General features: G+C 59.5%; 51 protein-coding genes and 5 pseudogenes (2 of these 56 running past the window's edge). 26 read left to right on the forward strand and 30 right to left on the reverse strand.

Annotated features, from left to right (window positions below):
* Together ABSL23_RS05765 and ABSL23_RS05770 are read right to left on the reverse strand one after the other, a co-directional pair.
* On the reverse strand, positions 1-371 hold the 5' portion of the coding sequence (locus ABSL23_RS05765) for a hypothetical protein (RefSeq protein ID WP_353635022.1). Its footprint begins 163 nt before the window's first position; 371 of the gene's 534 nt are visible here — the first part of the coding sequence; its start codon is at positions 369-371; its stop codon lies off the left edge, out of view.
* 5 nt (positions 372-376) lie between these two features.
* Entirely contained in the window at positions 377-964 is a 588-nt protein-coding gene (locus ABSL23_RS05770; protein WP_353635023.1) for a helix-turn-helix domain-containing protein, read from the reverse strand.
* Between the two features lie 341 nt (positions 965-1,305).
* On the opposite strand from ABSL23_RS05770, the gene ABSL23_RS05775 reads away from it, so the two are divergent.
* On the forward strand, positions 1,306-2,118 hold the full coding sequence (locus ABSL23_RS05775) for an undecaprenyl-diphosphate phosphatase (protein ID WP_353635024.1): 813 nt from the start codon (positions 1,306-1,308) through the stop codon (positions 2,116-2,118).
* Here the strand turns inward: ABSL23_RS05775 and ABSL23_RS05780 are convergent, their stop codons facing one another.
* From ABSL23_RS05780 to ABSL23_RS05795, 4 genes are all read right to left on the reverse strand, one after another.
* A complete protein-coding gene (locus tag ABSL23_RS05780) occupies positions 2,119-2,544 on the reverse strand; it encodes a VanZ family protein (RefSeq protein ID WP_353635025.1) in 426 nt (141 codons plus the stop codon).
* Positions 2,545-2,615: 71 nt separating this feature from the next.
* Positions 2,616-3,047, reverse strand: coding sequence for a PIN domain-containing protein (locus ABSL23_RS05785; RefSeq protein ID WP_353635026.1), 432 nt, complete (start codon positions 3,045-3,047; stop codon positions 2,616-2,618).
* Entirely contained in the window at positions 3,048-3,320 is a 273-nt protein-coding gene (locus tag ABSL23_RS05790; protein WP_353635027.1) for an AbrB/MazE/SpoVT family DNA-binding domain-containing protein, read from the reverse strand.
* Positions 3,321-3,375: 55 nt separating this feature from the next.
* Entirely contained in the window at positions 3,376-3,546 is a 171-nt protein-coding gene (locus ABSL23_RS05795) for a hypothetical protein (protein ID WP_353635028.1), read from the reverse strand.
* A 241-nt stretch (positions 3,547-3,787) separates the two neighbouring features.
* Here ABSL23_RS05795 and ABSL23_RS05800 point away from each other — a divergent pair, with 241 nt between their 5' ends.
* Both ABSL23_RS05800 and ABSL23_RS05805 read left to right on the forward strand, forming a co-directional pair.
* The gene (locus ABSL23_RS05800; RefSeq protein WP_353635029.1) at positions 3,788-4,060 is read left to right on the forward strand and encodes a type II toxin-antitoxin system HicB family antitoxin; all 273 of its coding nucleotides are present in this window, start codon (positions 3,788-3,790) and stop codon (positions 4,058-4,060) included.
* Positions 4,057-4,311: a type II toxin-antitoxin system HicA family toxin gene (locus tag ABSL23_RS05805; protein WP_353635030.1), complete on the forward strand. Its 255-nt coding sequence runs from the start codon at positions 4,057-4,059 to the stop codon at positions 4,309-4,311. The genes ABSL23_RS05800 and ABSL23_RS05805 overlap by 4 nt, the downstream gene beginning before the upstream one ends.
* Positions 4,312-4,395: 84 nt before the next feature.
* On the opposite strand, the gene ABSL23_RS05810 is transcribed toward ABSL23_RS05805, so the two are convergent.
* The 5 genes from ABSL23_RS05810 to ABSL23_RS05830 form a co-directional block, all read right to left on the reverse strand.
* Positions 4,396-4,857, reverse strand: a complete 462-nt coding sequence (locus tag ABSL23_RS05810) for a hypothetical protein (protein WP_353635031.1) — start codon at positions 4,855-4,857, stop codon at positions 4,396-4,398.
* Positions 4,858-5,949 (reverse strand): DUF4330 family protein, encoded by a 1,092-nt coding sequence (locus tag ABSL23_RS05815; protein ID WP_353635032.1) that lies wholly within the window; start codon positions 5,947-5,949, stop codon positions 4,858-4,860.
* Positions 5,950-6,482: 533 nt separating this feature from the next.
* Complete coding sequence (locus ABSL23_RS05820; RefSeq protein ID WP_353635033.1) at positions 6,483-6,992, reverse strand: DUF3368 domain-containing protein; 510 nt, start codon at positions 6,990-6,992, stop codon at positions 6,483-6,485.
* A complete protein-coding gene (locus tag ABSL23_RS05825; protein WP_353635034.1) occupies positions 6,992-7,282 on the reverse strand; it encodes a UPF0175 family protein in 291 nt (96 codons plus the stop codon). The genes ABSL23_RS05820 and ABSL23_RS05825 overlap by 1 nt, the downstream gene beginning before the upstream one ends.
* 145 nt (positions 7,283-7,427) lie before the next feature.
* Complete coding sequence (locus ABSL23_RS05830) at positions 7,428-8,360, reverse strand: SDR family oxidoreductase (RefSeq protein ID WP_353635035.1); 933 nt, start codon at positions 8,358-8,360, stop codon at positions 7,428-7,430.
* Positions 8,361-8,486: 126 nt separating this feature from the next.
* Between ABSL23_RS05830 and ABSL23_RS05835 the strand changes: the two genes are divergently transcribed.
* Positions 8,487-8,807 carry a hypothetical protein gene (locus tag ABSL23_RS05835; protein ID WP_353635036.1) on the forward strand — a complete coding sequence of 107 codons (321 nt, stop codon included), beginning with the start codon at positions 8,487-8,489 and terminating at the stop codon, positions 8,805-8,807.
* A gap of 145 nt (positions 8,808-8,952) precedes the next feature.
* Here ABSL23_RS05835 and ABSL23_RS05840 read toward each other — a convergent pair whose 3' ends face one another.
* Together ABSL23_RS05840 and ABSL23_RS05845 are read right to left on the reverse strand one after the other, a co-directional pair.
* Positions 8,953-9,675: a DUF3800 domain-containing protein gene (locus ABSL23_RS05840; RefSeq protein ID WP_353635037.1), complete on the reverse strand. Its 723-nt coding sequence runs from the start codon at positions 9,673-9,675 to the stop codon at positions 8,953-8,955.
* Between the two features lie 125 nt (positions 9,676-9,800).
* A complete protein-coding gene (locus tag ABSL23_RS05845) occupies positions 9,801-11,072 on the reverse strand; it encodes a nucleotide sugar dehydrogenase (protein ID WP_353635038.1) in 1,272 nt (423 codons plus the stop codon).
* 120 nt (positions 11,073-11,192) lie between these two features.
* Here ABSL23_RS05845 and ABSL23_RS05850 point away from each other — a divergent pair, with 120 nt between their 5' ends.
* Positions 11,193-12,311, forward strand: a complete 1,119-nt coding sequence (locus ABSL23_RS05850; protein WP_353635039.1) for a glycosyltransferase family 4 protein — start codon at positions 11,193-11,195, stop codon at positions 12,309-12,311.
* Between the two features lie 36 nt (positions 12,312-12,347).
* Here ABSL23_RS05850 and asnB read toward each other — a convergent pair whose 3' ends face one another.
* Together asnB and ABSL23_RS05860 are read right to left on the reverse strand one after the other, a co-directional pair.
* The gene (asnB, locus tag ABSL23_RS05855) at positions 12,348-14,177 is read right to left on the reverse strand and encodes an asparagine synthase (glutamine-hydrolyzing) (RefSeq protein WP_353635040.1); all 1,830 of its coding nucleotides are present in this window, start codon (positions 14,175-14,177) and stop codon (positions 12,348-12,350) included.
* 196 nt (positions 14,178-14,373) lie between these two features.
* A complete protein-coding gene (locus ABSL23_RS05860) occupies positions 14,374-15,585 on the reverse strand; it encodes a glycosyltransferase family 39 protein (RefSeq protein ID WP_353635041.1) in 1,212 nt (403 codons plus the stop codon).
* 234 nt (positions 15,586-15,819) lie between these two features.
* On the opposite strand from ABSL23_RS05860, the gene ABSL23_RS05865 reads away from it, so the two are divergent.
* Positions 15,820-16,884: a glycosyltransferase gene (locus tag ABSL23_RS05865; protein ID WP_353635042.1), complete on the forward strand. Its 1,065-nt coding sequence runs from the start codon at positions 15,820-15,822 to the stop codon at positions 16,882-16,884.
* Positions 16,885-16,954: 70 nt separating this feature from the next.
* On the opposite strand, the gene ABSL23_RS05870 is transcribed toward ABSL23_RS05865, so the two are convergent.
* A complete protein-coding gene (locus ABSL23_RS05870; protein ID WP_353635043.1) occupies positions 16,955-17,788 on the reverse strand; it encodes a hypothetical protein in 834 nt (277 codons plus the stop codon).
* Between the two features lie 321 nt (positions 17,789-18,109).
* Between ABSL23_RS05870 and ABSL23_RS05875 the strand changes: the two genes are divergently transcribed.
* Both ABSL23_RS05875 and ABSL23_RS05880 read left to right on the forward strand, forming a co-directional pair.
* Positions 18,110-19,321: a glycosyltransferase family 4 protein gene (locus ABSL23_RS05875; protein WP_353635044.1), complete on the forward strand. Its 1,212-nt coding sequence runs from the start codon at positions 18,110-18,112 to the stop codon at positions 19,319-19,321.
* Between the two features lie 109 nt (positions 19,322-19,430).
* Positions 19,431-19,523: pseudogene (locus tag ABSL23_RS05880) on the forward strand (IS6 family transposase); the annotation flags it as partial.
* 174 nt (positions 19,524-19,697) lie between these two features.
* Here the strand turns inward: ABSL23_RS05880 and ABSL23_RS05885 are convergent.
* A complete protein-coding gene (locus tag ABSL23_RS05885) occupies positions 19,698-20,867 on the reverse strand; it encodes an ISH3-like element ISH27-3 family transposase (protein WP_353633369.1) in 1,170 nt (389 codons plus the stop codon).
* Between ABSL23_RS05885 and ABSL23_RS05890 the strand changes: the two genes are divergently transcribed.
* From ABSL23_RS05890 to ABSL23_RS05905, 4 genes and pseudogenes are all read left to right on the forward strand, one after another.
* Positions 20,852-21,463 (forward strand): IS6 family transposase, encoded by a 612-nt coding sequence (locus ABSL23_RS05890; RefSeq protein ID WP_353635045.1) that lies wholly within the window; start codon positions 20,852-20,854, stop codon positions 21,461-21,463. The two genes, ABSL23_RS05885 and ABSL23_RS05890, sit on opposite strands and share 16 nt — an antisense overlap.
* 62 nt (positions 21,464-21,525) lie before the next feature.
* Positions 21,526-21,624 (forward strand): annotated as a pseudogene (locus ABSL23_RS05895) (IS6 family transposase); the annotation flags it as partial.
* A gap of 51 nt (positions 21,625-21,675) precedes the next feature.
* Positions 21,676-22,515 carry an FkbM family methyltransferase gene (locus ABSL23_RS05900; RefSeq protein ID WP_353635046.1) on the forward strand — a complete coding sequence of 280 codons (840 nt, stop codon included), beginning with the start codon at positions 21,676-21,678 and terminating at the stop codon, positions 22,513-22,515.
* 64 nt (positions 22,516-22,579) lie between these two features.
* Positions 22,580-24,085 (forward strand): polysaccharide biosynthesis C-terminal domain-containing protein, encoded by a 1,506-nt coding sequence (locus ABSL23_RS05905; RefSeq protein ID WP_353635047.1) that lies wholly within the window; start codon positions 22,580-22,582, stop codon positions 24,083-24,085.
* Positions 24,086-24,097: 12 nt separating this feature from the next.
* Here the strand turns inward: ABSL23_RS05905 and aglF are convergent, their stop codons facing one another.
* A complete protein-coding gene (gene aglF, locus ABSL23_RS05910; RefSeq protein WP_353635048.1) occupies positions 24,098-24,826 on the reverse strand; it encodes a UTP--glucose-1-phosphate uridylyltransferase AglF in 729 nt (242 codons plus the stop codon).
* Positions 24,827-24,975: 149 nt separating this feature from the next.
* On the opposite strand from aglF, the gene aglM reads away from it, so the two are divergent.
* Entirely contained in the window at positions 24,976-26,205 is a 1,230-nt protein-coding gene (gene aglM / locus ABSL23_RS05915; RefSeq protein WP_353635049.1) for a UDP-glucose 6-dehydrogenase AglM, read from the forward strand.
* Positions 26,206-26,383: 178 nt separating this feature from the next.
* On the opposite strand, the pseudogene ABSL23_RS05920 reads toward aglM, so the two are convergent.
* The 3 genes and pseudogenes from ABSL23_RS05920 to ABSL23_RS05930 form a co-directional block, all read right to left on the reverse strand.
* Positions 26,384-27,229 (reverse strand): annotated as a pseudogene (locus ABSL23_RS05920) (cell division control protein Cdc6); the annotation flags it as partial.
* 34 nt (positions 27,230-27,263) lie between these two features.
* Positions 27,264-28,541: a transposase gene (locus ABSL23_RS05925; protein ID WP_353635050.1), complete on the reverse strand. Its 1,278-nt coding sequence runs from the start codon at positions 28,539-28,541 to the stop codon at positions 27,264-27,266.
* A gap of 129 nt (positions 28,542-28,670) precedes the next feature.
* Positions 28,671-29,015: pseudogene (locus ABSL23_RS05930) on the reverse strand (cell division control protein Cdc6); the annotation flags it as partial.
* A gap of 812 nt (positions 29,016-29,827) precedes the next feature.
* On the opposite strand from ABSL23_RS05930, the gene ABSL23_RS05935 reads away from it, so the two are divergent.
* From ABSL23_RS05935 to ABSL23_RS05960, 6 genes are all read left to right on the forward strand, one after another.
* Positions 29,828-30,415 (forward strand): helix-turn-helix domain-containing protein, encoded by a 588-nt coding sequence (locus ABSL23_RS05935; RefSeq protein ID WP_353635051.1) that lies wholly within the window; start codon positions 29,828-29,830, stop codon positions 30,413-30,415.
* A 216-nt stretch (positions 30,416-30,631) separates the two neighbouring features.
* A complete protein-coding gene (locus ABSL23_RS05940) occupies positions 30,632-31,159 on the forward strand; it encodes a sugar-specific transcriptional regulator TrmB (RefSeq protein ID WP_353635052.1) in 528 nt (175 codons plus the stop codon).
* Positions 31,159-31,590 (forward strand): hypothetical protein, encoded by a 432-nt coding sequence (locus ABSL23_RS05945; protein ID WP_353635053.1) that lies wholly within the window; start codon positions 31,159-31,161, stop codon positions 31,588-31,590. The genes ABSL23_RS05940 and ABSL23_RS05945 overlap by 1 nt, the downstream gene beginning before the upstream one ends.
* Before the next feature lie 517 nt (positions 31,591-32,107).
* Positions 32,108-32,482: a hypothetical protein gene (locus ABSL23_RS05950; protein ID WP_353635054.1), complete on the forward strand. Its 375-nt coding sequence runs from the start codon at positions 32,108-32,110 to the stop codon at positions 32,480-32,482.
* 3 nt (positions 32,483-32,485) lie between these two features.
* Positions 32,486-33,040, forward strand: coding sequence for a hypothetical protein (locus ABSL23_RS05955; RefSeq protein ID WP_353635055.1), 555 nt, complete (start codon positions 32,486-32,488; stop codon positions 33,038-33,040).
* 370 nt (positions 33,041-33,410) lie between these two features.
* A complete protein-coding gene (locus ABSL23_RS05960) occupies positions 33,411-33,935 on the forward strand; it encodes a hypothetical protein (protein ID WP_353635056.1) in 525 nt (174 codons plus the stop codon).
* A gap of 177 nt (positions 33,936-34,112) precedes the next feature.
* On the opposite strand, the gene ABSL23_RS05965 is transcribed toward ABSL23_RS05960, so the two are convergent.
* Genes ABSL23_RS05965 through ABSL23_RS05990 form a run of 6 tightly spaced genes read right to left on the reverse strand, consistent with a single transcriptional unit; the run spans position 34,113 to position 41,416 of the window.
* Positions 34,113-36,227 (reverse strand): transferase, encoded by a 2,115-nt coding sequence (locus tag ABSL23_RS05965; protein ID WP_353635057.1) that lies wholly within the window; start codon positions 36,225-36,227, stop codon positions 34,113-34,115.
* A complete protein-coding gene (locus ABSL23_RS05970; protein WP_353635357.1) occupies positions 36,217-37,335 on the reverse strand; it encodes a hypothetical protein in 1,119 nt (372 codons plus the stop codon). Before ABSL23_RS05970 ends, ABSL23_RS05965 begins: the two co-directional genes overlap by 11 nt.
* The gene (locus tag ABSL23_RS05975; protein ID WP_353635058.1) at positions 37,332-38,441 is read right to left on the reverse strand and encodes a hypothetical protein; all 1,110 of its coding nucleotides are present in this window, start codon (positions 38,439-38,441) and stop codon (positions 37,332-37,334) included. The genes ABSL23_RS05970 and ABSL23_RS05975 overlap by 4 nt, the downstream gene beginning before the upstream one ends.
* Positions 38,442-38,443: 2 nt before the next feature.
* Positions 38,444-39,289, reverse strand: a complete 846-nt coding sequence (locus ABSL23_RS05980) for a hypothetical protein (protein ID WP_353635059.1) — start codon at positions 39,287-39,289, stop codon at positions 38,444-38,446.
* Positions 39,286-41,007 carry a hypothetical protein gene (locus tag ABSL23_RS05985; RefSeq protein WP_353635060.1) on the reverse strand — a complete coding sequence of 574 codons (1,722 nt, stop codon included), beginning with the start codon at positions 41,005-41,007 and terminating at the stop codon, positions 39,286-39,288. Before ABSL23_RS05985 ends, ABSL23_RS05980 begins: the two co-directional genes overlap by 4 nt.
* A gap of 4 nt (positions 41,008-41,011) precedes the next feature.
* Positions 41,012-41,416 carry a hypothetical protein gene (locus ABSL23_RS05990; RefSeq protein ID WP_353635061.1) on the reverse strand — a complete coding sequence of 135 codons (405 nt, stop codon included), beginning with the start codon at positions 41,414-41,416 and terminating at the stop codon, positions 41,012-41,014.
* A gap of 299 nt (positions 41,417-41,715) precedes the next feature.
* Between ABSL23_RS05990 and ABSL23_RS05995 the strand changes: the two genes are divergently transcribed.
* A complete protein-coding gene (locus tag ABSL23_RS05995; RefSeq protein ID WP_353635062.1) occupies positions 41,716-41,997 on the forward strand; it encodes a PadR family transcriptional regulator in 282 nt (93 codons plus the stop codon).
* A 15-nt stretch (positions 41,998-42,012) separates the two neighbouring features.
* Here ABSL23_RS05995 and ABSL23_RS06000 read toward each other — a convergent pair whose 3' ends face one another.
* A complete protein-coding gene (locus ABSL23_RS06000) occupies positions 42,013-43,437 on the reverse strand; it encodes a sugar transferase (protein ID WP_353635063.1) in 1,425 nt (474 codons plus the stop codon).
* A gap of 144 nt (positions 43,438-43,581) precedes the next feature.
* On the opposite strand from ABSL23_RS06000, the pseudogene ABSL23_RS06005 reads away from it, so the two are divergent.
* The 5 genes and pseudogenes from ABSL23_RS06005 to glmS all read left to right on the forward strand — a co-directional run.
* Positions 43,582-43,897: pseudogene (locus tag ABSL23_RS06005) on the forward strand (RNA-guided endonuclease TnpB family protein); the annotation flags it as partial.
* A 553-nt stretch (positions 43,898-44,450) separates the two neighbouring features.
* Positions 44,451-47,264 (forward strand): HVO_2072 family ArtA-dependent S-layer glycoprotein, encoded by a 2,814-nt coding sequence (csg, locus tag ABSL23_RS06010; protein WP_353635358.1) that lies wholly within the window; start codon positions 44,451-44,453, stop codon positions 47,262-47,264.
* 423 nt (positions 47,265-47,687) lie between these two features.
* Positions 47,688-48,887, forward strand: a complete 1,200-nt coding sequence (glmU, locus tag ABSL23_RS06015) for a bifunctional sugar-1-phosphate nucleotidylyltransferase/acetyltransferase (RefSeq protein ID WP_353635064.1) — start codon at positions 47,688-47,690, stop codon at positions 48,885-48,887.
* Positions 48,888-48,894: 7 nt separating this feature from the next.
* Positions 48,895-50,058 carry a sugar phosphate nucleotidyltransferase gene (locus tag ABSL23_RS06020; RefSeq protein WP_353635065.1) on the forward strand — a complete coding sequence of 388 codons (1,164 nt, stop codon included), beginning with the start codon at positions 48,895-48,897 and terminating at the stop codon, positions 50,056-50,058.
* 2 nt (positions 50,059-50,060) lie between these two features.
* Entirely contained in the window at positions 50,061-51,863 is a 1,803-nt protein-coding gene (gene glmS, locus ABSL23_RS06025) for a glutamine--fructose-6-phosphate transaminase (isomerizing) (RefSeq protein WP_353635066.1), read from the forward strand.
* A gap of 5 nt (positions 51,864-51,868) precedes the next feature.
* Here glmS and ABSL23_RS06030 read toward each other — a convergent pair whose 3' ends face one another.
* The gene (locus ABSL23_RS06030) at positions 51,869-54,184 is read right to left on the reverse strand and encodes an STT3 domain-containing protein (RefSeq protein WP_353635067.1); all 2,316 of its coding nucleotides are present in this window, start codon (positions 54,182-54,184) and stop codon (positions 51,869-51,871) included.
* A 157-nt stretch (positions 54,185-54,341) separates the two neighbouring features.
* Positions 54,342-54,683: a hypothetical protein gene (locus ABSL23_RS06035; protein ID WP_353635068.1), complete on the reverse strand. Its 342-nt coding sequence runs from the start codon at positions 54,681-54,683 to the stop codon at positions 54,342-54,344.
* Between the two features lie 370 nt (positions 54,684-55,053).
* Between ABSL23_RS06035 and csg (ABSL23_RS06040) the strand changes: the two genes are divergently transcribed.
* Positions 55,054-57,243, forward strand: the 5' portion of a protein-coding gene (gene csg, locus ABSL23_RS06040; RefSeq protein WP_353635069.1) for an HVO_2072 family ArtA-dependent S-layer glycoprotein. It continues 222 nt past the right edge of the window; 2,190 of the gene's 2,412 nt are visible here — the first part of the coding sequence; it begins with the start codon at positions 55,054-55,056; the stop codon falls past the right edge of the window.

The raw sequence follows: 57,243 nt of genomic DNA on the forward strand, positions 1-57,243 counted from the left end.
TCCAGAAGTGTTGCCGCCGCCCCGCCAACTTCCGCGTCTGCTTGTTCGATTGTGTGCTCGGGTCGATCAGAGGCGGCAGAGATGTACTGACGAACCATATCCATCGTCGCTGAGACGACCGGATTGGAATAGGCAACCTCCTCAAGAATCCGAACCCAGCCAGCTTCAATCGCATCCTCGATAGGAGGAGTCCCGTAGGGATACGATTCGGGCGTGAGTTCTTCGTATACCCGCGTGGGCAGGAGTAGAACAATACCATGTTCGGTGACAGCCCGCTCGAGCAAATCAATGGTCTCGTGGCGCTCAAACCGGATGAAGAGATTCGCATCGATGATGTGGCCCTCGACAGACGGGAAGAGTTGCGCTGACACGGATACTATTCGTCCATTCGTTCATCTACGTCGGCGTCAAGCTCCTCGAGATCGAGACTCGGAGAGAGGTCGGGCTCGGTCTCCAGAATGATCTCTTGAAGCTCCTGAAGGATGGTCTCTGCCTCGAGAACGGGGATCTCTTGTTCACGAGCCATGATTCGCGCGTTCATTTTCGACTGTGTGTACGCCCGAGCATACTCAATCGCCGTCGCGAGTCCGCTGACGCCGTGGCGGTCAATATAGAGTCTGAGGTTCTCGTTCGACTGGCTTTCCGCAAGGGCGACGAGTAGTGTCGGGGTGATCTGGAACGTCTCCCCACCCGCCTGGATAGTCATATCGACCTGACGGGCTCGGTATCGGTGCGGCTGTGTATCCGTAACACGCTCAATTAGACCGATATCCACGAGGTGTTTGACATCTTCATAAACTGTTGTCGTCGAACTCTCGAGCCCTTCAGCCAACTCCTCGACAGTCGGTGAGTCGAGTTCAAGGACGCGAGTGTAGAGTTGAGCGAGTCTCTCACTCTGAACCACGTCGGAGACTGCCAACATCGTATCGAGCGGGTGTGAATGCGATACAGCGGATTCTGCCATGTGTTTTAATTTCCGCGGAATACTAAAAACCTGCTGGTGGGATAGTAACAACCCGAGTAAATTCGTTCCCGCCGAAAAGACAGACGAAACGGACTCTCTATCCGCGGGGCGCGCGGAGCGCCGGCAGCAAATGCATTCAATGTAACGCGCCGGGTGTAGAGGCGACTGACGACGTGGTCGTCCGCGTGGCGTGTGGGCGAGCGACTGTTGGCGACGACGGGATCGGTGCGGTCGGAGAACACGCCAAGTGGACCACACCAAACTCTGGCTGGAACGGCGCTCGTGCCCACTAGCTGAACGGCCATCGGAATGTACTTGCGAGCGTAGCGGCCACGTCAGGTATGGCTCGGTCACTGCTGGTGGCCATCGTCGTCGGTGTCCTCCAAGGGATCTTCGAGTGGCTCCCAATCTCTAGTGAGGGCAACATCACGGTGGCGCTGTCGTGGCTCGGAGAGAACCCCGAGCAGGCGGTTGCGTTCGCATTATTCTTGCATCTCGGGACGGCGCTGTCCGCCACTCTGTACTATCGGGCCGAGATTCGCGAGGAGCTCGCGTTGCTCCGGACGTGGCGGCCACGACATGCAACCGGGGAGACGCACGCCTCAACAACGTTCCTCGGTGTGGCGACGCTCGTCTCGGGCGTAGTCGGACTTGCGTCGTACGCGGTGTTGGAGGAGGTCGTCTCCGCGCTCACTGGTGGGATGGTCGTCGTCGTGATCGGCGTGTTGCTCGTCGCGACCGGCGCGTTCCAGCGGCTCTCGACGGCTGTTGATCGGACGCCAACGACACAGCCCGGGCTCGTGGATGGCGTCCTCGTGGGCGTTGCGCAGGGCGTCGCGATTCTCCCGGGCGTGTCGCGGTCGGGGTCGACGACGGGCGTGTTGTTGCTGCGCGGCCACGAGGGGCCGGCGTCGTTCCGGCTCTCGTTCCTCCTATCGATTCCCGCAGCCGTCGGTGGTGGGCTGCTCGCCGCCCTCGACACCGGGTTGGGTGGCGTGACGTTCGGTAGTGGGGCTGCGGCGATCGCCAGCGCCGCCATCGTCGGCTACCTCACGATTGACGCGTTGATGCGCGTCGTCGAACGCGTCCCCTTCTGGGGCGTCTGTGTCGGGCTCGGAGCTGTCGCAATCGTCGGTGGCGTCTTGGTACTCTGATTACTCAAACTCGACCGGTTCGTCGTCGAGCGGGCGCACGTACCGCAGGCGACGTTCGATGAGGAACCACGCGCTGGCCAGCAGTGCGCCGATGACGTTCGCGAGGGCGTCATTCAGGGAGGCGTAGCGGTTCGGCTGCGTCCCCTGAATGCCCTCGATGAGGAGGCCGTAGCCGACGGCGAGTACGAGGACGACGGCGATGCGCGTCCAGATGCGGTCGCGGAGGTGTGCGGTCGCGTACGCCAGCGCGAGTCCAAGTCCGAGGTACGCGACAACGTGGAGTTTCTTATCCCACCACGGGCCCGGGTTTGGTGGGGTTACGGGCGGTGCCGACAGGACGGAGTAGTAGAGGAGAAAGCCAGCGACGCCAAGCACGCCGGCGTATCGGAGCCAGCGGGGAACGAGCGGGAACGGAATGCTGCGCACGACCGGAGATTCGTAACCGGGAAGAAAACAGTAGTGGATTGAGAAACGACCAGAGTCGAATGTGGGGAACGTTAGTTGAAGGGGTTTTCTGCGGTATCTAGCCGGGTGATGTCTTCGAGAACATCGAAGTCGTCGTCAAAGGAGTACAGATACTCGATGTCGCTTCGTTCCAGATAGGCGGCGATGGAGGCATCGCCGAAGGCAAGCTTGTCGTAGGTTTCGAAAAGCTCGACAGCGCGGTGGAAGTCTGTCTGGGCGGCGTGAACAAGTTCGAAGCCGGCTGATTTGGAGAGACGATGGCGGAGGTCAACTGCGATATCGTGGCGTTGGCGTTCGTGTATCCAGTTGAGTGACTCTAGGAGGACGTAGTTCGTAACTCTAGCAGTAGGGAGATCACCAGCATCGATTGCGTAGATTATGTTCTCTGCTCGTTCGTGGCGACCGCCGGCGCTCGTGTCCTTGTAGTCGATAAGAATATTCGAGTCAAGCGCGGCGACTGCCATTCAGGCGTCCTCCGTGAATGTCGAATCCTCCTCGTGTCCGGCGAGGTCGTGCGTGTCGATACTGTCACCGCCCATCGAAGCCTTCACGTCGTCGTTTTCGAAGGCTCCGTAGCGCTGTTGAACTACCTCCACGGAGAGGTCGCCGTCTTCGTCGACGTGCCAGCGGAGTTTGTCGCCAGCCTCAATATCGAGTCGTTGCCGGAGTGCGGCTGGAATCGTGACCATTCCCCGGTCACTGACTTTGGTTTCTTCAGGTAGCTGTTCGGCGGCCATACGCGTACATACAACTTCTCTCCGAATACATGTTACGCCACATGTGGCCCCACAATCACTCGTCGTCGCGGTCGTTGCCCGGTTCGTCGCGCTGTTCGGGCGGCTCGAAGAGCGCGACGAGCAGCTGACCGGGGCGCGTATCTGCGGCGCGGGCTGCGAGCGCGTCGACTGTGTCGACACCGCGCTTGAGGAGGGACTGCCGGTAGTAGGGGACGAGCGTCTCCACGACGCGATCACGGATGGCGATGAACGGGCCGACCGTGTACGTCTCCCGGAGGTCGATGACGATGACGTCGGGGTCGGGTTCAGCGCTCAGCCACCTGTGAACCGCCTCGGGGTCAAGCCCCGAGGCACTCGGCCTGCTCCGCCTGTAGATCGCATGTCTATTGCTCCGGCTGGAGCGGGAATAGGCCGAAAGGATGGTTTCCAGGACAGATTTATCCGGTGGCGGCTAGTACAACGTAGTAATGGCGACGAAGGCCAACCGGGACGACGCTCGTCGTCGGGACATTCGTCTCATCCAGAATCCCGACGGTCGATGGACTGCTCGTGATCTCGACCGCGAGTTGTCCGCGCAGGGTGCAACGCGGAACGCCGCACTTGACGCCCTCGACGATATCGTCGCAGCGGTTCACGGCGACGGTGGCCACGAGCCAACCGACGACGAAATTCAGGAGTTGGGTGTTGACCCGGAGGTTGCACGCAGTCAACGCGACGACCTGCCGGATGTCCTGGAATGACGACTCGGGATTTCTCCGGGGAAGACATTTACCGAGTCCTCGTCAATACGGGCGGGTTTGAGCACGTGCGAACGACCGGTGACCATCTGATTCTTCGGTGGGATCCACCAAGCCACCACGAGACGGACCCGCGAATCGTTACGGCCCCACTACACGACTCCGTGAGCATCGGGACACTGCGAGATATCGCTGAGAGCGCGGGCGCAGAGAACTTCGACATCTTCTGTACGTGGATCGACCGGAACCGTTGACTGCCTCTCACAGCGGAAGCCGTGGGTTTCGACTCGTACTCGCGATTATCCGGCGAGAGGGGAATCCGCCTTTACGCCGAGGTGTTACTCTTTTCGCGATTTCTCAGGATCGCAGTCGTCGCCCCGTTGGTCGGAGTGGTCTGGCGGTTCCGGTGGCTCAAAGAGCGCCACGAGCAGCCGACCGGGCCGCGTGTCCGCGGCGCGGGCTGCGAGTGCAGTAAGCGCGTCGATACCGCGCTTGAGCAGGGACTGCCGGTAGTAGGGGACGAACGTTTCTACGATACGATCGAGGATGGCGATGAACGGCCCAACCGTGTACGTCTCCCGGAGGTCGATCACGATGACGTCGGGATCGGGTTCGGCGGTGAGCCAGCGGTAGAGGAACGACCCCTGGACGACGCGCGTGAGGCGGGTGCCCGTCGACTCTAGCCAGCGACCGATCGAAGTTGAGGCGCGCTGGACGGCATCAGCGACATGAGACCCATCGAGCACGCGCTCAATGGTGGAGCGTGCGTCGTCGGCATTTGGACTCGAGTTGGTGGGCATCTACGTTGAAACGACAGTCGCGCGGACGGTCGTTGTACCGAGATCAAGCGTGACGGTGCTTCCCTGCTGGATCGTGCGGCCCTTGAACGTCACGCCCGTCTCGGTTTCGCGGACGGTGAGGTCAGCAGTGAGCGTGAGGTCCTGATTCACGGGGTGCTCGCGCTCGTAGATGTTGCCGTCGCGGCTCGTGAGGATGACCGTCGCAGCCTCGCGGTCCACATTTGTGATGTCGGCGATGGTAGTGCCGCGGACGGTTTCGGTCAGCCCCGTGTGGATGCTGTCCGCTTTGGCTGGCGGGACGTCCTCCAACTGGAGGGTCATCGTACGCGTTGCCATCTCCCCTTGGGGGTCGGTGATGCCAACGCGCTGGATGGAGCCAGCGAGCGAGTATTCGCTCGTCCGGACAGGGATGGTCGTGCCCTCGGTGACGGTGGTGCCGCCGAAGCGCACGTCGCCGTCATCCTGGAGCGTGGCGAGGGAGAGACCGACGAGGACGCGTTTGCGGTCCGTGGTTTCCGTGCCGTAGGCATGCACGGATTCGACGGTCGCGATTTCCGTGCCGCCGAGCGTGTACGTGTCGCCCGGTTCGATGGTGGTGGCTGTGTCGGTGCTGACCGTGTCCTCGATGACGACCTCGGTGGTGGTTGTCTGGGGGCCAGAACCGAGATAGCGAAGCGTCCCTGAGACTTGGTACGTCGATGTCTGGATGTCGAGGCTGCGGCCGACGCGTGGCGGCGCGCCCGCGTACGTGATGGTATCCTCTGCGGCGGGGCCGCTGAGCGTCACGCCGAGGATAACGCGCGTGCTATCTCCCTGGGGGGCGAGGTGGACGTCAGTGATTTCGAGTTCTGTGTCATCGGACGGCGAATACGTGTCGCCGGCCTCGAGCTCCTCGATGAGGTAGCTCGGCTGTGTGCCCAGATCCAGGGTTGCATCCATGGTGACGCGGTCTGGTTCCGGTGCGGGTTCGGGATCGGGCTGGAGGACGAACGCGGCGCCCGCAGCGACGACTGTGAGGACGAAGAGGACGACGAGCGCGTCGACGACGTTGACGACGCCGAAGAGATTACCCTCGTCGTCAAGCAACTGCATAAAGACCACCAGTCATGTTATCGTGAGTGGTCGACAGGACAACTAAACGATTCCGGAAGACAGCGTTCGTCGGCGACGATGATGCGTCGAGATGGCTGCTGGAACAGGTTCCTCACTTCACGGTGGAGCGACACCAAATCGGTTCGGCCCTAGAGATCTACAGTTGCCACGACAAACGCGGGTACTGTTTGCCCAGTACGTCAATAACGGGGAAACCGCCTTCGACATCGTAGCGAACGGATTCTGATACGCCCAGCACGACAGCAATCACCAAAGTCGTGCTGAGCGCCTTCGGGATGAACTGTACGGTGCGTGTTCGAACTCGGCGCGTCGATTCACGTGTTAACCAACAGAAACGGCGGAATCGCAAGCTGTGTTGGTTAATACTCGTGGTCGGACGGAATTGTCTTCGCACGTCCATCCACAAAACGAACGGCCGGACAGTCCTCAGAAGTTCCTTGGGGTTCGGAACAGCAGCGTGGAAGCGGCAAACGGCCCCGGACCATCTTGCGGTAGCGAGGAAGCATTGCCGTTCACCCGAGTTCGTCGAGTTTCGTGAGGAGGCGGGCGTAGAGGTCTGGCTGACAGTACCAGCCAGCTTCGAGCATTTCGTCGAGGGTCGCACGTGCGTCCGTGGCCGAGAGCCTGTCGTCGCGGACGAGCGAGAGGAGGAGGTAGGCTGTTCCTCTAGTGTTAATACCTTCAACGTCGGCAATATCACGGCCGTAGGCGTCATCCATCACAGCGGTGGCATTCCGGTCGGCCGCAAGTGTAAGGACAGCAACGTCGGCGTTGCTGACGTTTGGATTGTTACTGAGACGATCGAATAGCGTGGTTTCTGGTGCCGAGACGACGTCGAATTCGCCGGCATCGACGCGTTGTTCGACGCGGCGGGCGTCGGGATATCCGGCGTCAACGCCAGCGGTAACGACCTCGTCGTAGACGCGTTCCGGGATGAGGCGGCGGCAATCAAGGTGGCTGAGTACCTGCAATTGATCGGCCGTTCCGAGATAGATGAGTGGTGTGGCGTCGAAGACGAACATCAGAGGTCGTCGAGATCGGACGTAAGATGGTCGCTATCGACCCATGTAATATCCCGGTCGCGTGCAAGTCGTGCGAACTCCCACGCGTCGACACCCGCGAGCTCAACCGCTCGGGTAAACGTTATCTCGCCCTGTTCGAGGGCCTCAAGGGCTTGGGTGGTCCGCCATTCGTCCAGACTCTCCGAGAGGAGTTTTCGAATGGCCGTGCTTCGGTCGAGGCGCTCGGCGTCGATGAATGCTTCGAGCTCCGCCTCCAAGTCGTCGGGGACGCGAGCGGAGATCGTACCCATAGCGTATACTACGTATTCATCGTATACAAACGCTCCGGTGCCAAATCCACCGACGGACATCATAGCGTTGTCGTGGCCACAGACCAGTATCAGCCAACGGATTCTTTCCGCAGCCTGAATTCCGACGTGACGTGGCTTGAGGGAGTTAGCCTCGATAGTACGGAATCGTCGCCTCAAGCCCCTCCGCAAAGCTAACGTCCGGGTCGTAGCCGAGGAGTTTTTCGGCTTTCGAGATGTCGGCGTGGGAGTGACGAACGTCGCCGGGACGCGGGTCGTCGTAGACGGGATCGATGTCAGTGTCGAGGACGTCGTTGAGCGTGTCGACAAGCTCGTTGATCGTGACGCGGCCACCACAGCCAACATTGAACGCCTCGCCAGTCACGTCGCTTTCTGCGGCGAGGATGTTCGCTTGGACGGCGTTGTCGATGAACGTGAAGTCACGGGACTGCTCGCCGTCACCGTAGATGACGGGGCGTTCACCGTCGAGCATTAGGGAGATGAATTTCGGGATAACCGCGGCGTAGTCGCCGTTGGGGTCCTGCCGCGGGCCGAAAATGTTGAAGTAGCGAAGTGCCGTCGTGTCGATGTTATAGAGGTCGCCGGCCTGAAGTGCGAGTTTCTCCGTATAGTATTTCGAGAGTGCATACGGGGATTCGGGCTGTTCGGTCATCGATTCGACTTTCGGGAGCTGTTCTGTCGAGCCATAGATCGACGAGGAGGACGCAACGACAGCGGTGTCGACGTCGGCCTTGCGGGCAGCATCTAGGACCGTTGCCGTTCCCGTACAGTTGGCGTCCGTACTGGTGACGGGGTCCTCGACGCTCCGGGGGACCGAGGGAACGGCTGCCTGATGGAAGACGTAGTCAACGCCTTCGGTGACGTCGGCGATAGTTTCGGCGTCTCGGATGTCTGCCTCGTGGAAGGTGAAGTCGTCGTCCGCATGCAGGGCTTCGAGGTTCTGCTCGCGTCCGGTTTCAAAGTTGTCGACGCCGCGAACAGCGTAGCCACGGTCGAGCAGCGCGTCAGCGAGGTTCGATCCGATGAACCCCGCGACGCCAGTAACGAGTGCGGTGGGCATGCATGCTGGTTTTCCACGGTTCGGGGTTAGTCTGTCGACTTCGAACAGTCGACTGTCAAGTATCATGCTGGCTACGTTCGTGACTGGGCGACAGTTCTTTGCGCGGATAGCTCACAACGTACACATATGGGTTCGGAGACGAGGGAGAAACAGCGTGTCCAGTTCCGGGCGCCTGAGAGTGTCGTCCAACAGGCGGATACGCTGGCGACGGTACTCGAAACGGACCGCACATCGGTTATTCTGTCGGCGCTTCAGGAGGACGTACGAGACGCTAGCCACGACGACGACCTCAAACAAGAGCTCGCAGACGCGTACTACGACGACGACATCACTTTCGACGAGCTCAAGGCTGTCGTCGGCCACGAGGAGGCGGCGAACTTCCGCGTGCTCAAGGAGCAACTCGATGAGGAGTTCGTCGATGCAACTGCCGACGAGCTCGCTGAGTGAACACCGGCCGTCGCGAGTGCGCATGTTGCGTGAGTAGATTTATAGGGCTCCGAGAGGTATGTCGAGATGAGCGGGTGGCGCAGGAGACGATGATCCCTCTCTGAAGGGGTATGAGCCTCCTGTTGCTGTCCGGTAGGTTTCTGCGTCAGTAATCCGCTAGCTGTCGGTTCTTAATCGCTCGGACAGCTGCTTTACAGTCGCCGACCTTCCGGTGTCGAAGCCACGAGTACGCCGCTAGGTCCGCGATCTGAATTCCGGGCGTCGACTGGCTGTCTCGAGTTTCAAAGGTGAGCGCGTCAGGCACGTCGGCGCCGGCAGCATCGATCGATTCCGCTAATCGCGTAGCGGGGTGCTGCCACGTCTCTGAATCAAGAATAATGATCGCCTCGTCGAAGACGGATGCGTCCAGCCGGTCTGGGTAGAACAACGGGTTGAGGACGCGAGAGAGTGCGAGCGTCTGCAGGAGTTCGGGAGCGTCTAGTGGCTGTCCGGTTATATCTCCGATTACTTGCTTCGCGACGGCCGGATTCGCATCGTGAATCGTGTGCCGAATCGGTTCCTCAGTCGCCCACGGGACTCGTTTGTGTACGACCGAGCTATCACGGAAACCGTAGTCTGTCATCGACGGAATAACGGAGTCGAGTTTTGACGGTGGCGTGGACGCTCCCTTGAGTTCGCCGGTAGCACCGATGTGGTCTGCCATCCTATCTCGCGTCGCTTCGAGGACGCGCATCGTTCGTGCGCGATCAGAAAGACACCACGCCGCCGCAACCGAGTAGTGTTTCCCGGTTGCATGATGGCCACTCTCGTCAATAAATACGTAGAGAGACGTCGAAGACATGTAGCGAGGGTACCTAACCACACGCATCCCTTCTCAAAAGGACTGGCGTTCTCCCCAGGTAGTTCGAACCCGGTTCGTGCGACAGCAGGGTCAACCACGACACCGGTCGTGCCCGAAAGTATCGAGGAGGAGACTCAGGGACAGTCCGGAATTTAGAGCCGGACGACGTGGTCGTCGTCCCGGTGGCTGGTCGCGTTCCGCGCGTCGAACAGGAGCGTCGACTCGTCGACGAGCCGGTCGACATCTAGCGTCGAGTGGTCCGTAACGACGAGGACGCAATCCGCGTCGTTGAGCCGGTCGTCAGTCAGTGGGACCGACTCGTAGGTCGTTGCACCGACATCGAGTTTGGGAACGTGGGGGTCGTGGTAGTCGACGGTTGCGTTCCAGTCGTCGAGTTCGGTAATGATGTCGATTGCCGGGGACTCGCGGACATCCGAAACATCGGGCTTGTAGGCGGCGCCGACGACGAGGACATTCGCGTTTGACAGCGCAGTGCCGCGGTCGTTGAGTTGTTCGACGACGCGCTGGACGACGTGCTGGGGCATCTCGCGGTTGACCGTGTCCGCGAGATCGATGAAGCGCGTGTCGACGCCGTGCTGGTCGGCCTTCCAGGAGAGATAGAACGGGTCGATGGGGATGCAGTGTCCGCCCAGGCCGGGACCGGGATAGAACGGCATGAAACCGAACGGTTTCGTCTCGGCAGCTTCGATGGCGTTCCAGATGTCGACATCGAGCTCGTGGGCGATTTGTGCGAGCTCGTTGATGAGGCCGATGTTCACCGCGCGGAACGTGTTTTCGAGGAGTTTGACGAGTTCGGCTTCCGTCGAGGAGTCGACGCGGACGACCTCGTCGAAGACGGGTGCGTAGAGCGCTTCCGCGCGGTCGCCACACTCCGGGGTGACGCCGCCGAGGACTTTCGGGATGTCCGTCGGGCCGTACTCCTCGTTGCCGGGGTCGATGCGCTCGGGCGAGAACGCGAGATAGATGTCCTCACCGACAACCGTCCCGTTCTCCGCGAGGACGTCAGCGACGGCCTCCTTGGTTGCGCCCGGGTAGACGGTGCTTTCGAGAACGACCGTGCAGTCGTCGACGACCGGTGCGAGTCGTTCGGCAGCGTCGAGAACGTACGAGAGATCCGGCGTGTCGGTTTTCCGGAGCGGCGTCGGCACGCAAATTGAGACACCATCAACGTCCGCGAGCTGGTCGTAGTCGGTAGTGAACGTCAGGCCATTGAGCGAAGCTTCGGCGACTCTTTCGTCAGTAATGTCGTTAGCCGTTGATTCGCCACTGCGGAGTCGTTCGACCTTGTCGGCGTCGACATCGACGCCGACGACGTCGTAGCCCGCGTCGTGCATCGCGAGCGCAAGCGGCAGGCCGACGTACCCCAGCCCGACGACGCCGACGCGCGTCTGCTCGCCTTCCATATGCGCTTTCAGATACGCTACAGGGATTTTAGGGTGTCGTTACTCGTGTGACGTGCCCGGTGCGGCCGTGGAGAAGGAGTCTTAAGTCGGCGAGACGCGTCTGCGTACGTGTGACAGTCGATGACCGGTAGCGAGCCGCGCGTCTTCCACCTGATCACGCGCCTGCTGAAGGGCGGCGCGGAAGCGAAGACTATCGCGACCGTACAGGGTCTCGACGACTACGCGTTTACGGTCGGGTACGGCGCCGAGTACGACCAAGAACAAGTCGATTTACTGGAGCGCGATGGTATCGAGACGAAGCGCTTCCCACTGATTCGTCATTACAATCCCGTGACGACGGTCCCAGCGGTGCTGTCGTTGGCGCAGTACCTCCGACGCGAGAACTTCGACATCGTGCACACGCACAGCACGGAAGCCGGCATTATCGGGCGCTTCGCGGCGGCACTGGCTGGCGTGCCGAACGTCGTACATACTGTGCATGGCGTACCGTTCGCCGACGACCGCAGCGACTCGTTGAATCGGTTTGTGCTCGCATGCGAGCGGCAAGCCGCAACGTACACGGACCGCATCGTCACGAACGCGGACGTCATCGCCGACGACTACCTGGAGCGCGGCATCGGTCGGCCAGAGCAGTACACGACCGTCTACAGCGGTGTGGATTTGGACGCGTTCGCGGACGCACAGCCTGCGGATGATTTACCCGGGGAGCGGCCGCGCGTCGTCATGGTCGGGCGGCTCGCCGACGGCAAAGGCCACGAGGTATTACTGGACGCCGTGGAGTCGTTGGGTGACTTCCAAGGGTCGGTCTGCATCGTCGGCGACGGTCCGCTGTACGGCTCGCTTGTCGCGGCGGTCGAGGACCGTGGGTTGGCCGAGGACGTGTTCCTGACGGGGTTCCGGGACGACATCCCGCGCGTGCTCGCGGCGAGTGACGTGCTCGTGTTGCCGTCGTTCCGCGAAGGGACGCCCCGAGTGATTACGGAAGCGATGGCGAGCGGGTTGCCCGTCGTGGCTACTGATATTGCAGGGATTCCCGAACAAGTCGAAGACGGCGAGAACGGCTATCTGATTCCGACCGGGGATTCGGACGCGTTGGCCGACCGGCTAGAGCGACTGCTGGCGGACGAGGAGTTGCGTGAACAGATGGGTGTGCGTGGACTAAAACGTGCTGACCGGTTCTCCGTCGCGACGATGGTCGACGAGCTGGACGAGGTGTACCAAGAGTTGCTGACTGAGTAGCCGGAATCTGACACGGACGATTCGAAAATCGACGGATCAGAGAATGCCTTCCTCGCCCATCCGGCTGTGCCATCGCAGGAACACGTATACTGCCCACAGGAAGTGAGCGTGGTCACGGGAGCCCTCAACGTGCTCTCGATAGAGCTCCCAGACGAAGTCGGTGTCAACCATCTCCGTCTCGGATTCGGATAGCGCTTCTGTGAACTCTGAGCTCAGTTCGTCTTTGAACCACTCCCCGATTGGGACCTCGAACCCCTGTTTGCCGCGCTGTAGAATCTTCTCGGGCAGTACGTCATCGAACGCCCGTTTCAGAACCAGTTTCTGTTCCGTCGGCGTGATCTTCTGCGAAGTTGGGAGCCCCATCGCAAACTCGAAGACGTCCGTATCGAGGAATGGAACGCGAACTTCCAGCGAATTCAGCATGCTCGCACGGTCGACTTTTGCGAGGATTCCATCCGGAAGTGCGAAGCGAGCATCGGCCATCTGCATCATGGCGAGGTCGTCCTGCCGGCCGTCGGGGAGCGAGGCTACTGCTTCATCTTGGGCGTCTGCAACCCGGTTGACGGCTTGGTCGTGAACGTCGACTTGTTTCACGGCCGGGGAACTCCGGGCCGTTGCTAGCGCCATCCACTGGTACTGGCGTTCTGCCGAATCAGGCTCACCACCCCGAACGAACTTCTGTGCCTGCCGGATTGCGTTACCGGCTTTCGTCCCGCGAGATGCCGGGAGACGGTTGACGGATGGTTCAATCACGTTCCGCCGAATTGCTCGGGGAATAACGCGATAGTACTTCGAGTAGTATTCGCCCCGATACTTGTTGTAGCCCGAGAACAGCTCGTCGGCACCATCACCAGAGAGTGCAACCGTCATCTCCTCGCGCGTCTTCTGAGAAACGATGTACGTGGGGAGAATCGAGGAATCCGCAAATGGTTCTCCGAGCGTTGGAACGACCTCGTCGATAACTTCTCGGACATCAGACGGCGACACTTTGTACTCGTGGTGGTCGGTATCGTGGTAGGATGCGACTTCTCTGGCAGCCCACGTCTCGTCGAACTGTGATTCGTGGAAGCCGACGCTGAACGTACTCACGGGGTCGTCGCGGACGTTCGCTAGGATTCCAGTGACAATACTGGAGTCGATGCCGCCGCTCAGGAACGCACCGAGCGGCACGTCTGCCTGGAGGCGTTCCTCGACAGCCTGCTCGACTCGAGTACGGAGATTTGATGCAGCGGTCTCCAAGTCTTGCTCGACCCTGTCGATGTCTGGTTGATAGAATCGCGATCGGTCTACTTCTCCGTTTGAGACGACCGCAAGTTCCCCGGGACGGAGTTTCGATACGTTCTGGAACGCCGATCTCGGCGCGGGAATGTACCCGAATGCGAAATACTCTGCAATCGCCGACTGGTCTAACCCACCGAAATCAAACTCCAGAGGGAACAGCGCGGAGAGCTCTGACGCGAACGCGACTCGACCACCGGGTTCGACACCGAGATACAGCGGCTTGATTCCCATCGGGTCACGGGCAAGGACGAGTCGTTCACGCGAGCCGTCCCACAACGCGAACGAGAACATTCCGTCAAGCTCCTCGACGAAGGCGTCTCCTCGTTCCTCGTAGAGGTGGACGAGCACCTCCGTATCTGTGTTAGTAGAAAAGGTGTGTCCCTGCTTCCGGAGATCCGCACGGAGGGATTCGTAGTTATAGATTTCACCGTTGAAGATGACGGCGATCGAGCCATCCTCGTTGAAGATGGGTTGTCGTCCGGAATCGATGCCAACGATGCTGAGTCGGCGATGCGCGAGGCCAACAGGGCCGTCCACGTACGTGCCGTCCTCGTCCGGCCCTCGGTGAACGAGACAGTCGTTCATTCGGTCCAGTGTTGCCGCATCGGGTGGGCTAGAGGTGGAGTGTAAACCGGCGATGCCACACATAATAGAGCTAATTTCTTTCAGAGGACATCACGTAATCAGCGTTTCGCTCGACGCACACTGGGTCACTAGTGAAGTCACTAAGCAATCTTGTGCAAATTTACTCAATCGGTTGTGGGATGAGCGAGCGTTATAATCAGTCAGACTGCGAGGGAGTTTGCGTTTCGGACGTCGAGAACGTATCTCTACCCCATTCGAACGGCCACACGAACCGTACGTGTTCCGAGATACCGATGCCGCCGAACAGGAAGATGACCCAGAGGAACATCTGTCGGTGCCGCATTCCAGTTCCGTAATTGACAGTACCGACACCGTACAAGACGACGGCGGCGGCTAGTCCGACGAGAAGACCGATTGTTGCATGTGCGTTCTTCCGGCCGAGCAATCGGACGCCCCACACCGCGGCAACCGTGAATGCAACGTTAATTACCCCCTCGATACTGACCAGTAAGTCCGGAATCGTCGCGATCATCCATGGGAACGGCGCGTAGAGGAAGTACGCTGCACCGACCCAACTGAAGGCTACGAGTTCGAGTATCGTCCGTGGGATAACCTCGGGCAAGTAGACAGCACGGCCCCCTGCACGTACTTCGCGGAGATATGCGAGGAACTTGACTCCATCCCGTACGACCGGTAGCGAACCAACAAACGCGACCGGGGAAAGGGAGAGTCCGATGCCAAGAGCGCGCTTGGAGATGTAACCCGATTGAACGGCATACACTGCGAGTGCGGCGACGATTGCTGCGGCATAGATGACGACGTTATCGTTGCGCAGTAACAACGAAACGTGCAGGGCGAGGCCAGCGAGCGCCCAGGAGAACCGCGACCTCCGCTTTGACGGAATCATCAAGAGCCGGGCTGCAGTCGTAATTCCGAACAGGACGAGTGCTTCGCGGAGCAATGTGCTCTGGACCGCAACGATACTGGGATAGATCGTCATCGGAAGCGAAGCAACGACGCCAGCGTGATGGGAGTGATAGTAGCGAGCAATGAGGTAGACATTATAGACGGCGAACGCACCGAGAAACGCGTTTCCGAGGCGTGCGTAGAAACCACTCGGTCCTGGTAGCAGCCAGAACGGTGCGAGGAACGTCCCCCAGAGCGTGTAGATGTCTACACCTCCTAGTGGGAAAAGCCACTGAGACAGGTCTACGGATCCAGATGTATACAGGTATGGTTGTCCTTCCCGGAGACCGCGGGCGATCGTCTCAGCGGTGTTTCCAAACCCGACTGCGTCGGCTGTTGAATCCGGATTTAGCGTCGTAAGCGTCGTCACTACCGCAGCGATGCCGCGAACGAAGATCGCGATAGCGAAGACCGGAAGCGCTTGGCGTGTTTTCTCCCTCATTGTTCACTTCTAGACCCTCGCATCATCTCCGAGGTCGTGTTGATACCATAGAGGCATAACTGGGAATACATAACAGACGCGGAATTACCCCGTCAAAATACGGACCACGCGTTTAAGGTTTTCCTAGTGAGCGAGTAGACATCTTGGGGAAACAGAGTGAATTTTCGACTCAAATGCAGCTAATGGCAGGTTCATGGGAAGGTGTTTTTGCTGTTGAGGGGAAATAATGCACCAATGGTCGAGCAGGAAAATGTTGTCTACATTATAAATTCTCTGGAGGTCGGCGGAGCCGAGGTCGGGATGTGTCGACTCCTAGATGGTCTTGATAGGAGTGAATACGAGGTGACTGTAGTTGTTCTCGATGGAAGGAGTACGGGAGTCGAAGATCAGATCCCTAACTGGGTTGACGTACTCCGACTCCGTCACTCGACTGGTAATCTGCTATCATCAGGGGGGAAGTTCGTCCGCGTCGTCCGCGACGCTGATGTCATCGTCGGGTCGCTTTTCCACTCTGCAATGACAGCGAAACTTGCAGGAGTCGTTAATCCCGGCGCAACAGTGGGAACATGGCGACACAGCTCGTCTTTCAAAACCCAAAAACGGAAGAGAATATTTAATCTGACGAGCAATCTTACGGACGTAGTTCTTGCAGATTCAGAGGCTGTTGCAGAGACGCTCGTAGAGGAAACGAGTATCGATAGTTCGCTTGTCCACACAGTTCCGATTGCAGGCATAAAGATGAGTGACTACCCAATCGTCACCCACGAAGCAACCGACACACCAGTTGTCGGGACCGTTGGACGACTTACCAAGCCAAAGAATCATTCCACAATTTTAGACGTCGCCGAACGACTTCAGGAAACCAATATCAGGTTCGAAATTGGCGGGGATGGAGAGTTACGCGACCAACTGGAGGAGGAGATTAAGCAACGGGAACTCGCGAACGTTACGCTACGGGGATTTGTTGAGGACGTTCCCGGATTTCTGTCTGAGTTAGATATTTACTTCCAGCCATCACATCACGAAGGACTCTGTATCACGGTTCTTGAAGCAATGGCAACAGGCCTTCCAGTCGTTGGTAGTGACGTAGGGGGGATGGGGGAAAACGTGAAACATAGGGAGAGCGGATTCCTATATGATTCTACGAATACAGATGCATTCACATCTGCAATTCAAGAGCTCGCCCAAGATAGATCGGCCCGAGTTAGACTGGGTAAAACAGGTCGAAGAACGGTAGAAGGGTCGTTTACGCAAGCTAACCTGGTTTCCGAGTTCGAGAAGGCTGTAGAGAAGAACTAGATCGCGAAAATAGCCTACTGATAGTTGAAGAGTAGACGCGCCAGGTTTCGATTAATCAACTATCATTAAGTCACTTATATCCAAGATTCTGCAATCGTTCGTCAACGAGTTCCGAATCAATGCTCTCCCTTGGTTCGTCAGTAGATTGTGCAGTTATTTCTCGACGGGATCCACTCTCGTATTCTAGCCAAGGAATACGAACTACGGGGTCGTCGTTCAATCCACGAGGATGCCCATACTCACGAATCGGAATCGGCGACGCACGTTCACCGACGTAATTTCCGTGATCGGCGGTAATAACCGTTTTTCCGGAAAGTTGTTCTAATAGGTGCTCAACGTGTTCAAGGACGTAGTCAAGGTTCTCTACGTACATCGTCCAGAGCTGTCCTTCCGAGATATCTAGATCGCCTAAGAATTTCTGATTCCAAAGATTCTCGTCTGAGGCAGATTCTCCGCTACTACCGATCTGTTGAAGGTGTTCCTTATCGAATTGGGTATCCGCGGGGACGAACGGATAGTGTGGTTGCATATAATGGATAACAAGTCGCTTGTGAGGGAACTGTTCGACTGCATCAAGTGCAGCGTCGGTCATTGCCTCAGCACGAACGGTCCCTGTCTCGCCGTCCCAGCTATCTTCGAGCCAAACGTTAACCGTTTCGTGGAGTGAAATATCCCACCTTTCACGATTTCGCTCGAGCTGTGGGTTTGCCGTAATGTAGACAGTGTCACGAAGATCTCGGCCGTCAAAGTTCGCTTGTAGCCACTCCGTCGTTGCGGATCCTTTTGATGTTCGCGAGGAAAGGGTTCCATCTAACTGATTAGTTTCCTCAAACATATCATATCTGCAAGCATCAAGTACGATGAGAGTATCCCAGTCTTCACCGAAGATATCTAAACCGTCCATATTTTCAGATCGCAAACTAGCCCAGGTATGATAAGCTCGATTTAACCCTCGAAAGAAAAGACGTGGGTTTCGGAGTGCTCGAATGAATCGGCCTGCAGTTCGCATATTGAGTAGAAGGAGTGTTGATTGTATATATGTTGAGATTCCGAATGCAATAGTTCTAGCGTCTGTACTCCCCACTTTTGTCAATTACTACCATCTCTTGTATTCACAACCTTCGGTAGAGAAAATATCCAGACTTACCAATCTAAACCGTTTCTTCAAGTGTTTTGAGGTGCAGAAGCGTAAAGCATTACCAGCGACTACTTGCATATCCTTCCAGTGAAAATTGGATTCATACATCCGAGTTGGCCTGGGGGAGAAGGAACAGGTGCAACCCATACCGCTAATCAGATTATAGAAGGATTAACCAATCAAGACCATGAGATAACTGTATATTGTGCTGAGCGCCCCCAGGTATCCAAACACCAAACATCAGATATTGATATCAAGTATCTTTCTGAGGGAGGAATCCCTCATACAAATATCGCACTTAATAAAGCGATACAAGGGCGTTTTGATGAATTTGATCAATACGATCTCGTCAGCAGTTATCTCACGTCGCTAATCCCAGCGATGGAGACGATTAGCGAGAAAACGTCAGCGTCCACCCTGGTCACACTAAACGCCTATGCTGGAGTTTGTCCGAAAAATGACTTGCAATATATGGACAACACGAGGTGCGACGACAACAGTCCAAGTCGATGTCTTCCCTGTATTGCCAAGACGAGCGGGGGAAGCCAAAAACACGGGAGAGCATACCGAATCGCAAGTAGATTAGGTAACTATAAGCTGATAAAAAGTATCGAACCAGAGAAGCTCAGTATCGATGGATTTCACGCGCTCTCTGAACACGTCAAGCAAACGTACTCGGAATTCGACTTCCCCAGTGAGCGGATAACAGTAATTCCAAACCCAATCGACGAATCGTTTGTCGTGCCTCACGAGAGCGGTTTTTCGGAACCATACAAACTCCTGTACGTTGGGTATTTAGAGGAACACAAAGGCGTAGAAATGCTGCCAAAGCTGATGGCGCGGCTTGACGAACGCGATCGTGAGTTCAGACTCACAATTGCTGGGGACGGAGGGTTACGATCAGAAGTAGAACAGTCCGTCCTGGAGCTTGATCTTGAGGATGCCGTTAACTTTCGTGGGCACGTCCCTTATGAGGAACTTCCGTCAGTATACGCTAACCACGACATCTTTGTGTATCCTGGACAGTGGGAAGAGCCATTCGGTCGGGTGTTTCTAGAAGCTATGGGAGCGAAAACACCGATTGTAGCGACGAATGTCGGAGCAGCTGGTAAAATTATTGGAGAGGCTGGTAGCGTAGTTGAGCCAACAGTCTCCGCATTATCTGAGGAGATTATCTCAATAGCTCAGCACCAGAGTTTATCCCAATTATCAATAAACGCACGAAAAGAACGCAAGCGGTATAATCCAACGCAGATTCAACAAGAGTTTGAAACACTTTACAAATCTCTCATCAAATAATCTCCATTATACGATAGTGGCACGGCCTAGTTGAATCAGTTTGGGGAGTGAGTAGATGGTCGTGTTTAGTTAAGACTGAAAAGTGAGGCGAGAGTGATTTCTGCTGTCTATGGCTGAGATCACTCGCCTCAGTGGCTGTAGCGACTGGATCGAGTTAGAGTTTGTGGAGCGAGAGCGGACACCGAGCGAGCTGATGAGCCTCAGTACCTCACAAAGCGTCCTCAGTTGAGTCAGTCTGAGGTCTGATTTCTGTTGCGGAGTGCAGTGACCGACCGCGATCTCCTCACAGATCGACGGGAAGCTGTCGCTGTCGGCGGCGCTTAGCCGCCGACGCGACAGCGTCGCCACTCAGTGCCGGGGCTGTCCCGGTCAGTGGTTAGCGGTGGAATCGGTCGTCAGGTGGTCGGTTCGCGGGGACGGCCCGACGCACCGCAAGGGCCGTCCACGCAGCCCGTCGAACCATATTCACGAACTCCTTGTACGGCCACCACCAGAGGCGACGCCCGCCTCGGCGCGGCGTCGCCACGTATTCGTAGTGGAGATACCGCCAAACATTCTGTAGCAGCAGACTCACTACGACGTACAGCAGTCTCACCGTCGCGTCTCGTGTCGTTGTCGTCGCTATCGCTTGCTCGGACAAGCGATAGCTCGATTCGATACCGAAGCGTTTGCTGTAGTGGTATCGCGCTTCGCGTGGCGTCTCGATGAACGGCGCGTCAGCGGCGTAGCCGTGACGCGCTACACCGTTCTCGTCATATCGTCCGTTCAGGTACGTACAGTCGATGTAGACGGGAAACTCGACGGTCCAGCTGTGACCGTCGAGTTTCCCTGTCAGGTTGTGTTGAATAATGCGACTCCATCCTTCCGAGAGTTCCTGCTGAATCGCCTCACCCCACTGAATGATTGGGACCACGTAGGCGTAGTTGTGCGCCTGAAGCAGCGTGAGACACTTGCTGTCGTAGAATCCGCGATCAAGGTAGACGGCCTTGACCTCGGTGTCAAGGCCGTCGAGTACACCAAGGAACTCAGCGAGGACGCTGCTGGCGGTGTCGCCGTCTTCGAGACGGCGCACCGCCAGCGTGTAGCGTTTGTTCTTCACACGCGCGTAGAGTGTGGCGTAGGCGTGGAACGAAGTGGTTCCACGCTTCGCTTCCGAGTGGTAGAGAGCGTCTGTGTCGTCTTCATCACCGTAGTAGGGTCGCAGGTGGAGGTCTGCGCAGACCTCCACCTGCTCGGGGAGCAGTTCGACGATGTCTCGTCGAAGAAGCGTGTTAGCGACTCGTTCGAGCCGTTCGGGCTCGAACTTCGTCCGTAGATGATAGAGAACTGTGTTCGCCGATGGCGAGTCTTCACTGGAGTTGCACAGCGTCGAGATCGAGGTCCCGTCGGCGGTCGCGCCGACGAGGACCTCGTAGATGTCCTCTGCACCGATTTCAGCGTTGTTGGCGAGATTCAGAGAAACTTCCTCGTCAAGGCAGTTGACGAGGAAGTTAAGGAGCTGGTCCTCGTGGATTTCATTGTCCGCTTGCTTTGCTTGCTTGGACACAACTCAGCAAGCGGACTCCTTCAACTTGCGAGCTTTGTGAGGTACTGAGCCTCGGTATTCGACTTCATTTGGCTGGTCTTTCACTTTCGAATACAGTAAAAGAACTTGAGAAGTTCGGTGTCCAACGCTCGCGGAAAGCGGTCCATGATTGGGTACAGAAAGCTGATCTACAGCCCGCCAGCAACGCTAGTCCGGATCAGATTGCGGTTGACGAAACGGTGATCCGCATCGACGGCCAGCAGTACTGGCTGTACGCTGCCATCAATCCAGCCTCGAACAGATTCCTGCATGTACGGCTGTTTCCGACGACAACAACAGCGTTGACTGAACGATTCCTGCAGGAATTACGCGAGAAACACGACGTCGAAGATGCCGTGTTTCTAGTTGATCACGCCCAGCACCTCAAAACAGCACTCCAGCGAGTCGGGCTTCGATTCCAGACCGTTCGTCATGGGAATCGGAATGCTGTCGAACGTGTTTTTCGAGAGATAAAACGACGGACTTCCTCGTTCAGTAATAGTTTCAGCCACGTCGAGCCAACAACAGCGGAATCGTGGTTGCAAGCCTTCGCCGTCTGGTGGAACTCGCTAAACTAAACACGATGGAGTAGATCGGGTTAATCGACCAAGGTACTCGCGGATTTTCTCAGCGAGAGCTCGCGAATTTAGAAGAATCGTGGAAGAATGAGCGAACGGCAACGCCCATCAAGGCTCACGCCGTCAGTCTCCACCAAATCGGTTGTTCGATCAGGGTAACAGCAACGACACCGCAACAGATATCCCGACGCTCCAGTAATTTGGACTCAATTGTGACTTCCCTCGTCGACCGAGGTATCTCCGTCTTTCGGGAAGATGGAGCGTTAATCTTGCTCAAGAAAACGCTACAGAAGGTTTACCGAGAGATCTACTGCAAATCGATGGCGGCACGAGGACACTACTCGCTAAAGCTTACCAACCGAACTGTTGAATTCTCTGCGGAAACCCCGACACTAGTGCGACGTAACCGACAACGATTCAAATCAGAGTCTAAAGAACTCCGTGACTTCCTCGGTGCAATTAAAGAGGACGACGTCGTTTACGATGTCGGCGCGAACACTGGTCTCTACTCACTGTTCGCCGCAAAGAAATGCCCACAAGGGACAGTGGTCGCGTTTGAACCGTACCCACCGAACATCAGAGTCCTCCAGCAGGATATTACACGTAACGGCCTAGACAACGTCACGGTCATCAAGTCCGCACTCTCCGACTCCGTCGGTGAAATCAAGTTCAGCCAACCAAACGATGACGACATCGGATACGGTTCCTCGTCAATCAACACCGGTGGAACCAGAGAAGAGATTACTGTTCCAACGACGACAGGTGATACACTAGTGGCCGACGACAAGATACCGCCCGCGAACGTAGTGAAGATCGACGTCGAAGGGGCGGAACCGCTCGTGTTAGACGGGTTAGAACAGGTTCTTTCTGCACCGAGTTGCCGGGTGGTCTACTGTGAAGTCCATTTACCCGGTGTATCGAAACGGCCCTCCATTCAAGACTTCGGAAGTTCCTTAGAGGAACTTGAATTTCGGCTAAAAGAATGGGGGTTCTCCGTACAACGCCTACAGACAAAGGGGGACTCAGAGATTACGCTTAAAGCAAAAAAGTAACTCGTGGAAGCACGCCTCGTAATAATCAGCCACACCTGTCCGCTCCAGCCCTGACACAATCTATATGAATCTCATTCGCGGATTCGTCTCGGTTCTTGGGTCAAAAATTGGCGTAATCTTCCTTGGAGTGATAATAACACCCCTCTTAGTGCGATTCCTCGGTAGTTCCCTATATGGAGACTATGCATTCCTTCTTTCTGTTCTTAGCGTCACGATGATCCTCGTAAACGCCGGAATTTTTGATGGGACACGAAAGTTTATCGCGGAGGACAGAGGCTATTCCGAATGGGTCGAACAAGTCTTCGGATTTTACTTGCGAGTCGCGTTCGTCTTAGCTACCCTTGCTGCAGCTATTTACGCCGCTTTCTCATGGTACGGATTCACGGAAAGAGTTCTCGGATCCGGCTTCGAGGTTTACTTCTACTTGCTCGGACTGCTAGTCGTGGCCCGACAGGCGAACTCCGTCGTCCGAGGCGGGCTAATGGGTCTCGGATTAGAGTCTAAGAGCGAACCACTCCTTGTTTTGAGGAAATTTCTCTTTGGAATCTCAACTCTTGCGCTTCTCTACTTAGGATACGACATCGTAGGCGTACTCGTGGGGCATATCTTCGCTACGCTAACAGTCATGACCCTCGGCTACGTCATCTTCTTCAGGTATGTCGACATCCGGTCCGTGTTTACCCCTATCCACGAGGGATTCCCGAAGCGGGAACTACTCTCGTTCAACAGTCTCAGCGTCGTCCTAATTCTATTGACCGCGTCACTTTACCACGTCGATGTTCTCCTACTGAGGCTGATAGCTGGAGACCAAGCGACAGGATACTATCGGGCGGCACTCGTGATCGCTGAGTTCCTTTGGTTTGTGCCGAATACCCTCCAGACCGTACTCCTGCATTCCTCGTCAGAGCTGTGGGCGGACGAGAAGACGGAACGAATTTCGACGCTAACTTCTCGAACGACTCGATACAACCTCTCACTCACACTGCTCCTGACGATAGGAATCGCGTCACTCGCAGTCGAATTCGTCCCGTTGTATTTCGGATCAGAGTTCCAGCCCACCGTTCTTCCACTGCTCCTCTTACTCCCCGGCGCAGTCGGATTTGCGCTCGCACGTCCGATCTTCGCAGTTGGGCAAGGGAAAGGCAGCCTCCGTCCGTTAATCGCAGCAACTGGAGCAGCTAGCATACTGAACCTAGTATTGAATCTACTCCTCATCCCCAAATATGGGATGGCAGGTGCAGCAGTAGCAACTAGTATCGGTTACGGCGTAATGATCTTCTTCCATATCTGGGCCGCACGTAGCGTCGGGTTTAATCCGATTTCTGACCTCCGGCTACCTAGAATTGCAGTGACTGCAGTCATCACCGCGGCAATCATTTTCCCAACAGCAACGGCAATTGGGTCCTCGATAGGTTCATTACTAATCGTTCCCCCGCTCGGATTCATCGTGTACTCGGCGTTGAGTATCAAACTCGGTGTCGTTCCACCAGAAGAAATACTCCCCCTCGTGAGCCAGCTACCGGAGCCGCTTGAGGGATATATTCGTACTGGAATCAAGGCAATCCAGTAAACGGGAGTCCACTCACGCCACGGCGTCTTCCGTTTCACCCAGCCGCTCCTCAGCTTCCTCCCGATCTTCGGGATACCCAACGTCGATGCGCCACCCTTCCAGCCCGATCGCATCAATCGTCCGTCCACTCTGAATCAACAAATCGATCGCCTCCGAGATCTCGTATTCGCCACGATTCGACGGCTGCACAAGATGGCAGGCGTGGAAGATGGCGGGGCTGAACGTGTAGAAGCCGGTCATCACTAGATTAGATGGCGGGTCGTCGGGCTTCTCCACGACATCCGTCACTTCGCCGTACTTGTTCGTGTCACACACCCCATACCGGCTCGCTTCATCCCAGCCGACTTCCTCAACGAGGAACGCCGCGTCAGCCCGATCCTCTTGCTGGCGACGAACCACGTCCTCAAGGTTCGCCTGAAAGATATTGTCGCCGAGCATCAGCATGAAGTCGTCGTCAATATGCGACTCGACTTGCAAGAGTGCGTGCGCCAGTCCATTCTGTTCGCGTTGGTGGGCGTACGTGATTGGAATGCCATCGAACTCGTCGCCGTAGTGCTCGATGATGTCCTGCTTCCGGTAGCCGACGACCACGACGAGTCCGTCAGCACCGAGTTCTGCGAGCTGCTCGAAGCAGTGCGTGAGAATCGGTTTCCCGTTGACTTCGACCATACCCTTGGGCTTGTCCTCAGTGAGTGGCCGGAGGCGCGTGCCCTCACCGGCGGCTAGCACGACCGCTTTCATATTGTCCGAAGGATAGCCGTACACGGTCATAGGTCTGTTGACTTGCTGAACCAAACCCTGAAGCGGCGTCCCACAAACCCATAGATAATCCAGTAAGTATCGTCGGCAGCGGCTACGTCGGCACGACCGTCGCCGCGTGTTTCGCCGACATGGGCCATGACGTCGTCAACGTCGACATCGACCAAGACATCGTCGACGCAATCAACGCCGGCAAAGCACCAATTCACGAACCTGGGCTCGACGACCTACTTGCAACCCATGGTGGCGACACACTCACGGCAACTACAGACTACGAGGATATTCTCGACACGGACATCACGTTCCTCGCGCTCCCAACGCCCTCTAGAGAGGACGGCAGCATCGACACGTCAATCATCGAAGCAGCCGCCGAAACGCTCGGTGACACCCTGCGTAAGAAGGATGGTGATCACGTTGTCGTCACGAAGAGTACGGTCATCCCGACGACGACCACGGAGACACTCGCGCCGATTCTCGCGGACGCTTCCGGCAAGCAGCTCGGCGCGGATCTCCACGTCGCGATGAACCCGGAGTTCCTCCGCGAGGGCACAGCCGTCGAGGACTTCCAAAACCCGGATAAGGTCGTCTTCGGCAGCGACAGCGAGACCGCTATTGACACCCTCCACGACATCTTCGAGCCCCTCATCGAGGCATCTAACGCAACTGTCGTTGAGACTGGTATTGAGGAAGCGGAAATGATCAAGTACGCCAATAATGCCTTCCTCGCGTCGAAAGTCAGCCTCATCAACGACATCGGAAACATCTGCAAGGAGTTCGGCGTCGACGCCTACGAAGTCGCCGACGCGATCGGGCTCGACGACCGTATTGGCGAGCGTTTCCTCCGTAGCGGCCTTGGCTGGGGCGGCAGCTGCTTCGGGAAAGACACGAACGCCATCATCAACGCGGCCAAAGAGACGGGCTACGAGCCGGCGATGCTCGAAGCCGCCGTTGAGGTCAACGACCGCCAGCCAGAGCGCCTCCTCTTGCTGCTTGACGACCACGTCAACGTCAAGAGCGAGCGCGTCGCCGTGCTTGGGCTTGCGTTCAAACCCGGCACCGACGACGTCCGGGACTCTAGGGCGATTCCCGTTATTAATGGCCTTCAAGAGCGTGGTGCAAACGTCGCTGCCTACGACCCAGTCGCCGCCGAGAACATGCGCACGCACTTCCCGGCTCTCGAGTATACGGACGCACCACAGGACGCACTTGCGGGCGCAAGCGCGTGCATCGTCTGTACCGACTGGGACGAGTTCGCTGTACTCGATGAGGAGTTCGACGCCATGGAATTGCCGGTCGTCGTCGACGGCCGACGCATTATCGAGCGCCGCGACGGACTCACGTACGAGGGACTCACTTGGTAACAAGGAGTCTCGAACGGCAGTTAGACATCCAACAATAATCAAAACACTCCCGCAGCGCGCCACAGGCGACCCCTAGCCACCATCTTCACTTGCAGTGGTGGTGTGTCCACCTGTCTCCTAGCCGAATACCCGGACAGCACGAACCCACGGCACTACAATGATATCCATCGCACAATCGCTACAGGACGCCGTTCCGAGACGCGAGTCCCTCTATCTTCTCGATTTCGGCGTCAAGCATGAGGACATCCGCCATGGCATCAACGGCACTTTCGAACGGGACGTCTAACTCATAGCTGTAGTAGTTGCCTCTGGAGCCGCTGCGGTTCTCGTATTTGGAGAGGATACCGAGCATGTGGAGATCGGAAAGGTGATTGTGGACAGAGCGCTGTTTGAGCGGGTCATCGGTGTTCGCGGCTGACTTGCACAGCGACGCGTACTCATCGTAGATGGCGCGCGTCCGACTAGGCGTGTCCGCTTTCGCAGCCTTCGAGACCACCGCCAGCAGTGTAAGCCGACCATGGGTTGTCAGCTCGCGCATGCCTTCTTCAACGCGTTCGCGTTCGAGTTCAGAGCGGGCGGCCTCGACGTGGTCCGTAGAGATTGTATCCGCGTCTTGATTTTCGGCGAGTTCACCGGCTAACCGAAGCAAGTCCAGTGCCTGGCGGGCGCTCCCACTGTCACGAGCGGCCAGCGCCGCACAGTGCTGGGTCACGCCCTCTGCCAGCGAGTCATCAGCAATTGCAATATCCGTCCGGGAGTCGAGGATATTCGCGAGTTCGAGCGCGTCATACGGCGGGAACTGGAGTTCGCGCTCGCAGAGCGTATCCTGAACGCGTGGGTCAAGCTGTTCTTGGAATTTATAATCGTTGCTGATGCCGATGATTCCGACTTTCGCATCCTCAAGATTTCCTTGAGAGCGGGCGCGCGGCAACTCGTAGAGGAGGTCGTCACGGTCGCCAATCGCATCGACCTCGTCAAGAACAATGAGAACAGTTCCGCCGAGGGCTTCGAGTTCTTGGTGAACCGCCTCGGGGTCAAGCCCGGAGGCTTCCCGTGGGTTAGTCGGACACTCCCATCCGACCATCGGTAAGGTGGCCTCGGGCAGTCGGGTGGGTCACGGTCGGGGCGTCCACGGCCCCCGATGCCTGCCGTCGCACCTTCCTGACTTGGGGAAGGCTGTTGAGAGCAGGCACATTCCAATCCTGGTGCTTCTCGATGCCTTTCACGGCGATATTAACGCTTGCACCACGGTCACTGTGGTCTTGATGCCCACAGTCCCGGCACTTGAACCGCTTCTTATGACGGTTCGCACGCTCCGTGTGTCCGCACATCGGACACCGCTGGCTCGTGTACTCGGGATTAATCCACGCGGTCGGAATCCCCTTGAAGGCCGCCTTGTACGACGTGTAGTATTGAAGCGCACGGAACGGGAGGTGGTGCAAGCGTCGGTTCATCCGCGTGCCGTAGTCAATACTGTCGCGCATCTCTTTGAGGTCTTCAAAGACGATACACGGCTTCTCGAACTGACGGCTCCACTCCACAATATGACGGCTCACCTTGTGGAGTCTATCACGGACAAACCGTTCCTCACGCCCTTCCAGCGTGTCGTGGATACTCGGTTTCCCCGCGTTCTGCACGCGCTTGCGCATCGTGAAATAGCGATGACGCTCGAACTTGATTTCGGGGAAGTCGATAACCAACGTATCTTCGACACTATCCATTGAGAGTGCGGTCAACGCCACGTTATCCTCGTTCACGTCCACGCCGACAATTGTCTGCGAGTCCTGCTTGTCTCGAACGGTCTGCTCGGTGTTGGTGACGTTGACGTGCAATTCGGGGTTGTCGTTGTGGAACAGGGCTTCAGCCGTCCCAATCTTCCATTCGCCGCTCGTGAGCGCGGTCTGGAGAATGTCGAGGTGGGCGTCGTCGCCTTCGAGGACGCCTTTGACGTGTTTGTACGGCTTCGCACTGATGCGGAACGAGACATCACCGTCGTCAGCCAGCGACAGGTTGTACCCTTCTTCGTAGTTGGCTCGAAGCGGGTACGCGCCGTCCTTGGTGTGACTGGGTTGGTCGAAGTCGTCGTACTCGTAGTAGTTCTCCATCGCGCCGAGTGCTTTGGCGACGACGCGCTGCGTCGTGTTCTTCACGAGATTTGCGTCGTCGGCCACGCGGTCGGGAATTGCGTCCCAGTCCACGCCATCTTTGGCGAGGCGAATGGTTTCGTTGTACACCGATTGGGCTTCGAGCGTGGCGTCTTTCAGTAGGCTCTCGTTGTCACTCTGGATGTCGAGTTGGAAATCCAGCGTCTTCACGAGAGCCTGCGAGTCGGTCATCCGTGCCAGTATAGTGTAGTAGTACGGTCATCTTGAATGTCAGCCATCCACGGCGAAAGTGGAACACGTTTAGCCGAGCTTACAGCCTTCACCCTCGGGATCAAGCCCCGAGGCACTCGGCCTGCTCCGCCCGTAGACGAAGATATTGTTTGGTTCCCAGCCGTCGATGACTGGCTGGAGGGCGTCCATGTACTTCTCGATCTCTTCATCGCGTTCCTCAATCTTGTTCGGCTGGTAGGATTCGCCGAGCGCATCCTTGTTTGCGAAGATGTTCTGCTTGCGCTCGAAACTAGACATTAATCGCAAAACCCCGAGAGGGCGTAATAAAACCACCATTTCACCTGATGCAAGTGAACACCCACACACCACTGTTGCAAGCGAATCGAAACGTGAGGAGCTAGAAGAACAACACACCACCAATACAAGTGAAGATATGACACAATCTCCACTGGCTGAAAACCTAATATCCAACAATAGAGCGTGAAACGCAAGAATGTCGAATCCCACCCACTAATTGGTCCTATATCGTTACCTGCTGCGTCGTGTATCGCCTGTTAGTTGCTGTTGCAGCTTCAACTATCCTGGTTCACTTGCAACGGTGGTGTGTCTCTCTGTAATGAGGCCGAACTCTCTTGAAAGGAACACCAGTGGGACACGCTTCAGTTGCAACGGTGGTGTGTCTCATCACCTGGCCCATTAACATCCTCCCGCGCCTGAAGCACGGGTATTCTCCTTGATTTCTATAATGGAGTGATGGTTGAATAGACGCAGAGCTGATTCCGTCGAGAAACATTCGACACGGTGGGGTGGGAGAACCGACAGCAAAGAGATGTACGAACAGAATCGACAGCAGGGCCATCGGAAGAACACTCGACACAGTGGGGTGGGGGAGAAGACCAGCAGCGACGAATCAAGAACCTGCTTGTCTCAGTCCTTAACCAACAGCATCCACCAAGCCCTCACTAGTGTTGGTTAAGATTTGAATACCAGCAGCTATCGAGACCGCCTCGCCCGCTAGCTTGGCCCAGTTATGCGAATGAGTACAACACGATGACGAAGGAAGAAAAGGTGGAGATGTATCAAGCGTGGGCGGAGTATCGGGAGAATCGCCGCACAGGAACGAAGTTGGGGGATTGACCGCTAGTCCATCACCGGCGCGATTCTCGTTGTTTCTGTGAACTGCCTCGGGGTCAAGCCCTGAGGCACTCGGCCTGTCCCGCCTGTAGATATTCGGGTCGTCACTATCCCACCAGCAGATTTTTAGTATTCCGCGAAAATTAAAACACATGGCAGAATCCGCTGTATCGCGTTCACACCCGCTTGATACGATGTTGGCAGTCTCCGACGTGGTTCAGAGTGAGAGACTCGCTCAACTCTACACTCGCGTCCTTGAACTCGACTCACCGACTGTCGAGGAGTTGGCTGAAGGGCTCGAGAGTTCGACGACGACAGTCTATGAGGATGTCAAACACCTCGTGGACATCGGTCTCATTAAGCGTGTTACGGATACACAGCCACACCGATACCGAGCCCGTCAGGTTGATATGACTATCCAGGCGGGTGGGGAGACGTTCCAGATCACCCCGACGCTACTTGTCGCCCTTGCGGAAAGCCAGTCGAACGAGAACCTCAGACTCTATATTGACCGCCACGGCGTCAGCGGACTCGCGACGGCGATTGAGTATGCTCGGGCGTACACACAGTCGAAAATGAACGCGCGAATCATGGCCCGTGAACAAGAGATACCCGTTCTTGAGGCAGAGACCATCCTTCAGGAGCTCCAAGAGATCATTCTGGAGACTGAGCCCGACATCTCTCCGAGTCTCGATATCGAGGAGCTTGACGCCGACGTAGATGAACGAATGGACGGATAGATACCAGTTCTCTGGGTGAGATCACAGCACGGATGAGACGAACCGTGCTACCTCGCGGATTGAAGAGCGTGATGTCGTTGCTGCCCGGCTGTTACCGCTGTGTAGGTCCATCAGTCCTGACCAAGTGGCGGAAGACAGACGAAATGGACTCTCTAAATACTCACAGATATACTTGCGAGCAAAGCATATATTTGCATAGTGTGCGTTAGCAGTGGTATGAGCGAGTTCGATCCGGCGCCAGACGGCAACGACGGGTTCCAGCGCTGGCAGGCTGACACGGACACCTTTGACCGTGTCTACGATGTTGTCCTCGGCGTCACTACACCGACGACGTACCGTGCGATTGCGGAGCGAGCGGACTGTTCGGCGAATGCCGCGAAAAAACACCTTGACCGGCTCACGGAGATGGGTGTCGTCCGGAAAGACGAACAGAGCCGGCCGGCGCGCTACGAACGCGATGACGGCTATCTTGAGTGGCAGGAAGCCAGTCGCATCGCCCGCGAACTCTCGGTTGAAGAGATCATCGACCGCGTCGCCGATCTTGAAGCCGAACAACAAACCTACGAGCAGCGCTTCGAGACCGCTGACCCGGAATCTGTCACCGTCTTCGAGCTAGACGACCATGAGGCACTCCACGAACGCATGCAAGCGGTGAGTGAGTGGCAAGCCACCGCGCGAGATATCCGGCTCTACGAACTTGCCCGCCAACTCGCCCAAAACGACGGCCACCTCATCTCTGCCTGATGAGTCCGCCGTCCGATTCCTCGGCCTCGACTGGCCCGCCGGATCGACACACGCTCCGTCTCCTCGAACGCCACCTCGCACGCGAGAATCTCATCTCCGACACCGCCTTCGACCCCAATCCCCACGAACCACGGCTACTCCATGCACACTTCGACATGACCCACTACCCGGCGTCAACGACTGCCGCCCGATTAGACGTTCGGTGGTTCACGACCGGCGACTTCTCGTTGCACTACGTCGAAACCAGCGCGGACGGCCCCCAATGGGAGTGCCGATGGGATCGCCATCCGAATCCACATAATACACGAGTGCACTTCCACCACCCCCCAGACAGCGACGACATCACCGACCTTGCGCTCTCTTCTCACCACCCACTTGATGTGTACTCAACCGTCCTCGACGCCATCGAACAACGACTTACCGACCACTGAGATTGACATCCTCCCCGCCCTGAAAGGGCGAGGATTCCCACGGTACCGCACCGCTGGGTTGGGATGTTTAAGGTTTGTAGCCACCCCGAAGGACAGCTACTGGCTGTGCCAACCAGCCGTTACTCCTATCCCGGCATGGGATTCGGAGGTACTTCTTAGTGCTTACACCCCGAGTTCCGGTACGGAAGAGGGTGTCTTCCACTTGGAATCAGGGAATCCCGATACTGTCCGATTAGTCGGGCGGGTAGACCGCCTCGGTTGTAGATTGACACGCCATCTGGCCACTTAAGACATCTGTTCGGCACGTCGAACGTAGTTCAGGTAGAGCTTGTCGGATTCATCCCCGCCCTGAACGGCGGGGCTTTCTCCTCGCACCTCCGTAAACGGGTGGGTTTTCGCTTCGCTACCGCTGTGAATCTCTCTGGACGCAGAGGTTTCGGCTGCGGGGAGTCAGCGGCTTCGCCTCGAATTGGTGGCGCCACGCTTATTTGTGTGTAGGTTCTACACATAGAGTGTGATGTCGGAGGAAAAAACGCGCGTCGACTTTAACGCGCCGCGGGCGCTCGTCGAGCGTGCTGATCGGGCTGCCGACCTCCTCGATATCTCCCGAACGCAGCTACTCATCGACGCCCTACAGGACGAACTCGCGGAACTGACCGACGACGACGAGTTTCGCGCTCGCCTCAAGCAAGCCTACTACGACGGTCGAGCTGACTACCAGACGATCGAGGACCTCCTCGGAACGGAAGCGGCGATGCGGCTGAAACTCCTCCGTGACTCCATCGATCGCGCGCCACCCGAGCCAGTCCTCGACGACGAGCTTCCCAGTGACGACGAGTTCTACGAGGGGAACGTCGAGACGTGGTCGGACAGCGACGAACCGAACGCGTAACAAATGGCGGGCCAATCGACGATCGTCGTCGATGCGAATTCGCTGCTGAATCTCGCGACAGTCCGTGTCGACGCCAGCGACTGCGCGCCGACGGGAGCGGATCCACTTAAAGCACTACTCTCGACGTACGAGGTCCACGTTCCGGACGTGGTGATGGGAGAGATTGGAGCGGCTGCTGTGGGCGACGACCTCCTCGCTAGAGCCGCCGACCTCGTGCTCCAGGCAGCCCACCACCTGACGACGCACGATGTCGAAGCGGCACTCGAAGCGCCGCTGACCTATGGACTGGACACAGGCGAATCACACGCGATCTGGCTCGCAAACGATCTCCAAGCCGCGATGTTTCTTACCGACGAATTCAACACCACGAACTATCTCCTCGTCTCTCTCGCCCTCGATGACCGAAACACGCTCTTCACCACGCCGCATGTTCTCTGTTCGCTCGCACGTGATGGAATTCTCTCAGCGGCCTACGTCGACGCCGTGCTGACGTACTTTGTTGAGACGAAACACTGGGACAGTGCCTACGTCGAGCGACTCCGAAGCGAATATCTGTAAACTACCCCATCCTACTTCGCTCACCCGCAGGGGGTTCGCTCGTTGAGGAAGGGGGCTTTGACATGGACTTCCGGCGATCAACTGTCGGCGGTTGGCCGATAGCCGTCGCCGTTCAACATCCCACCATTTGCACGCACGGCTGCTGGTGCGTCTACGCTCTCCGACGTGGGCGAGGAACGCAGGCTGTGGTGTCGCTTGCGCATATATCGGAACGCGACGTTTTTCGCACCGCTATAACTAGCAGAAACTGTTCTCGTCGGCGAATCTCAGCAATATTCTATCATATTCCCAATTATTTCGGCGAGGCAGTGACAACGATTGACGAACGGGGTGGACGTTTTTGCCGTCAGGGTTCCAAGAGCTGGTTCCGATGGGGCTGTTCGACGAACTGCTCGTCGAGGACGGCGTCGAGCTGCCGAAGTTCCCACGCGAACGGAGCCCGTCCGAGATCGAGTGGCAGACGAAGGAGATCGGTCGGCCAGCCATGCGAGCGTTCAAGCTCACCGCGGCAGGACGCTTGCTGCGGCGAGAACGGGAGTTCCGCGAGAAAACCCCTGAGGAGAAGCACGCCGAGGCCGCCGAACACGGCTTCGACTCGTGGGACGAGTACGTCTCGTTCTGCGAGGGTGCGGAGCCCCAGGAACTGCTCCAGCGCGGAATTGGCGTCGCCGGTCCAGACGAGCAGACCGTCGACGAGGCGTTCTGGCTCGACCACAACATGCACGGAAGCTTCGAGTTCCACGGCAGCAGCGACGACATCGAGGACGGGTTCTCCTGGTCGTACGAGGCGCGGTTCACGCGTGGCGACCTCGACGCAATCGTCTTCCTCGGCGAGCGAGGCGGCGGCGGGCCGGACGACTACAGGCCGGACGAGCCCGCTACTGTCCGGTTCTGACCGTGACCGCGTCGCCGGTCAAGGTCGAGATCGCGCGGCAGCGTGCACACGTCGCCGGCCTCAGTATGGGTGACCCAGGTGGTCTCGCGTTCGCCGAGTGCGCACTCACGCTCTGGTGTTGGTCACGTATCGAATCTCGCTGTCCGTCGAAGCGTGCTGGGAGCGCGCTTCGGTCAGCTACCCGTTTCCGGAGTCAGTCCGACCGGTCTCACTACGTTCTTCGTCGGCGCCGGGCAGCGACGACCGTTCCTGCTCAGTCGGGTCGAAGTCAATCACTTGCTTCTCCTTCGGCATCGCCTCCACTGTAATCCCACGCCACTCACCATCCACCCCAACTAACGCCTCCGAAAATCCAGCATCCTCATTCCCCGGCACTGCATCCTGGACGAACCGCATCTGCGCGTAGTTCAACCCGAACTCCTCGGCCCACTGTTCGTCCATCCCGTCCAACCGGTGGAACTGCTTCACTGCACACTGATCCAGAATCGCCTCACTCTCAGCGTGCTCGAAGAACTCATCAACCGTCTGCGTCACCAACCGAATCGAGAGGTCGTGGTGGCGGTGATGGCGAAACACCGTCTCCAAAAACGCGAGACTCGCGGCGTCCTGCATGAGATAGCGCGCCTCGTCGATGTAGAACACGACCTCCTGCTCCGAGACTTTCGCGCGCTCATAGACCAACGATATCAACAACTGCATCGTCAGCGCTGTCGAACTATCTACACTCCCCTCCTGCTGGGCGAGATCAAGATAGATCACTTTCTCGTCGCGAATGTCGAACGCCGAGGGCTGCCCGAGATTCGAATGCCGCCCACTCTCTTCGAATGGACGGAGCTGGTCGAGCAGCCACGTCGCATCCCCCGCGAGCTTCCCAGCCTCCTCATCAGTACGCACAACAAATTCCTCGGGCTCCTCAACCATCCCTTCAAGCACGTCCATCACGTCCCGGATCGTCGGACTCGGATTGTCGTGGGTCGAAATATCATCAGTAATCCCACGTTCGTTGTACGCTCGCGTGAGCGCGAGCTCCAGCGTCGTCCGCCGATCGCCAAGCGAAACCCCGCGTAACGCGAAGAAGTTCGTGAGGAAGCTCATCGCGTCGTCCAGTTTCTCGTTGAACGGACTGGCGTCCTCGCCCATCGCTCGCTGGACGCGCGCCGGTGTTTCCCGCAGCTCCAGGGGATTCAACCCGAGCGTCCCACCGACCGTGATGCGTTTCGCATCCAACGCTGCAGCGACGCCAGCCCAGTCGTTCAACGGCTCGAGAATCACCCCAATCCGATCACTGCTCTGTTCGATCGAGCGGATGAAGTTCTGCTTCGAGCTGAACGACTTCCCCGAGCCAGGATCACCGATTGTGAACATCGCGTAGCCGTTCTCCCGACTGAACGGGTCAATCACGACCGGGCTGCGCGTGTCCTTGTGAATCCCGAACTCCACCCCGCCTTCCTCGAGAATCGTCGCCTGCTGTGGAGACGCCAACAACGCACCCACCGCACCCCCGAGGGCAATCGACGCCCGCCCGAATTCGTTGCTCCCGATGGGTGCGGCCGACTGGACGGCGAGGTCCTGCCGACAGATCGCGGTCTTCGGTGTGAGGTTCGCCGGGTCGTCGCGGAGCGCACTCTTCACCGTCTGGACGGCGTCCCGTAGCTCGTCTTTGTCGTCGGCGCGCACCGTCACGAAGAGGCTCTGGTCGAACACACTCGCGCCGTTTTCAACGGCCGTGTACGTCGCCGCCGCCTCGTTGGCGCGCTCCTGCAAGTACGCCCCCCGCACGCTCTGCTCGAGATCCGCATCCACCTGGAGGTTGTCCGCGATATCCTGCAGCTCGTCGCGGGCACGCTCCTGATTCCGCGGCGTGACGTGGGCGGTCACGTCGAACTGGACGTCGGTGAGTTCGAACAGCTCGCTGAGATACCCGTCACTCGGATAATCCGGATAGTCCGCGATGTACAGCGTCGACGTCCACTGCTCGCCAACGCGGGCGGCACGCGTCTCCCACTCGATCGCATCTGGGGCCGTCACGGTCTGCTGGGACTCCGCCACGTCATCCAGCAGCGCTCCCTCCACGCGTCCCTTCTCAAGCGTCGCCTCGTCGAGGACAGCCGCGAACGCGACCTGCTCCTCGTCGTCCTCGGTGTACCACCGCCAGAGTCCGACTCCGACGAGGACGGCTCCCACGGCAAGGGCCGCGTACAGGACAGCGCCCGCGAGCGACGCCGGGTCAGGTAGCCACTGCCCGAGCTGGCGATCGAGCCCGCTGGCCTGAAAAAGAGCATTATGTATCATGGTCACCCTCCCGGCGCGAGTGGCCCATGATTGGGTGGTCGCGGACGACGCGCCCCGCGTCGCCGTAGTCGTGCTCGCGGCCGTTCCAGAACGCCAGATTCAGGACGAACAGCTCGACCGTGCTGAGTCGCCGCGCGGACCACCCGGAGGCCTGCTGGATGAACTCCGCGCGAACGTCGTTGATTCGCTCATCGAGTTTCTCGAACATCTTGGCGCGACGCTCAACCTCGGTCAGATCCTCACGGCGCGTCACGAACGGCCGGAACAGGAACCCAACAATCGGGAACTGCGTCAGCTTCTCCGCTGGCGTCGCTTCGTCGCGGTAGCGGTCGTAGATCTCCAGTGGCGCGACTTCGACGCCGATGTAGTAGTGCAGCTGCTGGCTGCCCCGGTCGCGCATCTCCTGCGGGCGGGTCTCCCGGTATTCCTCGAGGAGTGCCCGGAAGATTGGGTTCTGTTTGACGTCCTCGTCGTTCAGCCGGTCTTCGATGGTCTCGGTGATCTGTTCCACGGGAAACGACCGGGTCGTCGCGTGGAACTTCAGGGGCCAGTCTAGCTCCCGGTTGGCGAACGCTGCGCCCGCTTCCTGGAGCTGCGCCCAGTCGTCTGACATCGCGAAATCCATGTTCCCCGGCTGCACCTCGACGAACGCCGCCATCGCACCATCCTGGCGCTGGATCGCACCTGCGCCTGGCCACGCGCGTTCGACGTTCGTGAGGTCTTGCGTGCGTTCGTCGGGTTTGAACGGCGTGTAGTTCGCGAGCCCGCCCTCGTTACGTGTTGTTCCAGTGGACTCAGTCTCGTCTTCGGGCGCGCTGAACGTGACTCGGGGGCGCTTGGCGTACCGGTAGACATCTTTGGCCCACGTCCACGCGTTCAGGTGGTCGGGCGAGACGTAGAGGACCGCGACGCCAAGCCCGAAGCCACCAGCAACGAGCGGGAGCGCTAGCGACTCGACGCCCGTGAACCCGGCAACGAGCAAGCCGACAATCGGGAAGGCAATGAGGACGCCAACGTCGCCTTCGTCGATGTTGAGGATGGGGATGCGGCCTTCCTCGCCGAACTGGCCCATAATGCGCCGTGCCGCCGCGTCCCGGTCGACCATCAGTGGATCCCCCGGTCGAAGTCCATCCCATGGTCGTCACTCGATTCTGTCTCCTCACTGGGCTCGTTTTCGGTCCGCCGATACGACGGCGACGACTCGCCATCATCGGTGTGTCCGCCACGCGCTGCGGCTTTCTGCGCGACGGCGTGGCCAGCCGCTGCTTTCGGGCCCCAACGTGCGGCTGTCGTTGCGAGGCCAGCCCCACCAATGTACGCGCCAGCAGCGACGCCCCCGATGAGCGCGGCACTCTTCGTCGCACCCCCGAGAACCTTTGCTGTGAGCGGCGTCGCGAATGTGAACGTCTTCCACGTGACGTAGAGTGCGATTAGCGGGAGGGAAGCAGCAACCAAGTATCGGAGAAACGGGCTACTTGGCGAGAGCGAGTTCTGTGCGGAAAGAAGACTGTAGCCTTTGAATACGACTGCAGCAGGTAGTGGAAGGATCGCCAGAGGCACGAATCGCTTACTAAATCCTATCGCAATATCAGAAAGAACTGGGACGTTACCGTACGCGACCGCGAACGAGATAGGCATCCCGTATACGTAGACGAGGAGCAGAACCTCGCGGATATAGTAGAGAGCTTCGAGTGCCCACATGGAAAGTCCGCCAATAAGAGCGAAAACCAAGGACAGTCCGGGATTCATCACAGAGACATTTAGGAGGTTTAGCATCGTGTCACCGAGAGAGTTCAGACTGGGTATCAACGCAATTGTGAACCCGTCAATGAGGTAGAGGGCGAGAATACTAACCCAATACCAGGTAATTATCAGAACAGCCCCGACCCAGGCCGTCTTCTTCGCCCGTCGAGCGTCATACGCGCTTCCAATATTGAAGATTCGAATAGTGTGTCTGGCTTGAACGCACAGCACTAGAATGAGAAGCGAGATTAGCATGATCTCGCCACCAACAAGTGCATCTTGGATAGCCGGCCATGGATTATTCGTAGGGGTGCCAAAGACAAACGCACCATCGGTTTCCGGCGTGGGGGTCCCAAACATCTCCTCCGCGAGCGATTCATAGCCAGAACGAAGGCCGTTTAGGAAGAGTTCGATAATCCAGTCAACGACGTCTTTGAACCCCTCCAAAACGACATCAATTAGGTCAACCATCGTTACACCTCACTGATAGTGATGGCACAGTCTTCCTGCTCATTCGACGCTGAATACCGAATATTGTAAGATTTCGAAACGCGGTCTCCGCCGACCCGCGTTTCGAGAATCAGGTCGAACTTGCCGGTCTGTTCCTCGTTAGTACAGGAAGTTCCACCACCGGGAACGAAGGCAAATGGCGAGCGCGAGCTGTAAATCGTGAGCTGCTCGTCTGCGGGAAGCAAGACTTCACCAACTTCCGAGTCTGTTTCTGAATCGTATATCCCACTAACGTCCTCAGCACCCGCGTAGTTTGTCCCTTGTTCGTTGGAGGGATACGGAACATCGCCGATGAACAGTAGTTTTGTGATTGCCTCTGGCCCAGTTCCCTGATTGCTAACGGTGATGAACGCCTCCTCACTGATTTTGTCTTCCGCTCCGGTCCACATCTCCTCAGGCTGATTTCTCCCAATACCCATCTCCACAATTTCCAGAGTTGGTTCGATTGGGATCGTCGTCTCGACAATAGTTTCATCTTCACGAAGTGCAACGATGTCGTACTCGCCTGGCGGGTAGGTCGTACCAATCTCGAACGAGACCTGCTGGACGCCAGCCGCGACCGATTGTTGCGCGAAGAGTTCGCCGTTCGGCTGGATGAGATTGAGCCGGTCAACGTCCGCCTCCGAGACGAGAGTAACAACAACTGTGGTCCCATCTACGGCGACTTGCTGGAGCGGGCCACCAGCAGCAGTCGTGCCATCGCTGGCAGGCGAACTCTGGGAGAGGCAGCCCGCGAAACTCGCGACTGCAGCACTAGCAACTGTTTGGAGGGCAGTGCGCCGATCGAGGTCTTGGAGGTGTCTGGTCATGATTCCTGAAAGCGGGTGGTGAAGTCGAGCAGTCGGAGTAGTCGCGTGCCGGCGTAGAACACGACGGCGAACGGGAGCAGCCGCCAGCCGACGCCGACAAGCAACGCTAACCAGCCATCAATCGAGCCGAGTGGATGCCACCGTGCCGTCGCCGTCGCGGGGGCGTACGCGGGGTCGTGGCTGAGCCACGAGCCAGGCTGATAGCGCGCCGTGTACACGCCGGGCTCGTCGACGGTGACGGTCGCGACCCCAGAACGATTCGTTTCGATGCGCTGGCCGTTGATGGTAATCGCACCAGTTCGCGTCTCGCCACCAATCAGGTGCAGGCGGTCGCGGTCGGCCAACTGAATCGGTGCGTCCGTTCGCGCATCGCGGAGCTCGACGCGGAGCACGGCCGCCGTCTGATTCTGGCGAACGACGTTAACGGAGAGCGTGCTCCGACGAAGCTTTCGGTCGGCGTCATCCTCCAACGCGACAGTCTCGTTGACGCCGCGCACGATTCCGGTGACGTGGAGGAACTCCCGCTCAATACTCTCGGTGCGAGCAGCGAGCCCGTACGTCGCCTGATAGGATTGGTTCACGACGTCAACGGAGACGTTCTCCCCGATCGTCCCGGCGGGCGTTGCTTGGTCGCCACCCCACGTCGCGAGCAACTCGGGGCCGTCCCGGACTGGCTCAACGCGCGGCCCGATCCGGGACGGATAGGCGTGGACGCCCACCGGGAGCGCGGGTGAGTCAACCACCGACCGCCCCGTCGCGGTCGCAGTGACGAGCGTATCCCAGTCCGGGTTCCGGGCGGTGTAGAACCGCCAGATGCCACGCACTCGTGCGCCGCGTTCGGGGAGCGTAAAGCCCTGCCAGGGCCGCGTCTGGAAGACTGCGACGCCAGCATCCCCGTTCGGATACGAGGCTGAGTGAGCGGTCGCCGACAGATTGTACACCGCCACGGAGAGCGTGTCCGACACGTTCACCGATTCCTCGTGATAGGTGACGTCGACGCTGGTCGTGTTGCCGCGATCGATACGCGTCGTCTGCCGCAAGCGAACGCCGATCTCGGCGGTGAACGTGAGCGTCGCCCGCCCATTCCGCCCCATCTGGTAGGCAAGAATGGGCGTGTGGGCGCCGTCCCGTTCGACGAGCGACTCACCGTCGGCCTGCAGTTCGACGGTGTCGATCTCGTGGCTGACCAGCGACCAGTCGACGGTCGTCGATCCCGAGGCGTCTCCGGGAGGGACGCGAACGCGGTAATCGACGAACCCACGCAGCGTGCCGTTCGGTGCAATATACAGTGGTGTCGTCCCAGCTGCGAGGTGGGTGCGCGTCGACGGCTGCACCGCAAATATCGTCGCGTGGGCGTCCGCGATGAACGCGCCATCTGTGCGATTTGCGTGCGGCGGGTGGATGGACGTGTTCGGGCCGCCACCGTCCAAATCCTGGAAGTCGTGGCGCGTCCACGTGGCGGCGGTTGCGGGCGGCCGCGTGAACGTGACGTCGGTCCCGTTCGCGACCTGTTGGACGGCCGTGCGGTTCTCACCGTACCGCTCGCGATACGCCGACTGGTTGATGTAGTCGTCAGTGTCGCGCGACCACAGCGTCGCGGACTCGTTCTCGGTGAGTCCATTCTCTTCGGTCCCCGGCCGGGGTGGGTCGGCAGTTACGACGCTGGTGATGCCGCCGGCGACGACCAGCGCAGCTACGACGACGCGCGCTCGCTGCATGACGCTACCAGGGGACGAGGTCGACGCACGTCGCCAGTGGGAGGTTCATCAGCGAGCCGGCGACCGTGTACAGCGGGCCGAGGACGACGAGGACGACCGCGGACTTCATCGCGGAGCGCTTGTGGCGTTTTAACCCTTTCTTGCGGTCGGGGCTGAGCGTGAATATCTCGATGAGGGAGTCGGCCTGCCAGACGACGGCGAGCCCGACGATGCCCAGCGCGGTGGTGAGCTGGAAGAACCCCTCGATCATACTCGGGAGGTTGTCCGCGCTACAGACCGCGCTGCTTTGGGCGGCCGCCGGCTGCACTGCAAGCAGGCTGACGAGAACGACGGCGGCTATCGTGCGCGGGAGGCGGCTGGCTGGTGGTGCGTCGCTAGTGGTGGGCTCGGAGGGCGTGTGCTGGGCCATGATACAGTAGTGTGCTCTCTGGGAACGTCATCGAGGCTGATGTGGTATGCTACCTCTCAACACCCAATCGAAAAGTGACACACGGTGGTAGTATATATTTTCTCCTAGTATTCCGGAAATAACCTAGAATGGAACTCGTCAATATCTAAGGAGGTGTGTAAGACGATGCGCACAGGTGGTGTCCGCGCTGGTCTACGTGGGCCGACGAACAGCGAAACTGCCGGCAGAATGTGCGTTCGCTGGTCTCAGATGGTCTCCCAATAACAAGAATTATACAATTTGGCAGTTTCAACCGAAGTATGTACGATCTCACCGGCTTCCAGCGAGACCTGCTCTACGTGGTCGCTGGATTAGATGAGCCGCACGGCCTCGCCGTCAAAGACGAACTCGAGGAGTACTACGAGTCCGAGATTCACCACGGCCGCCTCTACCCGAACCTCGACACGCTCGTCGACAAGGGCCTCGTCGACAAGGGCCAACTCGACCAGCGCACCAACTACTACACGCTCACGAGTCGTGGCAGTCGGGAAATCACCGCCCGCCGCGAATGGGAACAGCAGTACGTCGACCTAACAGAGTGAACGGCGTGACGGATGTCACTCGAAAACGGTTTCGATGGCATCCACGCCGACCTTCCAGATCTGACGAATGACGAGTTTCATGTCGAACGAGAACGACTGCTGTTTGACGTACTGGAGGTCGTACCGAAGCTTTTCCCCTGGTTCTGCACCAGTCACGTCGTTCACTTGTGCGAGTCCTGTAAGTCCAGGCTTGACAAACCAGCGTTTTCGCCAGTCGACGACGCCGGTCTGAATGTCCGAGTCTAGTTCTGGCCGCTCGGGGCGTGGGCCGACCACGCTCATGTCGCCTTTCAGCACCGTCCAGAGCTGTGGAATCTCGTCAAGGTGCGTCTCGCGGAGAATGCGACCGACGCGCGTGACGCGCGGGTCGACCCCGCCGGCGTCTTCATCGCTAATCGTTGCGCCAGTCTCTTCTTCGGCGTTCTCGACCATCGACCGGAACTTGTACACGTCGAAGGTTTCCCCGAAGACAGCCGTGCGTTCCTGCTTGTACAGCACGGAACCGCCGTCGTCAAGCTGAATCGCGACGGCAATCGCGAGAATGATGGGGCTCAACGCGAGCAAGCCACCCGTCGAGAACAACAGGTCGAACGCGCGTTTGAGCACGTAGTCCTGGACGTCCCACGGTTCGACGTCGACGTTCACGAGCGTCCCGACATCACGATCAGACGTCAACACTTGGTCAGCGTGGTCGCGGTGGACTTTCGCGTCGACGCCGTGCTCGTAGCAGGCGTCGAGCGCGCCGAAGAACTCCGCGCGGTCGGTGTGTTCGAACGCCAGCACCACCGTGTCGACGTCGTACTCGACGAGCACGTCCTCGATGCGGGAGAGCCCGCCGAGGCGGTCCATCCCGTGGAGCGTAAAGCCGCCGTCCGCGACGACGGCGGCGGGTGGCGACGCGCTCGCGACGCGGTCGAACGAACTCGTCGGGCAGAGGTAGCCCAGCACCGGGACGTCGACGTCGCCGGCGAGCCGCTCGATTTCGTCGGGGTCGTCACCAACGACGATCGCGCGTTCCGGTTCGCTAGTTGGTCGCTGACGAATCCACACGAACCACGCTGGGAGCGCGACGAGCAGCACTGGCGTGACTGCGAGCAGCGTCGTCCGCGGGAGCCGGTAGGAGTAGTCGAAGTAGCCGATGGCGGCGAGCGCGAGCATCGCGACGAGGACGCGTTTCTGTGCGAGGACGACGACGTCCAGAATCCGGCGTGGGCGTGGCTTGTAGAGTGGCACGAACACCGCGGCGACGACGGCGACGGTCGTCAGGACTTCGAGGGCACCCTCGACTCCAGCTGGGGGGTCGGCGGACAGCTGTCCGACGACTGGCAGCGTGCTGACGACGGCTTGGACGGGGGCGCTATTGGTGAACGTGACGGCGAGCGCTGTCAGTGCCGCGACGCCGAGCGCGCTGCCGACGCGATACTGCCATCCCCCCTTCATTACTCTCCCGTTGTGTCGTCAGAATCATTAAACACTCCGACTCGATTCTGCGGTGGCTCAGCTTGGTGGCCTTCGCGCTGCGCAGCTCCGGCTCGGTTTGAGAGATCCTGTTTCGGTCGTCCCGACAGGTAGGGCGCAGGCGTGTTCACCTGCGACCAGTACCAGACCGAAGGCCAGAACGACCCATCGAAACGGGCATCGAAGGGTCGACAGAAGCTCTCGCGACGCAAAGACTCTCTCCTCCACACGCTCTCGAAGCACATCGTTGCGCGGTGTGTCGACGAAGGCGTGGCGAAGATCGCGGTTGGCGACCTCAGCGGCAGCCGCGAAGACGTATTCGTGTTGCGGGTGGATTCATAACTCGAATCGTGTGGAGCGCGGTCTGTACGTCTGTTCGTCGTACGAGACGACGATGAACGCAGCCGTGAACGGTGCGGTGAACATTTGGCGAACGATAACTTAGCGCCCTCTGACGGGGGATTTCAATGAACCCTAATATTCCAACGCTCGGGATTCTTCCGGCTTTAGCGGCGTTTCAGAGCTTGCTGGCACTCCTCCCGTTCAGGTTAAGCGGCTCCACCACCTGTGAGTGGTTGCGGATTTTCACTCGATAGGTGTGGTGGACTTCCAGCATCGTGAAATGCCTGTCTACTCGCTTACAATCATGTTTCTTGTGACGGTCTGGTTTGAGAACAGTGGGATTTCCTGCCTTGTCGGAGTCTGTGGCACGGGCCACTGAGTGACGGCGCGTATCTCCGGCCTGAAGGCCGTGGTATTCCACCTACTCAGCGTATAACAGGGGGTATTTAAAAGTATGGCCAGAAGGACTTTACTATTAGCGGGTGACATAACTGAATACCCCTACCCGAACGGCGGCTACGGAAACCGTTGATTGCGTTTCGGCGGAATCAGGTGGAAGCAGTCGTCTGGTCCGACTGGAACCAATCCAGTCACAAACGATAATAATGACAGACACAACGAATAAGCTTCGCGCGGTCTTCCTGACTGCGCTGATGATCGGTTCGGTGTTTGCAGCTGGCGTTGCCTTTACAGGAACTGCCGCCGCGGCAACCAACACGTCACTCACCGCTAGTCCAAACGAAACAGGGGCGACCGGTGTGACACTAACAACAAGTGCAGATTTAGAAAATGACACCCAAGACACAGACTATATTAATGTCACTTCCAGTGACTTCGACTTTAGTGGAGTGACTGATAGTGACGTTACGGTCACGTACGTACCGACGGGAGAGACCCGGGATTCGTCTACTGGCCTTGTGGTTGACGCCACTGCAGACGCAGCTGACATCACGCTTGCCAGTTCGCTGAGTTCCTCCGATACGCAAATTGGTGGAAAGATTCAGATCGAAATTACTGGCGTTACGAATCCAAGCACAGCGGGCCCAGCGAGTGTGACGACAGACCTCCAGACTACCTCCCCTAATGACATGTGGGACACCTGGACTGTGTCGACAGATATTGCTGATTCCTCGCCTGAGGAAGGTGCCAACGGAGACCGTGGCAACGCAGGAACCTGGTCCACGGCAGAAGGTGCAGGTTCCGTTGGTAGCGGAGCGACCGTCTACCAAGGTGAAGACGACATCGACTTTGTTGACTCGGACGGCAGCGAGGGCCCGAATCCCGCTGAGCTTGAGCGGACTGGTGGTGCCAGCGAAGGCGAAGTCCTCGAGATGCCGATCTCTGAGGACGCAGCCACCGGCACCTACGCCGTCGGCGGCACAACTGGCTCCGGCGAGTTCAACGTGACGGTGCAGACGCCGCGCGTGACGATGCTGGAAGTCCGGAACAGCGGGAACAACGACGTGAGCGGTGGTCTGCTCACCACGAATTCGGGCACCGCAACTGTCGAGACCGACTACAACTACAACAAGGCTGAAGACATCGAGCTCACCGTCGAAGACGAAGACGGCCTCGATGTCACCGACGAGATCATCGTCAACACCTCGAACGTAACCAAAAACCAGGGCGGTGACGTCTCCTTCGCCATCAACCCCGATCAGGTTGACGCCGGCGAGTACACGTTCTCCGTTGCTGGCGTTGACGACCTCGACTACGGTGAGGCTACGGAGACCGTCTCCGTGACGATTTCCTCGTCGCAGACGGCCTCGCTCAGCCTCTCCACCGAGGAAGTCGTGCAGGGTGAAAACGTCCAGTACACCGTCGAAAACAGTCCGGAAGGCAACGTCCACGCCGTCACCATCGAAGACGGTGACTTCCGCGACAACATCGACGACGCTAACGTCGAGAAGATCTTCCGGAATGTCGGCGACACGCTCAACACGGGCACCGTCGACGGTGACGCCTACGCAGTCGTCGAGATTGACGGCGGGAGCGGTGTCGGGTCCATCGAGACGCAGTACCTCGATGACTCTTCGATCGACCTGAACCTCTACCCCGCACACACGGACGACGGTAGCGACACTGACTACATCTACGACAACGACACGGTCAACGAGTCCGCGCTTGGCGAGCTCACCACGGACGACGACCAGTCGTTCGACGTGACCGAGGGTGAGGTTTCCCTGGACAGCCCGAGCGGCGCCTACGTTGTCGGCTCGGAAGTCACGGTCAACGGCACGGCTAACGAGGGCACTGACGACGTTGCGCTCTACGCCCGCGACAACAACGACTTCGAACTCGTTGAAGTCGACGACTCGAAGTCGATTGAAGTTGACAGCGACGACACCTTCGAAGAGGAAGGCGTCGTCCTCTCCGGTGACAACAACGGCAACGACATTCTGTCGCTGCCCGGCACCTACCGGCTTGGCGTCATTGACGTGCAGGACGCAAACACGTCCGGGACGACGCCGAACGGGTCGCTGACGACCTCCGAGTTCAACGGCGGGGTCAGCAGCACGGTTTCGATTCGCGTGACCGACACGGAGCTCAACGGTTCGTTCGCGACCTACAACGGCCAGGTCGCCAGCGAGGACGAGAGCGTTGACGTGTCGGGGACTGCACCCGGGAAGAACGAGCTGACGGTTGCGTTCGTTGACTCCCGCGGGAACGTCAACGCACAAGATATCTCCGTCGACAACGACGGGACCTTCGACGCGGAAGACCTCACGCTGGATAACATGAGCGAAGGCGGCACGGTCTCCGCACACATCATCTCCTCCGGCCGTGACGACACCTTCGGTGAAGGTGACGTGGCCGACGACGCGGATGAGTTCGCGTCCGAGATCATCGGCTACGGCAGCGGTGCCAGTAGCGGTGAGCAGGTTCGCGAGCAGATTCTGGCGAACTCGGTTGACGACACGGCCAGCGACGACCTGATCGTCACCGAAGAGTTCCGGTACGTGTCCGGGCTGACCACGATCGAATCGGTCAGTGGCGTTGAGGCTGGTGGCACGCTGACGGTTGAAGGTGTCACCAACCGGATGCCCGACGACAACACGATCACGGTTGAACTCCTCGACAGTGAGGGCGACTCCGTGATGGTGACCAGCACGGACAACTGGGACACGAACGGCCAGTGGTCCGTTGACATGGATCTGGCAGACGTTGAGCCTGGCGAGTACACGGTTGAGTCCGACGACGGTGACAGTACGGACCGTCAGGACATCGAAATCGTCGAAGAAGTCGAAGAGACGACCCAGGAGCCGACCACTACCGAGGAGCCGACCACGCAGGAGCCGACGACCACCGAGGAGTCGACGACTGCAGCGCCGACGACCACCGAGGAGTCGGCCGGCACCACGGAAGACACTAGTGGCGAATCCGGTAGCGGCATTCCCGGCTTCGGCATGGGCATCGCGCTCGTTGCCGTGCTCGGCGCCGCGCTGCTGGCGCTCCGCCAGAACTAACGAATCACGACCTGACCGCCCGTAAGGCGGTCACCGCAGTCCCGCCCACCACACTTTTTCGTTCACGTACGACGCTTCCAGCCGAGCAGCAGCCCTTGCGAACCGCCGCAGCATGAACCCAGGTACTCCGGTGAACCTGGTCGTCTCGGCTGAACAGGCGTAATCCTACGCCGTTCACGGTATGGATGCGCGCCGTCATTCCGTGGAACAACCGCCCATTCAACTGCCTATGGACTTCCCTGAGCGCGAAAGAACTGGGAGTCCGATAAGTAGACTACAAACCTGAAACGCCCACCGCTCGGGATTCCGCCGCCTTCAGCCCGAGGAGGATGGCAATCTCTTGTCGAGGGTTCGGCCAGAATGGGGAGCCACGCTGAATCCTCCCCGTTTACGGGTGGGTAGCTCGAGGTTGCACACGAGCCGATGCAGGCTATCGTTATCGCTGCCGGGCAGGGGACACGCATGGGGCCGTTAACAGATAGGCGACCGAAGCCGCTGCTGCCGGTCGCTGGGAAACCGATCCTCGAGCACGTGCTTGACGCCGCCGCGCCGTACGTCGACGGCTACGTCGTGGTCGTCGGCTATGAAGGCGACCAGATTCGGGCCCGCGTCGGCGACACGTATCAAGGGCTCCCGGTTGAGTACGCCGAACAGGCCGACCAACTGGGGACCGCACACGCCGTTGGCCAGGCCGAACCGTCCGTCGACGAGGACGCACTCGTGCTGAACGGGGACGTCTACGTCACGGACGCGCTCGTCGAGCGTCTCGCAACACAGCCGGGAACAGCGATGGCGGTGATGCCTGTCGAGAACCCGCGCTCGTACGGCGTCGTCGAACTCCAAGGAAACCGGGTGACGAGCATCGTCGAGAAGCCAACGGACCCGCCGACGAACCTCGCGAACCTCGGCCTCTATCGATTCACCCCGAAAATCTTCGACTACATCGAGGACGTCGAGCTGAGCGAGCGCGGCGAATACGAACTCACGGACGCCCTCGAGATGGCGCTCGACGACGGCGTCACCGCCGTCGAATACGACGGGCCGTGGCTGGACATCGGGCGGCCGTGGGAGCTCCTTGAAGCAAACAGCGCCTTGCTCGACTCACTCGAGCGTGACATCCAAGGCGACGTCGAGGATGGGGCGACGCTGCAGGGCGCGGTCGTCGTCGAAGATGGCGCCCGGGTTCGCGACGGCGCGTACATCGAGGGGCCCGTGCTGATTCAGACGGGCGCGGACGTGGGACCGAACGCGTACGTGCGCGGCGCGACGGTTATCGGGGCGGACGTCCGCGTCGGGAACGCCGTCGAGGTCAAGAACTCGATTCTCATGCGGGAGACGGCCGTGAGCCACCACGCGTACGTCGGGGACAGCGTGCTTGGCGCGAACGTGAACTTCGGCGCAGGGACGAAGGTCGCGAATCTCCGCCACGACGACGAACCAGTCCACGTGCAGGTGAAAGGTGAACTGGTCGACACTGGCCGCCGGAAATTTGGCGTCGTCGTCGGTGACGGCACGAAGACGGGGATCAACACGAGTCTCAATGCTGGCGTGACGCTCGGGACGGGCACGCGGACGACGCTGGGCGAGCGCGTGGTAACTGATAAGAACCGGGCCGACAACTGAACTGATAATGCAGGCTGTCGTGCTCGCGGCGGGGAAAGGCGAGCGGCTGTGGCCGCTCACCGAGAATCGCCCGAAGCCGATGATCCCCGTCGCGAATCGCCCACTCTTGGAGCACATTGTGGACGCGCTCGTCGCCGTCGGCGTCTCCGAGCTCGTCCTCGTCGTTGGGTCGAACCGCGAGCGCGTCCAACGCCACTTCGAGAACGGGGACGCGTGGGGCGTAGATATCTCCTACGTGATCCAGGACCCACAGCTCGGCACGGGGCACGCACTCCTCCAAGCAGAAGCACAGGTCGGTGAGTCGTTCGTCGCGCTGAACGGCGACCGCATCATCGACGCGTCGCTCGTCGAGGACGTGTGGACACGCCACCGCGAGACCGGCGACCCCGCGATGGGCGTCACCCAGGTCGAGAAGCCGAGCCAGTACGGCGTCGTCGAACTCGACGGCGAACGCGTCACCAGTATCGAGGAGCAGCCGCTTCCGGAACTCGCGAAGTCGACGTTCATCAACGCGGGCGTGTACGCGTTCGACCCGAGCATCTTCGCGGCGATCCGCCAGACCGAGAGCCACGGCGAGCAGGCGTTGACGGACACGCTCTCCACGCTCTTAGCCGACCAGCCGATCCGCGCCGTCCAGTACCGTGGCCGCTGGCTCGACGTCTCGGAGCCATGGGACCTCCTCACCGTCAACGACGCGCTGCTTGCTGACCGCGAGCCCGAACCGCCACAGCACGCAGCTATCGACGACTCAGCCGTCATCGCTGACGAGACCGTGTTCGGGGACGATGTGGTTGTCCACCCGCAGGCGGCAGTGCTCGGCGGGGTGACCGTGGGCGACAACGTGAGCGTTGGCGCCGGCGCGGTCGTGAAAAACGCGATACTCTTATCAGATTGCACGATAGATGCTGGAGCGATAGTGAACGACTGCATCGTCGGCGCGAACACGTCGATCGGCGCCAACACCACCGTCGAAGGTGGCAGTGCGGACGTCGTGCTTGACGATGCCGTCCACCGAGACGTCCGCTTCGGCGGGCTGGTCGGCGACAACGTCACGGTCGGCGCGAACGCCACCGTCGTCCCTGGCACCATCATCGGGAACGGCGCGACCGTCGACAGCGCGACGCGGGTCGCGGGCCGAATCGAGGACGGCAGTCACGTCACGCGAGGCTAACTATGTGTGGAATCACCGGTTACATTGGCAGCAACGCAACGGGAAAAATCGTCCATCAGGGGCTGCAGAATCTCGAATATCGCGGCTACGACTCCGCGGGTATCGCACTCAACGGCGGTGGCCTCTCGATCCATAAGACCGAGGGGGAGGTCGGTGATCTCCCGGTCCCGTCCCGGGACGGCGTCGTCTGTGGGATCGGGCACACGCGCTGGAGTACGCACGGTAAACCCACCGAGGAGAACGCCCACCCCCACACCGACTGCACGGGCGAGGTCGCGGTCGTCCACAACGGCATCGTCGAGAACTACGACGACCTCAAGGCCGACCTCCGCGGCGACCACGTCTTCCGCAGTGACACCGACACCGAGGTCATCCCACACCTCATCGAGACCGAACTTGCCACGGACGTCTCCCTGCTCACGGCCGTCCAGCGCGCCACAAGTCGCCTCGAAGGCAGTTATGCGATTGCCGTCACAGCAGCCGGCCACGACGGCATCGTCGTCGCCCGCGAGGACAGCCCGCTCCTACTTGGCCATGCGGACGGCGAAACGTTCATCGGGAGCGACGCCACCGCGTTCATCGAGTACACGAACCGCGTCACCTACCTCGAGAACGGCGACATCGCCCACGTCACCGAGGGTGGCGTTGAGATCTTCAACGACGGCGAGCGCGTCGAACGGGCGACGGAGACGCTTGACTGGGACGCCGACGCCGCGGGCAAGGGTGGGTACGACCACTACATGCTCAAGGAGATCCACGAGCAGCCGCGCGCGCTCCGACAAGCCATCTCCGGGCGCATCGACGACCTCGCCACCAGCGTCGACCTCGACGTCGACCTCCCCGACGAGTACCTCCAGTCGGTCGAGGAGATTCAGATCGTCGCCTGCGGGACATCGTATCACGCTGGCTTGTTCGCGAAGGAACTGCTGGAAGCCAAGGCGGACGTCCGTGTGACGGTCCACGTCGCCAGCGAGTACGACTTCCAGGGCGGCCGCGACCCGTGGCGGACGCTCGTCGTCGCCATCACGCAAAGCGGCGAAACCGCGGACACGCTGTCGGCGCTCCGCGAAGCCTCCCAAGCTGGGACGCGGACGCTCGCGCTCACGAACACGCTCGGGAGCACGGTCACGCGGGCGGCCGACGACACGGTGTTCATTCGCGCCGGCCCCGAGATCGGGGTGGCTGCGACGAAGACGTTCGTCTCACAGGTCGCCACTGCGGCGTTGTTTGCCGTCCACCTCGGTCAAGTGCGTAACGGGATGTCGACGGAGGCCGCCTCCGAGCTGCTTGAAAGCCTCCGAGACCTTCCCGGCGCCGTCCAGCAAGTCCTCGACCAGGAAGCCCACATCAAGGAGATCGCCCAGGAGTATGCGGCTAGTGACGCGTTCTTCTACGTGGGGCGGCGCGCCGGCTACCCTGTCGCCTTGGAGAGCGCGCTCAAGCTCAAGGAAATCTCGTACGACCACGCCGAAGGGTTCGCCGCTGGCGAACTCAAGCACGGCCCGCTCGCGCTCGTTACGCCCGACACGCCCGTCATCGCGCTTCTCACGAACGAGACCGCCGCGAAGAAGACGCTCAACAACGTCAAGGAAGTGAAATCACGTGGCGCACCCGTCATCGGTGTGGCCAGCGACCCGGACGCCACCACCCACGTCGACGCCACCTTCGACGTGCCCGACTGCGGGTCGATGGAGCCGGTCGTCGCGAACGTCGCGCTCCAGCTGTTCGCCTACCACGTCGCCAACGAGAAAGGGCGCCCCATCGACAAGCCCCGGAACCTCGCGAAGAGCGTCACCGTCGAATAGCCGTCTCACGCTGTCGCGGTCACTCGCGTCCCGTTCCGGACCGCGCTCTCGGAGACGTCGACCGTCGACCCCGCCACGTCGTACTCGCCAGCGTACGGCACGCGAATCGCGTACGAGCCGTTCGCCGCTGCCGTCGTCGTTCGCTCGTACGTGAACGGCTTCCCGGAGACCGTGCCCTCGTGCGTGACGGTCACGGTCGCGTTCGCGGTAGTTGTTCCGACGATGGTCGCCCCGGGGACGAGCGTGTAGACGGTCTTCGAGGACCCGCGCCAGACCGCGCGGTAGTGGCCGGTTTCGCTACCCCAATCCGCGAGCCGCGTGGCCAGTATCTCGGTCGCGTTCTCGCTCGCGAAGTCGTCGTCAGCCACGACGAACGCTGCCCGGCCGCGCAGCCGCTCGTACCACGTCGACGCGTTCGTCGACGCGAGGAACGACTCGTAGTTCGACCGGGCGTACCCGTAGCTTCGGGAGTCACCGGAGACGAACGCGTTGTAGAGGCGGTTCTGGCTCCACGTGCTGAACACGTACTCTTGGTCGCTCGTCCAGTCAGGCGATTCGACGCGCTCTTCCATCCACGCGGCCGCCCGGTAGGTGTCTTCGCTTGGGACGATTGTGTTCGTGCGAGCCGGCGTCATCATGATGCCGAGACCACCCACGAGGAGGAACGCGAACCCCAGCGAGAGGAGCGTGCGGCGCTCAGGGACCGCGAACGACCGCACGCTCGGTGTCTGCTCTCGCGGGTCGCGGGCCGCGAACACCTCTGGCGGGTCCGTGATGTCGACGACGTCGAGGAAGTAGACGAACGCGAACCCCGCGAACACGGCGACGAACAGCGCGAGCTCCCCGGTGAACCGAACCTGCGTAACTGCGAGGACGAACAGCACGAGCCCGTAGGACGCCGTCAACAGCCACCGCGCCCGGTCGAGCCCGTAGGAGAACGCCCATGCGCCAGCGGGAAGCGCGAACAGGAGCGCCGTCCCGTAGAAGAAGATGGGGCCAACGAACAATCCGTAGTCGCTGCTGAACAGCGACTTCGTCTCGACGATATCGCTGCCGGACATGCCGACGAGCCGCCGCCCCTCCTCCGCGAGTTCGGCGCCAAAGGACGGCTCGACCGTGACGACGACGCCGAGCGTGAGCACGCCGCTGGCGACTGCGAGTGCTGATGCGGTCCACGCTGGCCAGTCGAGGCGCCGCGTAAGCGCCGCTGTGCCGACGGCAAACGCCATTGCGATCGCGGCGAGTACGGGCGGGACGACGATGTTCGTGGACTGCCAGCCGAGCACCACGTGGCCAGCGACGGCAAGTAGTCCACCCGCGCCGACACCGGCAACGAGCAACGCGTCGGCGTGTAGGGGTTCGTCCGAGCGAGCGAGTGTCCCGCTCCGGACGACGGCGTACGCGACGAACGGCACGAACAACAGCGGGGCGGCGTTCCACGAGTGCGCTTGGGCCGCGATGCCGACCGCGAGGACGGCCGCCCACGAGAGCCGCGACCGCCACCCGGACGTTGATGCGTGCGGGCCGCGTGCGGGGAGTGTGCGAACAGCGGCGAGCGCGACGACCGCAAGCCAGAGGAAATCGAGCGCGTGGTGGTCCGCGAACCCGAGTGCGGTCCGGTAACCGTGGACGGGCAACACCGCAAGCACGAGCACCGACGTGAGGCCGACGCGGCGGTCCCGGGAGAGCGTCACTGCGAGCGCGTAACAGAGGATTCCAGTTCCGAGTGCGACCACGACGGGATACCACGCGAGCACGCGTTCGGCCGCGTGCGAACTTCCACCAAGGGCGCGTGCAGCAGCCGTAAGCAGTGCGACGAGCAGCGGCTCCCCTGTCGTGATGCTCGCCGGCACGTCGAGGGCGCCGGCGCCGGCGTCCAGCATCGAGAGAACGAGATACCGGTAGTAGTAGGGGTCGTTGCCGAGCAGGACGACGTGTTCGCCGCGGAACACGCGCGGGTAGACGAAGACGCGGAACGCGACGACGACGAGCAAACAGGCTGTGATCGCCGCCAGTACGTGCCGGGGAACGTCCGGTCGCGATATGTGGGCCCGGAACCGGCCTGCGGTGTCGTCGTCTGTGGGTTCGACGTCCCCGAGCGCCACGCGGACGGCGTGCCGGTCCGCGAGCCGGTACCCAGCGCCCGTCTCAACGACGATGCCGCGAGCAACGAGTTCGCCAAACGTCCCCGACCCGAGTGGGATGTCGTCGAACGTCCACTCCTCCTGTTTGTGGTCGATCTCGACGAGTGTCCGAAGCGCATCGGCCAGCTCGGAGTCGTCGTCGAGGAGGGCCGCGGTCTCCTCGCGGACGTCGGTCATTACCTAGACGAACGCTAGTCCGCGGGCTAATGTGTTTCGACTGTGTGCAGCGTCTATCGGCGACGCAAGCCGAGTGCTTTGAGGGCTGCCTACTGGCTTCACGTCTCCCTGTCTTGTCGGCGGCCTGCGCTCGTATTCGGCCCGCTCTGTAGTTAGCTCAGGGAGAAAGTAGGTTCGTGCCGCCGTCGTCGGTCGGCGGAGCGCGGTCGGCGTCGTCTAGCTGGTCGTCGAGGGCTGCCGGGTCGACGGCCGTGGTTACGGCGTCGAGGACGTGCTCGCGGCGCCGGACGGCTGCTGCATCCGCATCGTAGAACCGGACGTACTCCGCGCGCGTGTGTTCGTGCAACCCATGCTTAATCGCGAAGTACCCCTCCGGGACGTGGTCGCCACAGATCTCACACTCGTGGCTCGCGTGGTCGGTGACCTGGTGTGCCAGCAACGCCTCAACAGTGTCAAACACGATCCCGCAGTCAACGATTCCACACTCCCACGCAGACATGGCCTAGCCTACCGTGATACCGCAGGTTAAAGCTTTGCTTGGTCGGCTCTCCAGGCTCGTTGCCTCTTCTTTGGTCCTTGATTGTATTCCCGGTGGCAGGCGATCAGTTCTGGCGCCTGCCGTCGGTGTGTCTCTTGCGTTTCGCTGCGACATCGGGCGCAATCTGTTCCACACGCAACTCCGTGGTAATTTGTATCATGGTGGCTTGTCGCGGCCGATACAGACAGAAAGCATTTACCAACGGATGCTCATAGTTGCTGGTACCCCTACCCGAACGGCGGCTGTGAAAACCCTCGATTCACCGTTTCGGCGGAATCAGGTGGAAGCAGACGTCAGGTTTGACTGACCGAATCAGTCACAAACGATAATAATGACAGACACAACGAATAAGCTTCGCGCGGTCTTCCTGACTGCGCTGATGATCGGCTCCGTATTCGCAGCCGGCATCGCGTTCACAGGAGCTGCCGCGGCTGACGAAGTAGCTAACGAACGTGGACCTGGCAGTAGCTGGGACACGGCAGAAGGTGAAGGTTCCGTTGGTAGCGGGGCGACCGTCTACCAAGGTGAAGACGACATCGACTTTGTTGACTCGGACGGCGACGATGTTACGCCCGCTGAGCTTCAGCGGACTGGTGGTGCCAGCGAAGGCGAAGTCCTCCAGATGCCGATTCCTGAGGACGCAGCCACCGGCACCTACGCCGTCGGCGGCAACGCCACTGACGCGTTCAACGTGACGGTGCAGACGCCGCGCGTGTCGATGCTGGAAGTCCGGAACGGCGGAGGCAACGACGTGAGCGGCGGTCTGCTCACCACCGGCGAATCCGACGCCACCGTCAAGGCTGACTACAACTACAACAACTCCGAAGACCTCGAGCTCACCGTCGAAGACGAAGGCGGCCTCGATGTCACTGACGAAATCCTCGACGACGAGCAAAACGCCACTGTGAACGGTGACAGTGTGACGTTCGACATCAACCCGGATCAGGTTGACGCCGGCGAGTACACGTTCACCGTCGAAGGCATCGACGACCTCGACTACGGTGAGGCTACGGAGACCGTCTCCGTGACGATCTCCTCGTCGCAGACGGCCTCGCTCAGCCTCGCCTCCGAGGAAGTTGTGCAGGGTGAAAACGTCCAGTACACCGTCGAAAACAGTCCGGAAGGCAACGTCCACGCCGTCACCATCGAAGACGGTGACTTCCGCGACAACATTGACGACGCTAACGTCGAGAAGATCTTCCGTAACGTCGGCGACACGCTCAACACGGGCACCGTCGACGGTGACGCCTACGCAGTCGTCGAGATTGACGACGGGAACGGCGTCGGGTCCATCGAGACGCAGTACCTCGATGACTCCTCGATCGACCTGAACCTCTACCCCGCAAACACGTCTGACACCGACTACATCCGCGGGAACAACACGGTCAACGAGTCCGCGCTTGGCGAGCTCACCACGGACGACGACCAGTCGTTCGACGTGACCGAGGGTGAGGTTTCCCTGGACAGCCCGAGCGGCGCCTACGTTGTCGGCTCGGAAGTCGACATCAACGGCACGGCTAGCGAGGGCACTGACGACGTTGCGCTCTACGCCCGCGACAACAACGACTTCGAACTCGTTGAAGTCGACGACTCGAAGTCGATTGAAGTTGACAGCGACGACACCTTCGAAGAGGAAGGCGTTGTCCTCTCCGGTGACAACGACGGCAACAACATTCTGTCGCTGCCCGGCACCTACCGGCTCGGCGTCATCGACGTGCAGGACGCAAACACGTCCGGCGGATCGCCGAACGCGTCGCTGACGACCTCCGAGTTCAACGGCGGGGTCAGCAGCACGGTTTCGATTCGCGTGACCGACACGGAGCTCAACGGTTCGTTCGCGACCTACAACGGCCAGGTCGCCAGCGAGGACGAGAGCGTTGACGTGTCGGGGACTGCACCCGGGAAGAACGAGCTGACGGTTGCGTTCGTTGACTCCCGCGGGAACGTCAACGCACAAGATATCTCCGTCGACAACGACGGGACCTTCGACGCGGAAGACCTCACGCTGGATAACATGAGCGAAGGCGGCACGGTCTCCGCACACATCATCTCCTCCGGCCGTGACGACACCTTCGGTGAAGGTGACGTGGCCGACGACGCGGATGAGTTCGCGTCCGAGATCATCGGCTACGGCAGCGGTGCCAGTAGCGGTGAGCAGGTTCGCGAGCAGATTCTGGCGAACTCGGTTGACGACACGGCCAGCGACGACCTGATCGTCACCGAAGAGTTCCGGTACGTGTCCGGGCTGACCACGATCGAATCGGTCAGTGGCGTTGAGGCTGGTGGCACGCTGACGGTTGAAGGTGTCACCAACCGGATGCCCGACGACAACACGATCACGGTTGAACTCCTCGACAGTGAGGGCGACTCCGTGATGGTGACCAGCACGGACAACTGGGACACGAACGGCCAGTGGTCCGTTGACATGGATCTGGCAGACGTTGAGCCTGGCGAGTACACGGTTGAGTCCGACGACGGTGACAGTACGGACCGTCAGGACATCGAAATCGTCGAAGAAGTC

The sequence above is a fragment of the Halobacterium sp. NMX12-1 genome (assembly GCF_040435975.1).
GTDB lineage: Archaea > Halobacteriota > Halobacteria > Halobacteriales > Halobacteriaceae > Halobacterium > Halobacterium hubeiense.

What these genes read in the sequence shown, in the direction of transcription:
- ABSL23_RS05770 (WP_353635023.1), bottom strand. Translation starts at nt 964, where the DNA reads ATGGCAGAATCCGCTGTATCGCATTCACACCCGCTCGATACGATGTTG.
- ABSL23_RS05775 (WP_353635024.1), top strand. Translation starts at nt 1,306, where the DNA reads ATGGCTCGGTCACTGCTGGTGGCCATCGTCGTCGGTGTCCTCCAAGGG.
- ABSL23_RS05785 (WP_353635026.1), bottom strand. Translation starts at nt 3,047, where the DNA reads ATGGCAGTCGCCGCGCTTGACTCGAATATTCTTATCGACTACAAGGAC.
- ABSL23_RS05790 (WP_353635027.1), bottom strand. Translation starts at nt 3,320, where the DNA reads ATGGCCGCCGAACAGCTACCTGAAGAAACCAAAGTCAGTGACCGGGGA.
- ABSL23_RS05800 (WP_353635029.1), top strand. Translation starts at nt 3,788, where the DNA reads ATGGCGACGAAGGCCAACCGGGACGACGCTCGTCGTCGGGACATTCGT.
- ABSL23_RS05805 (WP_353635030.1), top strand. Translation starts at nt 4,057, where the DNA reads ATGACGACTCGGGATTTCTCCGGGGAAGACATTTACCGAGTCCTCGTC.
- ABSL23_RS05810 (WP_353635031.1), bottom strand. Translation starts at nt 4,857, where the DNA reads ATGCCCACCAACTCGAGTCCAAATGCCGACGACGCACGCTCCACCATT.
- ABSL23_RS05815 (WP_353635032.1), bottom strand. Translation starts at nt 5,949, where the DNA reads ATGCAGTTGCTTGACGACGAGGGTAATCTCTTCGGCGTCGTCAACGTC.
- ABSL23_RS05820 (WP_353635033.1), bottom strand. Translation starts at nt 6,992, where the DNA reads ATGTTCGTCTTCGACGCCACACCACTCATCTATCTCGGAACGGCCGAT.
- ABSL23_RS05825 (WP_353635034.1), bottom strand. Translation starts at nt 7,282, where the DNA reads ATGGGTACGATCTCCGCTCGCGTCCCCGACGACTTGGAGGCGGAGCTC.
- ABSL23_RS05830 (WP_353635035.1), bottom strand. Translation starts at nt 8,360, where the DNA reads ATGCCCACCGCACTCGTTACTGGCGTCGCGGGGTTCATCGGATCGAAC.
- ABSL23_RS05835 (WP_353635036.1), top strand. Translation starts at nt 8,487, where the DNA reads ATGGGTTCGGAGACGAGGGAGAAACAGCGTGTCCAGTTCCGGGCGCCT.
- ABSL23_RS05840 (WP_353635037.1), bottom strand. Translation starts at nt 9,675, where the DNA reads ATGCGTGTGGTTAGGTACCCTCGCTACATGTCTTCGACGTCTCTCTAC.
- ABSL23_RS05845 (WP_353635038.1), bottom strand. Translation starts at nt 11,072, where the DNA reads ATGGAAGGCGAGCAGACGCGCGTCGGCGTCGTCGGGCTGGGGTACGTC.
- ABSL23_RS05850 (WP_353635039.1), top strand. Translation starts at nt 11,193, where the DNA reads ATGACCGGTAGCGAGCCGCGCGTCTTCCACCTGATCACGCGCCTGCTG.
- asnB (WP_353635040.1), bottom strand. Translation starts at nt 14,177, where the DNA reads ATGAACGACTGTCTCGTTCACCGAGGGCCGGACGAGGACGGCACGTAC.
- ABSL23_RS05860 (WP_353635041.1), bottom strand. Translation starts at nt 15,585, where the DNA reads ATGAGGGAGAAAACACGCCAAGCGCTTCCGGTCTTCGCTATCGCGATC.
- ABSL23_RS05865 (WP_353635042.1), top strand. Translation starts at nt 15,820, where the DNA reads ATGGTCGAGCAGGAAAATGTTGTCTACATTATAAATTCTCTGGAGGTC.
- ABSL23_RS05870 (WP_353635043.1), bottom strand. Translation starts at nt 17,788, where the DNA reads ATGGACGGTTTAGATATCTTCGGTGAAGACTGGGATACTCTCATCGTA.
- ABSL23_RS05905 (WP_353635047.1), top strand. Translation starts at nt 22,580, where the DNA reads ATGAATCTCATTCGCGGATTCGTCTCGGTTCTTGGGTCAAAAATTGGC.
- aglF (WP_353635048.1), bottom strand. Translation starts at nt 24,826, where the DNA reads ATGAAAGCGGTCGTGCTAGCCGCCGGTGAGGGCACGCGCCTCCGGCCA.
- aglM (WP_353635049.1), top strand. Translation starts at nt 24,976, where the DNA reads ATGGGCCATGACGTCGTCAACGTCGACATCGACCAAGACATCGTCGAC.
- ABSL23_RS05925 (WP_353635050.1), bottom strand. Translation starts at nt 28,541, where the DNA reads ATGACCGACTCGCAGGCTCTCGTGAAGACGCTGGATTTCCAACTCGAC.
- ABSL23_RS05935 (WP_353635051.1), top strand. Translation starts at nt 29,828, where the DNA reads ATGGCAGAATCCGCTGTATCGCGTTCACACCCGCTTGATACGATGTTG.
- ABSL23_RS05940 (WP_353635052.1), top strand. Translation starts at nt 30,632, where the DNA reads ATGAGCGAGTTCGATCCGGCGCCAGACGGCAACGACGGGTTCCAGCGC.
- ABSL23_RS05945 (WP_353635053.1), top strand. Translation starts at nt 31,159, where the DNA reads ATGAGTCCGCCGTCCGATTCCTCGGCCTCGACTGGCCCGCCGGATCGA.
- ABSL23_RS05950 (WP_353635054.1), top strand. Translation starts at nt 32,108, where the DNA reads ATGTCGGAGGAAAAAACGCGCGTCGACTTTAACGCGCCGCGGGCGCTC.
- ABSL23_RS05955 (WP_353635055.1), top strand. Translation starts at nt 32,486, where the DNA reads ATGGCGGGCCAATCGACGATCGTCGTCGATGCGAATTCGCTGCTGAAT.
- ABSL23_RS05960 (WP_353635056.1), top strand. Translation starts at nt 33,411, where the DNA reads ATGGGGCTGTTCGACGAACTGCTCGTCGAGGACGGCGTCGAGCTGCCG.
- ABSL23_RS05965 (WP_353635057.1), bottom strand. Translation starts at nt 36,227, where the DNA reads ATGATACATAATGCTCTTTTTCAGGCCAGCGGGCTCGATCGCCAGCTC.
- ABSL23_RS05975 (WP_353635058.1), bottom strand. Translation starts at nt 38,441, where the DNA reads ATGGTTGACCTAATTGATGTCGTTTTGGAGGGGTTCAAAGACGTCGTT.
- ABSL23_RS05980 (WP_353635059.1), bottom strand. Translation starts at nt 39,289, where the DNA reads ATGACCAGACACCTCCAAGACCTCGATCGGCGCACTGCCCTCCAAACA.
- ABSL23_RS05985 (WP_353635060.1), bottom strand. Translation starts at nt 41,007, where the DNA reads ATGCAGCGAGCGCGCGTCGTCGTAGCTGCGCTGGTCGTCGCCGGCGGC.
- ABSL23_RS05990 (WP_353635061.1), bottom strand. Translation starts at nt 41,416, where the DNA reads ATGGCCCAGCACACGCCCTCCGAGCCCACCACTAGCGACGCACCACCA.
- ABSL23_RS05995 (WP_353635062.1), top strand. Translation starts at nt 41,716, where the DNA reads ATGTACGATCTCACCGGCTTCCAGCGAGACCTGCTCTACGTGGTCGCT.
- ABSL23_RS06000 (WP_353635063.1), bottom strand. Translation starts at nt 43,437, where the DNA reads ATGAAGGGGGGATGGCAGTATCGCGTCGGCAGCGCGCTCGGCGTCGCG.
- csg (WP_353635358.1), top strand. Translation starts at nt 44,451, where the DNA reads ATGATCGGTTCGGTGTTTGCAGCTGGCGTTGCCTTTACAGGAACTGCC.
- glmU (WP_353635064.1), top strand. Translation starts at nt 47,688, where the DNA reads ATGCAGGCTATCGTTATCGCTGCCGGGCAGGGGACACGCATGGGGCCG.
- ABSL23_RS06020 (WP_353635065.1), top strand. Translation starts at nt 48,895, where the DNA reads ATGCAGGCTGTCGTGCTCGCGGCGGGGAAAGGCGAGCGGCTGTGGCCG.
- glmS (WP_353635066.1), top strand. Translation starts at nt 50,061, where the DNA reads ATGTGTGGAATCACCGGTTACATTGGCAGCAACGCAACGGGAAAAATC.
- ABSL23_RS06030 (WP_353635067.1), bottom strand. Translation starts at nt 54,184, where the DNA reads ATGACCGACGTCCGCGAGGAGACCGCGGCCCTCCTCGACGACGACTCC.
- ABSL23_RS06035 (WP_353635068.1), bottom strand. Translation starts at nt 54,683, where the DNA reads ATGTCTGCGTGGGAGTGTGGAATCGTTGACTGCGGGATCGTGTTTGAC.